This is a genomic window from Haloferax sp. ATCC BAA-644, assembly GCF_000336975.1.
GTDB classification, from domain to species: Archaea; Halobacteriota; Halobacteria; order Halobacteriales; family Haloferacaceae; genus Haloferax; species Haloferax volcanii.
The window spans coordinates 1-55789 of the sequence record NZ_AOLF01000013.1; the positions used below are offsets into that span (position 1 = coordinate 1).

Annotated in this window: 55 protein-coding genes, 1 tRNA gene and 1 pseudogene (1 of these 57 cut by a window edge); 27 read left to right on the plus strand and 30 right to left on the minus strand. The window is 67.5% G+C overall.

Annotated elements, in window-relative coordinates; genetic code table 11:
• Positions 1–369, minus strand: a 369-nt coding sequence (locus C458_RS03715; protein ID WP_008573363.1) for a DUF371 domain-containing protein, incomplete at its 3' end; no start/stop codon positions are given.
• A gap of 299 nt (positions 370–668) precedes the next feature.
• On the opposite strand from C458_RS03715, the gene C458_RS03720 reads away from it, so the two are divergent.
• The 3 genes from C458_RS03720 (at position 669) to C458_RS03730 (ending at position 3864) form a co-directional block, all read left to right on the plus strand.
• Positions 669–1592 carry a coiled-coil protein gene (locus C458_RS03720; RefSeq protein WP_004064289.1) on the plus strand — a complete coding sequence of 308 codons (924 nt, stop codon included), beginning with the start codon at positions 669–671 and terminating at the stop codon, positions 1590–1592.
• Between the two features lie 90 nt (positions 1593–1682).
• The gene (sppA, locus tag C458_RS03725) at positions 1683–2684 is read left to right on the plus strand and encodes a signal peptide peptidase SppA (protein WP_008573367.1); all 1002 of its coding nucleotides are present in this window, start codon (positions 1683–1685) and stop codon (positions 2682–2684) included.
• A 43-nt stretch (positions 2685–2727) separates the two neighbouring features.
• A complete protein-coding gene (locus tag C458_RS03730) occupies positions 2728–3864 on the plus strand; it encodes a DUF373 family protein (RefSeq protein ID WP_008573368.1) in 1137 nt (378 codons plus the stop codon).
• Between the two features lie 36 nt (positions 3865–3900).
• On the opposite strand, the gene C458_RS03735 is transcribed toward C458_RS03730, so the two are convergent.
• Together C458_RS03735 and C458_RS03740 are read right to left on the minus strand one after the other, a co-directional pair.
• The gene (locus C458_RS03735; protein ID WP_004044054.1) at positions 3901–4092 is read right to left on the minus strand and encodes a hypothetical protein; all 192 of its coding nucleotides are present in this window, start codon (positions 4090–4092) and stop codon (positions 3901–3903) included.
• Positions 4093–4180: 88 nt separating this feature from the next.
• Positions 4181–4963 (minus strand): aldo/keto reductase, encoded by a 783-nt coding sequence (locus C458_RS03740; protein ID WP_008578325.1) that lies wholly within the window; start codon positions 4961–4963, stop codon positions 4181–4183.
• A gap of 236 nt (positions 4964–5199) precedes the next feature.
• Here C458_RS03740 and C458_RS03745 point away from each other — a divergent pair, with 236 nt between their 5' ends.
• Positions 5200–5397, plus strand: coding sequence for a hypothetical protein (locus tag C458_RS03745; RefSeq protein WP_013035477.1), 198 nt, complete (start codon positions 5200–5202; stop codon positions 5395–5397).
• Between the two features lie 214 nt (positions 5398–5611).
• Here C458_RS03745 and C458_RS03750 read toward each other — a convergent pair whose 3' ends face one another.
• The gene (locus C458_RS03750) at positions 5612–6475 is read right to left on the minus strand and encodes a 2-oxoacid:ferredoxin oxidoreductase subunit beta (protein WP_008573370.1); all 864 of its coding nucleotides are present in this window, start codon (positions 6473–6475) and stop codon (positions 5612–5614) included.
• Positions 6472–8232, minus strand: coding sequence for a 2-oxoacid:acceptor oxidoreductase subunit alpha (locus tag C458_RS03755; RefSeq protein ID WP_008573371.1), 1761 nt, complete (start codon positions 8230–8232; stop codon positions 6472–6474). The genes C458_RS03750 and C458_RS03755 overlap by 4 nt, the downstream gene beginning before the upstream one ends.
• A 306-nt stretch (positions 8233–8538) precedes the next feature.
• Here C458_RS03755 and C458_RS03760 point away from each other — a divergent pair, with 306 nt between their 5' ends.
• Positions 8539–9183: an FAD-dependent oxidoreductase gene (locus C458_RS03760; protein ID WP_004064285.1), complete on the plus strand. Its 645-nt coding sequence runs from the start codon at positions 8539–8541 to the stop codon at positions 9181–9183.
• Positions 9184–9235: 52 nt separating this feature from the next.
• Here the strand turns inward: C458_RS03760 and C458_RS03765 are convergent, their stop codons facing one another.
• Genes C458_RS03765 through C458_RS03775 form a run of 3 tightly spaced genes read right to left on the minus strand, consistent with a single transcriptional unit; the run spans position 9236 to position 12823 of the window.
• Positions 9236–10057: an ABC transporter permease gene (locus C458_RS03765; RefSeq protein ID WP_008573372.1), complete on the minus strand. Its 822-nt coding sequence runs from the start codon at positions 10055–10057 to the stop codon at positions 9236–9238.
• Positions 10054–10905 (minus strand): ABC transporter ATP-binding protein, encoded by an 852-nt coding sequence (locus C458_RS03770; RefSeq protein ID WP_008578323.1) that lies wholly within the window; start codon positions 10903–10905, stop codon positions 10054–10056. Before C458_RS03770 ends, C458_RS03765 begins: the two co-directional genes overlap by 4 nt.
• The gene (locus C458_RS03775) at positions 10898–12823 is read right to left on the minus strand and encodes a NosD domain-containing protein (RefSeq protein WP_008573374.1); all 1926 of its coding nucleotides are present in this window, start codon (positions 12821–12823) and stop codon (positions 10898–10900) included. The genes C458_RS03770 and C458_RS03775 overlap by 8 nt, the downstream gene beginning before the upstream one ends.
• 222 nt (positions 12824–13045) lie before the next feature.
• Between C458_RS03775 and C458_RS03780 the strand changes: the two genes are divergently transcribed.
• Together C458_RS03780 and acs are read left to right on the plus strand one after the other, a co-directional pair.
• Positions 13046–14746 (plus strand): methylmalonyl-CoA mutase, encoded by a 1701-nt coding sequence (locus C458_RS03780; RefSeq protein WP_008573375.1) that lies wholly within the window; start codon positions 13046–13048, stop codon positions 14744–14746.
• A 186-nt stretch (positions 14747–14932) separates the two neighbouring features.
• Positions 14933–16928, plus strand: a pseudogene (gene acs / locus C458_RS03785) (acetate--CoA ligase).
• A 29-nt stretch (positions 16929–16957) separates the two neighbouring features.
• Here the strand turns inward: acs and C458_RS03790 are convergent.
• Positions 16958–17203, minus strand: coding sequence for a hypothetical protein (locus tag C458_RS03790; RefSeq protein WP_008573377.1), 246 nt, complete (start codon positions 17201–17203; stop codon positions 16958–16960).
• Positions 17204–17379: 176 nt separating this feature from the next.
• On the opposite strand from C458_RS03790, the gene C458_RS03795 reads away from it, so the two are divergent.
• Positions 17380–19002 (plus strand): long-chain-fatty-acid--CoA ligase, encoded by a 1623-nt coding sequence (locus C458_RS03795; protein ID WP_008573379.1) that lies wholly within the window; start codon positions 17380–17382, stop codon positions 19000–19002.
• Positions 19003–19085: 83 nt separating this feature from the next.
• Here the strand turns inward: C458_RS03795 and C458_RS03800 are convergent, their stop codons facing one another.
• Positions 19086–19694, minus strand: a complete 609-nt coding sequence (locus tag C458_RS03800; RefSeq protein WP_008573381.1) for a hypothetical protein — start codon at positions 19692–19694, stop codon at positions 19086–19088.
• 561 nt (positions 19695–20255) lie between these two features.
• On the opposite strand from C458_RS03800, the gene C458_RS03805 reads away from it, so the two are divergent.
• The 6 genes from C458_RS03805 to C458_RS03830 all read left to right on the plus strand — a co-directional run bounded on the left by C458_RS03805 (position 20256) and on the right by C458_RS03830 (position 26014).
• Positions 20256–21569: a substrate-binding protein gene (locus tag C458_RS03805; RefSeq protein ID WP_188148654.1), complete on the plus strand. Its 1314-nt coding sequence runs from the start codon at positions 20256–20258 to the stop codon at positions 21567–21569.
• Positions 21570–21689: 120 nt separating this feature from the next.
• Complete coding sequence (locus C458_RS03810) at positions 21690–22658, plus strand: branched-chain amino acid ABC transporter permease (protein WP_008573385.1); 969 nt, start codon at positions 21690–21692, stop codon at positions 22656–22658.
• A complete protein-coding gene (locus C458_RS03815; RefSeq protein WP_008573387.1) occupies positions 22655–23836 on the plus strand; it encodes a branched-chain amino acid ABC transporter permease in 1182 nt (393 codons plus the stop codon). The genes C458_RS03810 and C458_RS03815 overlap by 4 nt, the downstream gene beginning before the upstream one ends.
• Positions 23833–24591, plus strand: coding sequence for an ABC transporter ATP-binding protein (locus tag C458_RS03820; RefSeq protein ID WP_008573389.1), 759 nt, complete (start codon positions 23833–23835; stop codon positions 24589–24591). Before C458_RS03815 ends, C458_RS03820 begins: the two co-directional genes overlap by 4 nt.
• Positions 24588–25331 carry an ABC transporter ATP-binding protein gene (locus tag C458_RS03825; RefSeq protein ID WP_008573391.1) on the plus strand — a complete coding sequence of 248 codons (744 nt, stop codon included), beginning with the start codon at positions 24588–24590 and terminating at the stop codon, positions 25329–25331. Before C458_RS03820 ends, C458_RS03825 begins: the two co-directional genes overlap by 4 nt.
• Positions 25332–25333: 2 nt before the next feature.
• Entirely contained in the window at positions 25334–26014 is a 681-nt protein-coding gene (locus tag C458_RS03830) for a co-chaperone YbbN (RefSeq protein WP_008573393.1), read from the plus strand.
• On the opposite strand, the gene C458_RS03835 is transcribed toward C458_RS03830, so the two are convergent.
• The 6 genes from C458_RS03835 to C458_RS03860 all read right to left on the minus strand — a co-directional run bounded on the left by C458_RS03835 (position 26011) and on the right by C458_RS03860 (position 30064).
• Positions 26011–26415, minus strand: coding sequence for a universal stress protein (locus C458_RS03835; protein WP_008573395.1), 405 nt, complete (start codon positions 26413–26415; stop codon positions 26011–26013). The two genes, C458_RS03830 and C458_RS03835, sit on opposite strands and share 4 nt — an antisense overlap.
• A gap of 54 nt (positions 26416–26469) precedes the next feature.
• Positions 26470–26724 carry a hypothetical protein gene (locus C458_RS03840; protein ID WP_008573398.1) on the minus strand — a complete coding sequence of 85 codons (255 nt, stop codon included), beginning with the start codon at positions 26722–26724 and terminating at the stop codon, positions 26470–26472.
• A 412-nt stretch (positions 26725–27136) separates the two neighbouring features.
• On the minus strand, positions 27137–28900 hold the full coding sequence (locus C458_RS03845; protein WP_008573400.1) for a cbb3-type cytochrome c oxidase subunit I: 1764 nt from the start codon (positions 28898–28900) through the stop codon (positions 27137–27139).
• Positions 28901–28998: 98 nt separating this feature from the next.
• Positions 28999–29358: a DUF6684 family protein gene (locus C458_RS03850; protein WP_008573403.1), complete on the minus strand. Its 360-nt coding sequence runs from the start codon at positions 29356–29358 to the stop codon at positions 28999–29001.
• 91 nt (positions 29359–29449) lie between these two features.
• Complete coding sequence (locus C458_RS03855) at positions 29450–29815, minus strand: hypothetical protein (protein ID WP_008573405.1); 366 nt, start codon at positions 29813–29815, stop codon at positions 29450–29452.
• A 45-nt stretch (positions 29816–29860) separates the two neighbouring features.
• Complete coding sequence (locus C458_RS03860) at positions 29861–30064, minus strand: hypothetical protein (protein ID WP_004044029.1); 204 nt, start codon at positions 30062–30064, stop codon at positions 29861–29863.
• Between the two features lie 188 nt (positions 30065–30252).
• Between C458_RS03860 and C458_RS03865 the strand changes: the two genes are divergently transcribed.
• Positions 30253–31362, plus strand: a complete 1110-nt coding sequence (locus C458_RS03865; RefSeq protein WP_008573409.1) for a GTP-binding protein — start codon at positions 30253–30255, stop codon at positions 31360–31362.
• Positions 31359–31850 (plus strand): TIGR04206 family protein, encoded by a 492-nt coding sequence (locus tag C458_RS03870; protein ID WP_008573411.1) that lies wholly within the window; start codon positions 31359–31361, stop codon positions 31848–31850. The genes C458_RS03865 and C458_RS03870 overlap by 4 nt, the downstream gene beginning before the upstream one ends.
• 43 nt (positions 31851–31893) lie before the next feature.
• Here the strand turns inward: C458_RS03870 and C458_RS03875 are convergent, their stop codons facing one another.
• Entirely contained in the window at positions 31894–33336 is a 1443-nt protein-coding gene (locus C458_RS03875) for an MATE family efflux transporter (RefSeq protein ID WP_008573412.1), read from the minus strand.
• A gap of 135 nt (positions 33337–33471) precedes the next feature.
• Here C458_RS03875 and C458_RS03880 point away from each other — a divergent pair, with 135 nt between their 5' ends.
• Together C458_RS03880 and artA are read left to right on the plus strand one after the other, a co-directional pair.
• A complete protein-coding gene (locus C458_RS03880; protein WP_008573414.1) occupies positions 33472–34251 on the plus strand; it encodes a VOC family protein in 780 nt (259 codons plus the stop codon).
• A gap of 151 nt (positions 34252–34402) precedes the next feature.
• Complete coding sequence (artA, locus tag C458_RS03885) at positions 34403–35314, plus strand: archaeosortase A (RefSeq protein WP_008573416.1); 912 nt, start codon at positions 34403–34405, stop codon at positions 35312–35314.
• Positions 35315–35334: 20 nt separating this feature from the next.
• Here artA and dph5 read toward each other — a convergent pair whose 3' ends face one another.
• On the minus strand, positions 35335–36144 hold the full coding sequence (dph5, locus tag C458_RS03890; protein ID WP_008573417.1) for a diphthine synthase: 810 nt from the start codon (positions 36142–36144) through the stop codon (positions 35335–35337).
• A 117-nt stretch (positions 36145–36261) separates the two neighbouring features.
• Here dph5 and C458_RS03895 point away from each other — a divergent pair, with 117 nt between their 5' ends.
• The 3 genes from C458_RS03895 to C458_RS03905 all read left to right on the plus strand — a co-directional run bounded on the left by C458_RS03895 (position 36262) and on the right by C458_RS03905 (position 37881).
• A complete protein-coding gene (locus C458_RS03895) occupies positions 36262–36837 on the plus strand; it encodes a DoxX family protein (protein WP_049896120.1) in 576 nt (191 codons plus the stop codon).
• Between the two features lie 87 nt (positions 36838–36924).
• Positions 36925–37134, plus strand: a complete 210-nt coding sequence (locus tag C458_RS03900) for a hypothetical protein (RefSeq protein ID WP_008573421.1) — start codon at positions 36925–36927, stop codon at positions 37132–37134.
• Positions 37135–37446: 312 nt separating this feature from the next.
• Entirely contained in the window at positions 37447–37881 is a 435-nt protein-coding gene (locus C458_RS03905) for a Rieske 2Fe-2S domain-containing protein (protein ID WP_008573422.1), read from the plus strand.
• Positions 37882–37935: 54 nt separating this feature from the next.
• Here the strand turns inward: C458_RS03905 and C458_RS03910 are convergent, their stop codons facing one another.
• On the minus strand, positions 37936–38415 hold the full coding sequence (locus tag C458_RS03910) for an Lrp/AsnC family transcriptional regulator (protein WP_008573424.1): 480 nt from the start codon (positions 38413–38415) through the stop codon (positions 37936–37938).
• Between the two features lie 236 nt (positions 38416–38651).
• Between C458_RS03910 and C458_RS03915 the strand changes: the two genes are divergently transcribed.
• Both C458_RS03915 and C458_RS03920 read left to right on the plus strand, forming a co-directional pair.
• The gene (locus tag C458_RS03915; RefSeq protein WP_008573426.1) at positions 38652–39074 is read left to right on the plus strand and encodes an NAD(P)-binding protein; all 423 of its coding nucleotides are present in this window, start codon (positions 38652–38654) and stop codon (positions 39072–39074) included.
• A complete protein-coding gene (locus C458_RS03920; RefSeq protein WP_008573428.1) occupies positions 39071–41248 on the plus strand; it encodes an amino acid permease in 2178 nt (725 codons plus the stop codon). The genes C458_RS03915 and C458_RS03920 overlap by 4 nt, the downstream gene beginning before the upstream one ends.
• 225 nt (positions 41249–41473) lie before the next feature.
• On the opposite strand, the gene C458_RS03925 is transcribed toward C458_RS03920, so the two are convergent.
• The 3 genes from C458_RS03925 to C458_RS03935 form a co-directional block, all read right to left on the minus strand.
• Positions 41474–41546, minus strand: a tRNA-Thr gene (locus C458_RS03925).
• 92 nt (positions 41547–41638) lie between these two features.
• Positions 41639–42625 carry a class I SAM-dependent methyltransferase family protein gene (locus tag C458_RS03930; RefSeq protein ID WP_008573430.1) on the minus strand — a complete coding sequence of 329 codons (987 nt, stop codon included), beginning with the start codon at positions 42623–42625 and terminating at the stop codon, positions 41639–41641.
• A 114-nt stretch (positions 42626–42739) separates the two neighbouring features.
• The gene (locus C458_RS03935) at positions 42740–43204 is read right to left on the minus strand and encodes an HTH domain-containing protein (protein WP_049897043.1); all 465 of its coding nucleotides are present in this window, start codon (positions 43202–43204) and stop codon (positions 42740–42742) included.
• A 241-nt stretch (positions 43205–43445) separates the two neighbouring features.
• Here C458_RS03935 and C458_RS03940 point away from each other — a divergent pair, with 241 nt between their 5' ends.
• Entirely contained in the window at positions 43446–43874 is a 429-nt protein-coding gene (locus C458_RS03940) for a universal stress protein (RefSeq protein ID WP_049897042.1), read from the plus strand.
• A 73-nt stretch (positions 43875–43947) separates the two neighbouring features.
• On the opposite strand, the gene C458_RS03945 is transcribed toward C458_RS03940, so the two are convergent.
• A complete protein-coding gene (locus tag C458_RS03945; protein WP_008573435.1) occupies positions 43948–44388 on the minus strand; it encodes a universal stress protein in 441 nt (146 codons plus the stop codon).
• A gap of 78 nt (positions 44389–44466) precedes the next feature.
• Here C458_RS03945 and C458_RS03950 point away from each other — a divergent pair, with 78 nt between their 5' ends.
• On the plus strand, positions 44467–45183 hold the full coding sequence (locus C458_RS03950) for a TVP38/TMEM64 family protein (protein ID WP_008573437.1): 717 nt from the start codon (positions 44467–44469) through the stop codon (positions 45181–45183).
• On the opposite strand, the gene C458_RS03955 is transcribed toward C458_RS03950, so the two are convergent.
• The gene (locus C458_RS03955) at positions 45158–47935 is read right to left on the minus strand and encodes a cation-transporting P-type ATPase (RefSeq protein ID WP_008573438.1); all 2778 of its coding nucleotides are present in this window, start codon (positions 47933–47935) and stop codon (positions 45158–45160) included. The genes C458_RS03950 and C458_RS03955 overlap by 26 nt on opposite strands.
• 95 nt (positions 47936–48030) lie before the next feature.
• On the opposite strand from C458_RS03955, the gene fdhF reads away from it, so the two are divergent.
• Both fdhF and yqeC read left to right on the plus strand, forming a co-directional pair.
• Positions 48031–50073 carry a formate dehydrogenase subunit alpha gene (gene fdhF / locus C458_RS03960; protein ID WP_008573440.1) on the plus strand — a complete coding sequence of 681 codons (2043 nt, stop codon included), beginning with the start codon at positions 48031–48033 and terminating at the stop codon, positions 50071–50073.
• Entirely contained in the window at positions 50066–50830 is a 765-nt protein-coding gene (yqeC, locus tag C458_RS03965) for a selenium cofactor biosynthesis protein YqeC (protein WP_008573442.1), read from the plus strand. The genes fdhF and yqeC overlap by 8 nt, the downstream gene beginning before the upstream one ends.
• A 47-nt stretch (positions 50831–50877) precedes the next feature.
• Here the strand turns inward: yqeC and C458_RS03970 are convergent, their stop codons facing one another.
• From C458_RS03970 to C458_RS03995, 6 genes are all read right to left on the minus strand, one after another.
• On the minus strand, positions 50878–51318 hold the full coding sequence (locus C458_RS03970; RefSeq protein WP_004044008.1) for a pyridoxamine 5'-phosphate oxidase family protein: 441 nt from the start codon (positions 51316–51318) through the stop codon (positions 50878–50880).
• Between the two features lie 128 nt (positions 51319–51446).
• The gene (locus C458_RS03975) at positions 51447–51923 is read right to left on the minus strand and encodes a universal stress protein (RefSeq protein ID WP_008573445.1); all 477 of its coding nucleotides are present in this window, start codon (positions 51921–51923) and stop codon (positions 51447–51449) included.
• Positions 51924–51953: 30 nt separating this feature from the next.
• Positions 51954–52274 (minus strand): hypothetical protein, encoded by a 321-nt coding sequence (locus C458_RS03980; protein WP_004044006.1) that lies wholly within the window; start codon positions 52272–52274, stop codon positions 51954–51956.
• Positions 52275–52340: 66 nt separating this feature from the next.
• On the minus strand, positions 52341–54797 hold the full coding sequence (locus tag C458_RS03985; protein ID WP_049897041.1) for a heavy metal translocating P-type ATPase: 2457 nt from the start codon (positions 54795–54797) through the stop codon (positions 52341–52343).
• A 2-nt stretch (positions 54798–54799) separates the two neighbouring features.
• Positions 54800–55594, minus strand: coding sequence for a sulfite exporter TauE/SafE family protein (locus tag C458_RS03990; RefSeq protein ID WP_008573450.1), 795 nt, complete (start codon positions 55592–55594; stop codon positions 54800–54802).
• A 1-nt stretch (position 55595) separates the two neighbouring features.
• A protein-coding gene (locus C458_RS03995) for a hypothetical protein (RefSeq protein ID WP_004064201.1) crosses the window boundary here: on the minus strand, positions 55596–55789 show its 3' portion. 25 nt of this gene lie beyond the right edge of the window; the window shows 194 of its 219 coding nt (coding positions 26–219); the start codon falls outside the window, past its right edge; the stop codon is at positions 55596–55598.

The window sequence follows — 55789 nt, forward strand, 5'->3', positions numbered from 1 at the left end:
GTCGCGGTCGAAGCCCGCCGCGGCGTGGGCCGCGTCGACCGCGCCGGTTCGGTCGTCCACGTAGTCGCTCGTGCGGAAGACGATGCTGCGATCGCCCTCGAACGTGAGGTCCGGGTGTCCGCGGGCGCGGACGGCCTGCTCGTGGGTTTCGTCGCCCGCGTCCACGCGGACGTGCACGTCGATAGCCGCGTCGCGGGACTGGCAGGCCTCGACGAACGCCGGGTCGAAGTCGGCGGGCGTGCGGTCGGCCTCGACGCCGATGATGCAGTCGCCCGCGGGGGTGAGCCAGTCGTCCGTCGTCACCTCGAAGGTGCTCGCGTGCTCGGCGCGTACGTGTTCGTGGCCGCGTGCGCGAATGACCTCTCTCATGACGTGGCATCCGACCCGACTCGGTTTAGCCCCCACGATTCACATCCCATTTATATACGACTGTGGCAATGACTAACATGGAGAATACGGTCGATACGAGCGGTGTGGTAACTGTTTTCACCCGAATTCCCACCGAAGTATTTATTAACTGGTCGCTTGTATGTGTATGTACCTGAGCGCCTCCGGCGTTCCGGCGGCATCGCACGCAGAATGATCGGGAATTCTTATCCACGGTCGGTCGCACTCCCACGAGCAGCCGCCACGCACGGAGTGGTGATGGTATCGAGGATTGATTACGCATGGTAACGAAGCAGGAAGTACTTAGCGAGTTCGACGTGCAGGAACTCGACGAGGCACGAAACATCGATCTCCCAGACGAAAAGCTCGAGAGCGGCTCGAAAGGCGAACTCATCAAACTCGCCGGTCAACTCCGTGACCGCCGCAATGAACTAAACCAGATGGCTTCCGAGCGCGCGTCCAAGCGCGACGACCTCAACGCGAAGACTCGCGAGAAGGTCGACGAAGCCCAGAAGCACCGCGAGAAGCGCGACGAGATGAACTCGCAGGTGCAGGAACACAAGCAGAGCCGCAACGAGCTCAACGCGAAGGCCAACGAGCTGTTCGACGAGGTCGACGAGATGAAAAGCGACCTCGAGCTCGACGACGGCAAGGACATCGACGAGCTCAAAGAGGAGATCGAGCAACTCGAGTTCCGCCAGCAGACCGAAGTCCTCTCGACCGAAGACGAGCGCGAGCTCATCGAGAAAATCGAGAACAAGCGCGAAGAGCTTCGCCAGAAAAAGGACAAGGTCGAAGAGAGCGGTGACCTCGAAGAACTCATCGAAGAGGCAGAAGAGGTCCGCTCCGAGGCGTCCCAGCACCACCAGAAGGTGACCGAGCTGGCCGACGACGCCCAGGAACACCACAACCAGATGATCGAGGCCTACCGCGAGGCCGACGACATCCGCGACAAGGCCGACGAGATGCACGAGCTCTTCGTCGAAGCCCAGGAAGCGGCCGACCGTCACCACGAGGACTTCGTCCGCGTCCAGAAGCGCCTCCGCGAGCTGGACAAGAAAGAAGAGCGCCAGCGCAAGGACTCCCGCGCCGAGGAGCGCGAGGCCGCCAAGGCCGAGGCCGAGGAGATCTACCAGAAGTTCAAAGAGGGCGAGACCCTCGAAACCGAGGACCTGATGAAGCTCCAGAAGTCCGGGCTGCTCTAAACTTCGGTCACTTTCTCTCTCTTCGTCGCGCTTGCGACGTATCATTTTTATGCCGTTCGAAGCCCGAGCGACAGCCATGAGTGATTCACCGTGACCGACAGCTTCACGCGCGTCTACCGGCTGGCTATCGTGGTCGTTCTCGCCGTCGTCGGGGCGGCGGTCGGCTGGATTCTGTTCTACCGCGTCCCCGACACGCTCGCGGACCTCGCGGGGCTTCTCTTGGTCGTCGGAGTCGTCATCGCCGCGCTCCGCGTCGGCGGCAGGCTCGCCGCGTCGGCCTTCCCCGACTACGACGTGGCCGAAGTCGCCGTCGAAGGACCGATTTCCCGCGACGGCGGCGGCGGGCCGGTTCCGGGTCGCGGCGGCGGGACGCCCGCCGACGACATCGTCGAGCAGGTCGACGCCGCGGCCGACGACGACAGCGTCGACGCGCTGCTGGTCAAACTGAACACGCCCGGCGGCGAGGTGCTGCCGAGCGACGATATCCGCCGGGCCGTTGCCGACTTCGACGGGCCGACGGTCGCCTACGCCACGGACACTTGTGCCTCGGGCGGCTACTGGATCGCCAGCGGCTGCGACGAACTGTGGTCCCACGACGTGAGCGTCGTCGGCTCCATCGGCGTCATCGGCTCGTCGGTCAACGCTTCGGAGTTGGCCGACAAAATCGGCCTCTCCTACGAGCGGTTCGCCGCGGGGAAGTACAAGGACGCCGGAATGGCGCTCAAGGAGCCGACCGAGGACGAACGCGAGTACCTCCAAGGGCTCATCGACGACTACTACGACGACTTCGTCGAGCGCGTGGCCGAGGGCCGCGACATGGACCCGCAGGTCGTCCGCGACACCGAAGCCCGCGTCTACCTCGGTGAGGAGGCCCACGAACTCGGCTTGGTCGACTCGCTGGGGACCCGCGACGACGTGGAAGACCGACTCGCTGAACGCCTCGGCCGCGACGAGGTGTCGGTGCGGGAGTTCACCCCCGAGGTCGGCCTCACCGACCGGCTCCGCGGTGGCGTCGAAGGGGCGGCGTACGCCTTCGGCGCGGGACTCGCCTCGTCGGTCGACCCCGACGACGGCTTCTCGTTTCGGTTCTGACGACTGGGAGGCTTTTTAGCCCGCGCCCCCGTTCGTCTTCCACGTGACAACGCTCGTCCTCTGTGTCGACCGGGCGAACGACATCGGCCGTAAGACCGGGCTCTCGACGCCCGTCGTCGGCTGGGAAGCGGTCCGGTCGCTCGTCACCGACGTGGGCCTCTCGGACCCCGAGGATTCGAGCGTCAACTGCCTTCTCGCGGCGTTGCGGACGACCCGCGAACTCAGAGACGAGCGCGAGGACGCCGAAATCGCGGTCATCTCGGGGACGAGCGACAGCGCCGTCGGAGCCGACCGCGCCGTCGCGCGACAGCTCGACGACCTCGCCGAGCAGTTCGACGTCGAGTCCGCCGTCGTCGTCATCGACAGCGCGGAAGACGAGCGGCTCGTCCCGGTCGTCGAGAGCCGGTTCCGGGTCGACGCGGTCGACCGCGTGGTCGTCCGGCAGGCCCACGACATCGAGTCGACGTACTACCTGCTCAAGCAGTTCCTCGGCGACGAGGAGCTTCGCTCGACGGTACTCGTCCCGCTCGGCGTCGGCCTGCTTCTCGTCCCGTTGCTGCTCGTCCAGTTCAGCCCCGAGGTCGCCATGGCCGGGCTCGCCGCCCTGATGGGCGCGGTGCTGCTCTACAAGGGACTGGCCATCGACGAGTTCCTCTCGGACGCCCCGGACCAAATCCGCGACGCCCTCTACTCCGGGCAGGTGTCGGTCGTCACCTACGCGGTCGCGGCCGGGCTGGCCATCGTCGGGCTGTTCCTCGGCGCGCTCGCCATTCGGTCCCCCGGCGTCGGCGGGGGCGAGGAGGTGCTCGTCCCGTCGCTCCTGTTCGTCTACCACAGCGCGCCGTGGCTGGCGCTCGCCGCGCTGACCGCGAGTGCGGGCCGCCTCTTGGACGAACTCATCGGGAGCGAGCGCGTCTCCACGTCGTACATGAACCTCCCGTTCGGCGTCGTCGCCATCGGGCTCGTCGTCCGCGGGTTCGCCGGCTTCCTCCTCGAACGACAGGGCGAGCTAGCGAACCTCGAACTGCTCGGGCGACTCGCGCTCACGCCGGTCCAGCGGCTGGCGATGTTCATCGTCGCCGGCGTCGTCGTGAGCGTCGTGGGCGTCCGCGTCTCCGCGAGCGTCTCGGACGAGACGCTGGAGGACGTCGTCGACACGCCCAGAGAAAACGAGAGCTGAGGATTTCTGTCCCGTGTTTTCGTTTCGTCCCCGTCGTTAGTTCGACGCCCGGTATTCGCCGTGTTTGACGCCGATGGCGAGACAGAGAGCCCCGAAGACGAGCATCGATGGCGTCACCATCATCAGGACCGTACTCGTCGCCATCGCGCCCATCCCGACGAGGGCCGCGGTTCCGACGACGACGAGCGCGACGAGCAACGCGACTGTCTTGGGGAGGTCGAACTCCATGGGATTCTGTCGGGACTCGTTCGACAAATCCGTTGCGGCTCCGGGCGACGAATCGAGAGTCGAACCGGGAAAAGGCGGGTTCAGTCGCTTACCAGGGCGCGAAGTCGGGGTCGACGCGGCGGTCTTCGATGTCGATGGCGTCGATGGCGGCCACGTCCTCGTCGTCGAGTTCGAGCGCGAGCGACTCCCAGTTGTCGCGGATGTGGACCTCGCCCGTCGCTTTCGGAATCGCGGTGACGCCCTTCTCGCGGAGCCACGCCAGAGACACCTGCGCCTCGCTCGCGTCGTGTTTCTCCGCGATGTCGGACAGCACGTCGACGTCGAAGACCTCCCCGCGGGCGAGCGGCGAGTACGCGACGAGTTCGATGTCCTCCTCGGCGCAGACCTCGCGGAGTTCCTCCTGCTGGAAGAGCGGATGCATCTCGATTTGGTTGGCGAAGACGCCGGACTCGGACAGTTCGACGGCCTCGCGGACCTGTTCGGGCTCGAAGTTGGAGATGCCGACGCGCTCGGTCAGCCCTCGCTCGACGAGTTCGTCGAAGGCCGCGAGCGTCTCCTCGGCGTCGTACTCGCGGGACGGCCAGTGGACGTACAGGAGGTCGACGTAGTCGACGCCGAGCTTTTCGAGGCTCGCTTCGGTGCTCTCGATGACGTCGTCGTGGGACAGTTCGTCGGCCCACACCTTCGTCGCGAGGAACACGTCGTCGCGGTCGACGTCGGCGGCGGCGATGCCCGCACCGACCTCCGCCTCGTTCCCGTACGCTTGGGCGGTGTCGATGTGCCGGTAGCCCATCTCCAGCGCCGTCTGCACCGCGTTGCGACACTCGTCGGCGTTCGTGTTCTGCCACGTTCCGAGCCCGAGCATCGGCATCCCGTTCGCTCGCGGTGCGTCGTCTGCTGAGGCGAGGTTCTCCGTCATGACCGATTCAAGGGCCGCGAGTTGAAAAGACGTTCCGGAAGGGCGGGCGAATTTCCGGCTTTCACGGCCTGAGGGTGTGTCACACGGGGTCTCAGACGCTCGCCACCCGATGCCGGTCGACGCCGCCCGACGCTTGGCGGCGGATAGTTTATGTGTTATGTGGTAGCATATCTGACCGGTGGTCAGGAATGTCGTCCGCATCAGAGCCGTTGACAGAAGAGAACACGAACGCGTTCGCACACCGTATCGCGGGTGACTCGCTCGTCTACGAGTGTCCGAACTGCGAGTTCGGTGAGGTGTTGGTGACGGAGCTCATCGAGTCCGACGACGCGCGGTGTCTCGACTGCGGGACGCGCTACCGGCTCAACATCGAGACGGTGGCGTAAGAGCGGGTCGTCGGGAGACTCGGTGGCGGGTCGGTCGGCTCGGTCGCCCGGACCTCCTTGGTCCCGCCCGGACCGACTCGGTCAGTCGATTCTTTTCGGCGGTGAAGCGTTCGCGGCGCTCGCGGGCCTATCGAGCAGTCGGGGACGGTCGAAAGAACGGTCGAAGTTCGGTGAGCGGTCGGCGCGGCGTCAACCGCGAGTTCGGCGGTCGTCGTTAGTAGAACTCGCGGACGAGGTCCATCGCGTCGTCGGGCGCGCCCGACGGAATGTCCGACATGTTCTGGTCGACGCCGAACTTCTCCTCGTAGGAGACGGAGCTTTCGTCCTTGTAGATGATGCCCTCGTACTCCTTCGACGAGTCGAGAATCTTCTCTTTGGCCGCGTCGTAGTCGGTCGGGTCGTGGTCGGTGTCCGCGAGGTCGACGAGGTTGTCGCGGAAGTAGTCGTAGGTGTCCACGTCGTTGAACGTGACACAGGGACTGAACACGTTCACGAAGCCGAAGCCGTCGTGTTCGATGGCCTCCTGGACGATTTCCGCGTGGCGCTTGTGGTCCGTCGCGAACGACTGCGCGATGAACGTGCCGCCGGCGGCCAGCGACAGCGCGAGCGGGTTGACCGGGGGCTGCTGGGGCCCTTCGGGGGTCGTCGAAGTCTCGAAGTCCTCGCGCGAGGTCGGCGAGGCCTGTCCCTTGGTGAGGCCGTAGATGCGGTTGTCCATGACGGTGTAGGCCATGTCCACGTTGCGGCGGACGGCGTGGATGAAGTGGCCCGCGCCGATGGAGTAGCCGTCACCGTCGCCGCCGGCTGCGACGACGGTCAGGTCGGGGTTCGCCAGCTTGACGCCGGCGGCGACCGGGAGCGAGCGCCCGTGGACGCCGTGGATGGCGTACGAGTGCATGTACGTCCCGATTTTTCCGGAACAGCCGATACCGGCGACCATGAACGTGTTGTCGGGGTCGGTGCCGGAGTTGGCCAGCGCTTTCATGATGCCGTTCATCGTCCCGAAGTCCCCACAGCCGGGACACCAGGTCGGTTGTTTGTCTGACTTGAAGTCGGTGAAGCGGACGTTTGAGCTCATGCTGAGACCTCCTCTGCGTCGAGGGTGGCTTTGATTTCGTCTGCGAGTTCGTCCGCCTTGAAGCGGACGCCGTCGTATTTGTTAATGCGCTTGACACGGGTCAATGTGTCGTGCTCGACGACGTTGGCGAACTGCCCCGTCGCGTTACACTCGACGACGATGACCTCGTCGGCCGCCTCGATTTCCTCGGTGAGGTCCGGCCGCGGGAACATGTACGGGACCGACAGGAAGCGCACGTCGATGCCGTCTTCTTCGAGGAAGTCGAGCGCCTCGACGAGCGCGCCCTCGTTGGAGCCCCACGAGAGGATGAGCGTGTCGGAGTCGGCGTCACCGAACTCGCGCGGCGAGAAGTCCTCGGTCTCCTTTGCGGTCTCGACCTTCCGGTCGCGCTTGTCGACCTGCTCGACGCGCATCGACCGGTCTTCGGTCCGCCGACCGAGTTCGTCGTGTTCGAGGCCCGTCGACATGTGCGCGCCCTGTTCCGTACCGGGGAACGCGCGCGGGCTGACGCCGTCGTCGGTGAGCGCGTGCGGCTGGAAGCGACCTTCCTCGTCGAGCCACTCGTCGATGGAGTCGTCGTCGACGACCTTGCCGCGGTCGATTTCGACTTCGTCCATGTCGAACGTCTCGGGGGAGAACGTCTGTTCCGTGACGGCCATCGCGAGGTCGGCCGCGACGTACACCGGCACCTGGTACTTCTCGGCGAAGTTGAACGCTTCGACGGTCTTCCAGAAGCACTCGTCGATGCTCGTCGGCGCGACGACGAAGCGCGGAATCTCGCCGTGGCCGCCGTACAGCATCATGTTGAGGTCGCCCTGTTCCTGCTTGGTCGGCATCCCCGTCGAGGGGCCCGAGCGCATCACGTCGACGATGACGAGCGGCGTCTCGGAGGTGGCGACGAGCCCGAACGTCTCGGTCATCAGGTCGATGCCCGGACCGGACGTGGCGGTCATCGACCGCGCGCCGGCGCGCGCCGCACCGAGCGCGAGGTTGATGGCCGCGAGTTCGTCTTCCGCCTGCACGACGTGGCCGCCGTAGCGTTCGATGCGGCCGGTGAGGTACTCCATCACGTCGGTCGCGGGCGTGATGGGGTAGCCGGCGTAGAAGCGACAGCCGGCGGCGATGGCGCCCATGCCGATGGCCTGGTCGCCGTTGATGAGCACGTAGTCCTCGTCGGTCGTCTCGAGGTCGTAGTCGAACTCGTGGTCGTACTCGTCGTGGACGTATTCGAGGCCCGCGCGAGCCGCCTTCTTGTTGTTCTCGACGATGGCCTCGCCCTTCCCGCCGAAGCGCTTCTGCAGCGCGCTGTCGAGGTTCTCGATGGGGAAGTCCGCGACGGCGCACGCCGCGCCGAGCGCGACGACGTTGCGCATGATAGCGCCGCCCGCCTCCTCGGCGAGCGCCTTGAGGGGGATGTCCAGCCCGACCATTCCCTCGGGGATTTCGACGTCCGCCATGGTGGAGCGGTCGCCGTCGTAGATGATGACGGAGCCCTCGTGCAGTTCGTCGAGGTTCTCGTCGATTGTTCGTTGTGTGAGCGCGATGAGCACGTCGAGTCGGTCGACGACGCTCTGCACGGGGTCGATGGCAGTCCGAACCTTGTACGCGGTGTATCCGCCCCGGATTCGCGAAGCGAAATCCTTAGACGTGAACACGTGGCGTCCGGCCCGGGAGAGTGCCTGAGCGAAAATCTTCCCCGTGGAGTCGATGCCATCGCCAGCCTCGCCGCCGATGGCCCAGTTGAAGTCCGCAGGCATGCTGGGTGAAATCTACCCATAGCCGGGTCAAAAGCCTTCTGAAAATTGGTGTTAAACGATGGTACTGATAATAAATGAAAATTTGACGTGTAAGTTCTATGGGTGCCTAAAATAGGCTGACCTACGGACTAATATACGAATTGCGGAGACAGAATCGACCAAACGTCTAATTGAGGTGTGTTTCACCATCTCGTGGCAATTATCTCCGGTTCACACTATGTGCACGGTCAGCACGGTTCGGGCCTGACTCCGGCGCGCACGTCCGGGAAGACAAGGCCCTTGTGAGCCTGCGACCAACTCGGTCGCATGGACGCAATCGTCACCGTCGCCGCGGCCCGCGACGTCGGTCCCGGAACGGTCGCCATCGAGTTCGAGACGCCCGACGGCTTCGAGGCCGAGCCGGGCCAGTTCGTCAAGCTCTCCGCCGAGGTCGACGGCGAGTCGTACGCGCGGTTCTACACGCTCTCGTCGCCCGGCGTCGGCGACACCTTCGAGGTGACCGTCGGCATCGACCCCGAGGAGGCAGGGCCGTTCAGCCAGCACCTCGACTCGCTCGCCGCGGGCGACGACGTCGAGATTTCCGGGCCGTTCGGGCAGAGCTACTACGACGGCGAGTCGCGCGTGGTCGTCCTCGCGGGCGGCCCCGGCGTCGGCCCCGCGGTCGGCATCGCCGAGGCCGCGGTCGCCGACGGCAACGAGGCCGCCGTGGTCTATCTCGACGACGCGCCCGCCCACGAGGAACGGCTCTCCGCGCTCCGCGACGACGGTGCGAGCGTCGTCGTCACCGGCGACGAGTCCGACCTCGCAGACGCCGTCGCCGACGCGCTCACCGGCGACGAGGGCGAACAGCTGTTCGTCTACGGCTTCGCTGACTTCGTCTCGCGCGCGACCGACGCCGTCGAGGCCGCCGGCGGCGACGCAGACGCCGCGAAGGTCGAGAACTTCGGGTAACCGCTTCGCGCGCGCTGCCTGCGCTGTCCGCGGGCTCGCGCCGCCCGGAACACTATTCTACCGGCCGCCACGCCGTCAGCACCGCGACCGCGAGCGCGACGACGACCCAGCCGACGAGCCCCGCGAGCGCCGCGGCCGGCGACCCGCCCCCGCCGGTCTCGACGGCGACGCCGAGGACGAGCGACCGAAACGCGCCGTTCGGGCTCACCGCGAGCGCGAGTGGCACCGCGTCGATGCCGAGGGTCCCCGAGGCAAGCCCGGCGACGGCGGCGGCGTCGATGCCGACGACGAAGGCGACGAGCAGGCCGACGGCGAGCGCGATCGCCTGCCGGGCGGTCCGCGCGGCGGCCGAGACGGCGAGCGCGACCGCCGCGACCGCGAGCGCGAACAGCACCGCGAGGACGGCAAACCGGAGGAACGCGACCGGCGAGTCGGCGGCCTCGTTCAGCGCGAGAAACGTCGGGTCCGGCGGCGAGAGCACCGGGACGGTCGCGCCCGCGGCGAGCAACGACCCGAAGACGACGAACGCGAGCGCGAGCCCGCGGCCGAGGTAGACGCCGCCGACGTAGGCCGGGCGAGACACGTCGAACGTGCGGAGCACGTCGAGTTCGCCCGACTCGCGGTCCGAGAGCACCGCCCGGTAACAGAGCGCGACGGCGAGCAGCGGGACGAGCGCCTCCACGAACGGGACCAAATCCAGCACCAGCGGGACGTAGCCGCCGCGCGCGCCGGAGCCGGCGGCCGCGACCGCGACGACCGTCAGCCCGAAGACGACCGACAGCGCGACGACAGCCGGAGTCCTGACGACCGTCCGAAGCTCCCGGGCCGCGATGGCGAACAGGTCGCTGAGGGCGTCGGAGCCGGCGCCGCTCATCTCCCCGTCACCTCCTCGGTCGCCACGAGGTCACCGAAGGCGGTTTGGAGGTCGGCCGCGCCGACGGATTCGACCACCGCCCGCGGGTCGCCGTCGGCGACGAACCGGCCGCCGTCGAGGACGACCACCCGGTCGGCGGTCCGCTCGACGGGGCCGAGGTTGTGCGACGAGAGGACGACCGCGACGCCCGCGTCGGCGAGGTCGGAGACGATGTCGAACAGTCGCTCGACCATGCCGGGGTCGAGGCCGCTGGCCGGCTCGTCGAGGACGACCACGGCCGGGTCCCCGACGAGCGCCCGCCCGAGACCGAGGAGGCGCGTCATCCCGCCGGAGAGCGCGCCCACCCGGCGGTCCGCGGCGTCCACGAGGCCGACGCGCTCCAGCACGCCGGCCACGTCCACGTCCCCGTCCACGAACTGCGCGTAGAAGTCGAGCGTGTCGGCCGCGGAGAAGCCGGCGCGGAAGCCGGGCTGTTGCGGGAGGTAGCCCACGCGGGCGCGGCCGCCGCCGCTCTCTGTCGAGCCCACCGTGACGGTCCCCTCGTCGGGCGCGCGGACTCGCGCGAGAAACCGCAGGAGCGTGGACTTCCCCGAGCCGTTGGGGCCGACGAGCGCGACGATTTCGCCGGGCGCGACCGACAGCGAGACGCCGTCGAGGACGCCCACGTCTCCGAAGGCGTGACTGAGGTCGGTCGCGGCGATAGCCGGCCCGTTCGAGGCCGAGACGGCGGCTTCGCCCGTCGATTCGTCGGAGTCTGTCTCGGCAGTCTCGGCGGTCGTCGCGGGGTCGGGACTCGGCATCGTGGTGGGGTCGTCAGTCGTCGGGGGTGTCTGGTCGCGGTCAGTCATCGGTCTCCTCCGTCGCGTTCAGGGCGGCGAGCGTCTCCGGTCGAACTGGCTCGGTCCGGGGCGCGGCGTCGACCACGCCGGACCCGCGGAGGCCGGACACCGCGTCGCGGGCGCGGCGGAGCGCGCGCATCGCGGGGGACTCCGAGAGCGCGAGCGCGCCGGGTTCGCGGCCGAGTTCGGCGTCGACCGGCCCGGAGGGCTGGTACGGCCGGTCGTAGACCCCGTCGGCGTCGGCGTCTTCGAGCGGGAGGTCGCCCCAGTAGTTGCCCTCGCCGCCGGCGGTCCACGTCCGCATCGGGCCGAGCGACGACTCGACGCGCACGTCGTTGCCGACGATGTCGTTTCGGACGACGACGTTCGTCGGGAACGTCGAACTCCCGCGGACGCCGACGCCGTTTCCGGCGACGACGTTTCCGACGTACACCTGCCGGTCGCCGCTCACGTCCATGCCGTAGTCGTTGCCGGCGAAGACGTTGTCCGCGACGTAGGTGTCGCTCCCGGCGGGCATGAACCCGAAGTCAGACTCGCGCACGTCGTTTCCGACCACGAGGTTGCCGACGGGCCGGGTCATGAGGACGACGCCGATGCGGTCCCCGCGGACGACGTTGTCGGCGACGAGCGCGTCGGAGGTGTACATCTGGTGGACGCCGTAGCGGCCGTCTTCCATGCGGTTGTCGCGGATGACGCTCCCGTCGGCGCGGTGGGTGTAGACGCCGTCGCGGCCGTCGAGGAACGTCGAGTCCTGCACGACCGCCCGCTCGCCGATGAGGACGACGCCCATGAAGCCGTCGGACGGCTCGTCGGCCCCGCGGACGGTCACGCCGTCGACGACGCTGTCGGCGCTCTCGCGGGCGATGATGCCGCTCGCGGGCGTGTCGATTCCGACCCCGCGGACGGCCGACTCGTTCGCGCCGTCGAGGACGACGCCGGCGTCGCCGCGGCCGTAGGCGAGTTCGACGCGCGTGTCCCAGTCGACGGATTCGTTGCTCGCGCGGACCCGGCGGGTTCCGGTCTCGCCGACGCCGGCGATTGAGAGGTTTCCGACCGCGCTCCGGTCGGCGCGGAGGTGGACGACGCTGCCGTTGCCGTCGCCGACGAGTCGCGTGTCGCGTCCGGCACCGCGGAGCGTCACCGAGCGATTCAGTTCGACCGCGTCGACCGAGTAGGTGCCCGCGGGGACGTAGACGGTCGTGTTCGCGGGGGCCGATTCGACCGCCGCCTCGACGGTCGGCGCGTCCTTGCCGACGACGGTCGAGACGGGCCTGTCGAACAGCGCATCACTCGCAGCGGTGGTCTGGTTCGCCCACTCGTGGTGGGCCGCGACCGACGACTCGAAGGCGGCGAGGCGGGACGAAAGCGGGTCGCCGGCGCGGTCGCGGAGCGTCGCCCACCCGACCACCTCGCCGCCGTGGGCGTCCGCGAACGAGCGCGCCGCGTCGGCGTCGGAAAACGGGACCGCAATCGGGCCGGAGGGGACCCGCGCGCCCGAGTCGACGACGAACGACGCCTCGGACGCCCTCGTCCAGCCGGGGTTGCGGTTGTGTTCGGTCCGGAGGGAGCCGTCGTCGTCGAGGTCGGGCGAGACGGTCGCGTAGTCGGTGACGAACACCGCGAGCGGGTCACCGAACTGGCGGGCGCTCTCGGGCGTGGACACGTCGGCGGCGGCGGTTCGCACGTCGTAGTAGCCGATGACGTAGCGGTACCGCGAGAAGTGGACCTGCGCGAGCGGGACTTCGAACCCCTCGACCTCGGCCGTGCGAACGTCGACCGACGTGCCGCCGGTCTTGACCGTGTCGTCGAAGGCGACCGGCGAGACGGACCCGGAGGCGGGGACGACGAAGGAGACGCTCGCGAGGACGAAGACGAGCGCCGTCGCGGCGGCGACCCAGCGGGTCGTCTCGGGCGTGAGAAGCGCCATCGGTCAGCGCCCGACTCCGACGGGCTCGGGGACTGCGGCGGGCTGAGCCGCCGCGTCGGGGAATCCCGCATCTGTCGCGCAGCCGTGCATAGCCGGTGCTAAGCGGTCCGGGGGTGATATGTGCGATGGTCTGTGCGTCGAAGCCCCGGTGCCGAGAGCGAACCGCCTTCGGGGCCGACTTCGACCCGAATCCTTAATCATCATCCATACGGATTGGTGGACATGTACGACGAGGACGATTTAGCGTCTATCCGCGAGGCGCGCGACGAGTGGGAATCGGAGACCCGCGACCCCTTCGTTGAGAAGGGTGGCGAGCGCAAAGACCGGTTCGCCACCGTCTCGAACCACGAGGTCGAGGACCTCTACACGCCCGCCGACGTGGCCGACCTCGACTACGAGTCGGACCTCGGCTTCCCCGGCGAGTCCCCGTACACGCGCGGGGTGTACCCCACGATGTACCGCGGGCGGACGTGGACGATGCGGCAGTTCGCCGGCTTCGGCACGGCCACGGAGACCAACGAGCGCTTCCACTACCTCATCGAGAACGGCCAGACCGGGCTCTCGACGGCGTTCGACATGCCCTCGCTCATGGGCAAGGACTCCGACGACCCGCTTTCGGACGGCGAGGTCGGCAAGGAGGGCGTCGCGGTCGACACCCTCCGCGACATGGAGGTGCTGTTCGACGGCATCGACATCGGCGAGGTGACGACCTCCTTCACCATCAACCCCTCCGCGCCGGTCGTCTTCGCCATGTACGTCGCGCTCGCGGACAACCGCGGCGTCCCCCGCGAGCAGATCGGCGGCACCTTCCAGAACGACATGCTCAAGGAGTTCATCGCGCAGAAGGAGTGGGTGATTCCGCCGGAACCGTCGCTCAAGCTCGTCACCGACACCGTCGAGTTCGCCGCCGAGGAGACCCCGCGCATCCGGCCCATCTCGGTGTCGGGCTACCACATCCGCGAGGCCGGGTCGACGGCGGTACAGGAACTCGCCTTCACCCTCGCCGACGGCTTCGCCTACGTCGAAGACGCGGTGGACCGCGGCCTCGACGTGGACGAGTTCGCCCCCCAGCTGTCGTTTTTCTTCAACTCCCACAACTCCATCTTCGAGGAGGTGGCGAAGTTCCGCGCCGCCCGCCGCATCTACCACGACGTGATGTCGGAGTGGTACGACGCCGAGGACGAGCGCTCGACGCAGTTGAAGTTCCACACCCAGACCGCGGGGCAGTCGTTGACGGCCCAACAGCCGCTCAACAACGTCGTGCGCGTGACGATACAGGCGCTCGCGGGCGTCCTCGGCGGCACGCAGTCACTCCACACGAACAGCTTCGACGAGGCGCTGGCGCTCCCCTCGGAGGAGGCCGTCACCGTCGCGCTCCGCACCCAGCAGATAATCGCCGAGGAGTCCGGCGCGGCCGACGTCATCGACCCCCTCGGCGGGAGCTTCTTCGTGGAGTCGCTGACCGACGAAATCGAGGCCGAGGCGATGGCCTACATCGAGGAGATTCGGGAGATGGGCGACGGCTCCGTCCGCGACGGCGTCCTCGCCGGCATCGACGAGGGCTACTACCACCGCGAGATTAGCGAGGCGTCCTACGAGTACCAGTCGCGGGTCGAAGACGGCGAGGAAATCGTCGTCGGCGTCAACAAGTACGACACCGAGGAGGACACCCGTCCCGACCTGCTCCACGTCGAAGACGAGGTACAGGACCGACAGCTCGCGCGCCTCGAATCCGTCAAGGACGACCGCGACGACGAGGCGGTCGATGCCGCGCTCTCAGAGCTCCGCGAGACGGTCCGCGACGGCGGCAACGTCATGCCGGTGCTCGTCGACGCCGTCAAGGAGTACGTCACGATGGGTGAAATCATGGACGTGTTCGCCGAGGAGTACGGAACGTACCGCGAGTCCATCGGCGTGATGTGAGGGTCGTCGACGCGGCCACCGACCCCCGAAACGTCGGGGATGACATGAACGTTCGCTGACTGGAACGCGCGCCGGCGACGCGCGTAACCGACCGACAGCCCGGTGACAGCCCGTGCCGAAGTTCCCCACGCGGACGACTGGACTACATAGATTTATCATGGAGGATTGGTGTAGTTAGCACGTACTATGGCAGACGGTGACACCGAACTGGAGGCACGGCTGGTCGAGCAGGAGGAGTTCGAACCCTCCGAGGAGTTCGTCGCGCAGGCGAACGTCTCCGACCCGGCCGTCTACGACGAGTTCGAGGAGAACTGGCCCGACTGTTGGGAGCGGGCCGCCGAGATGCTCGACTGGGACGAGGAGTACGACGAGGTGCTGGACGATTCGAACCCGCCGTTCTACGAGTGGTTCACGGGCGGCAAACTCAACGTCTCGTACAACTGCGTGGACCGCCACGTCGAAAACGGGGACAAGAACCGCGTCGCCATCAAGTGGGAGGGCGAACACGGCGAGACGCGAACCTACACNCTACACCTATCAGGACCTGTATCGCGAGGTGAACGAGTTCGCGGCGGCGCTGCGCGACCTCGGCGTCGAGGAAGACGACGTGGTCACGCTCTACATGCCGATGATTCCGGAACTGCCAATCGCCATGCTGGCCTGCGCCCGCATCGGCGCGCCGCACTCGGTCGTCTTCGGCGGCTTCTCCGCCGACGCGCTGGCGACCCGGATGAACTCCGCGGACTCCCGGTTCCTCGTCACCTGCGACGGCTACTACCGCCGCGGCGACCCCCTCGACCACCTCGACAAGGCTAACGAGGGTCTCGACGGCGTCGACCACGGCGTCGACGCGACGGTCGTCGTCGACCGACTGGGCGACGACGGCTTCGGCCACGACCTGAAGGGCAACCAGCACGACTGGGACGACCTCCTCGACGAGCACGCCGGCGAGCGTATCGACCCCGTCGAGCGCGACGCCGAGGACATGCTGTTCCTCATGTACACCTCGGGCACGACGGGACAGCCGAAGGGGGTCAAACACACCACCGGCGGCTACCTCGCGTACGCCGCGTGGACTTCGCACGCCGTGCTCGACATCGAGAAGGAAGACACCTACTGGTGTTCGGCGGACATCGGCTGGATTACGGGTCACTCCTACATCGTCTACGGGCCGCTCGCGCTCGGGACGACCACGGTGATGTACGAGGGGACGCCCGACTTCCCCAACCGCGACCGCCTGTGGGACATCATCGAGAAGTACGCGGTCGACATCTTCTACACGGCCCCGACGGCGATTCGCGCGTTCATGAAGTGGGGCAGCCGGTTCCCCGAACAGCACGACCTGTCGAGCCTCCGTCTGCTCGGCACCGTGGGCGAGCCCATCAATCCGCGCGCGTGGAAATGGTACTACAAGCACATCGGCAACGAGAACTGCCCGGTGGTAGATACGTGGTGGCAGACCGAGACCGGCGGCATGATGATAACGACCCTGCCGGGAATCAAGAAGATGAAACCCGGGTCCGCCGGGCCGCCACTGCCGGGCATCGACGCCCAAATCGTCGACACGAGCGGGAAGCGGGTCGACGCCGGTCGGGCGGGCTACCTCACGGTGAACAAGCCGTGGCCGGGGATGCTCCGGACGCTCTACAACAACGACGAGCGCTTCGTTCAGGAGTACTGGCAGGAGTACTCCGACACCGACAGCGACGACCCCGACGACTGGGTCTACTTCCCCGAGGACGGCGCGAAAATCGACGGCGACGACTACATCACCATCCTCGGACGGGTGGACGACGTCATCAACGTCTCGGGCCACCGCCTCGGGACGATGGAAATCGAGTCGGCCATCGTCGGCGTCGAGGGCGTCGCGGAGGCCGCGGTCGTCGGCGGGAATCACGAGGTGAAGGGCGAGGCCGTCTACGCCTACGTCATCACCGAGGAGGGTCAGGACGAGGACGACGAGATGCGGGGGCGCATCATCGAGGGCGTCGAGGACGCCATCGGCCCCATCGCTCGCCCCGAGATGGTCGTGTTCACGCCGGAACTGCCGAAGACGCGGTCTGGCAAGATTATGCGTCGGCTCCTCGAAGAAATCGCGAACGGCGAGGAACTCGGTGACACGACGACGCTTCGGAACCCCGAAGTCGTCGAGTCGATTCAGCGGCAGGTCGAAAGCGAGTAACCGCCGGTTCCGCCGCCGTCGGCCCTACTCTATCGCGGATTTTCTTCCATCCACGCCGACAGCGACGACTCGTCGCGGAAGTAGCGTCGCTCGCGGACGCCGTCGCGTTCGACCACGGCGAGGAGATGCTTCTCGGAGAGCCGAATCTGCTCGCCGCTGTACGTACACGGTTCGATTCGCTCGTCCCCCGGCCGCCACAGCCGATGGGGGACGACGCGCACGATGGTCTCGTCCCGGCCCGTCGGCGAGCGTCCGGTGTAGTCTGAAAGCGCCATACGCGCGCTACGAACTCCGCGAATATGATATTTTCCTGCATAGTTTGTGTAGTAATATAGTCTCCCGCGGCCCGAGTCGTGGGCTATTGTCACTCTATGTGCGAACTGTTCTCAATGATGCGCACCGCGGTAGCAGCCCGCACATTTATTTTGAACGTTAGTGAAGAATACCGCGTATGAAGAAACCACTCCTGGTGACGGAGTTCCTCGACCGCGCGCGGCGGTACTACGGGGACAGGGAGGCGGTCGTGGCGACGACCGGCGAGCGCTTTACCTACGACGAAGTCGGGGAGCGCGCCGACGGCTTCTCGGCGGCGCTCCAGTCCCGCGGCGTCGAGAAGGGCGACCGTGTCGCGGTGCTCGACCCCAACACGCACTACCACCTCGAAGCCGCCTACGGGTCGATGCAGTTGGGTGCGGTCCACATGCCGCTGAACTACCGGCTCGTCCCCGCGGACTTCGAGTACATGCTGAACGACGCGGACGTGACGGCCGTCTACGCCGACTACGCCTTCGCCGAGAAGATAGACGAGGTCCGCGACGAGATTCCCGCTGAGATCTTCGTCACGAACGACCCCGAGAAGGCCGCCGAATCGACCGACGGGGAGTGGCTCGACTTCGACGAACTGGTCGCGGAGTCGACCGACTACGAGCGCCCGGAGATGGACGAAGACGACATCATCACCATCAACTACACGTCGGGGACGACCGGCGACCCGAAAGGCGTCTGCCGCACTCATCGCGCCGAGACGATTCACGCCTACCTCATCTCGATGCATCAGGACATCGCGGACGACGACGTGTATCTCTGGACGCTCCCGATGTTCCACGTCAACGGCTGGGGTCACATCTACGCGATTACCGGCCACGGCGCGAAGCACGTCTGCACCCGCGGGGTGGAGGCTGAGGCCGTGTTGGACGCCATCCGCGACGAGGACGTGTCGTATCTCTGCGCCGCGCCGACGGTGCTGAACATCCTGATGAAACACTACCGCGAGGAGGGGGGCGTCGAAACGACCGGCGCGAGCCCCGTCCGGGCGGCGACCGCGGGCGCGGCCCCGCCGGAGGCGACGATTCGGACCGTCGAAGACGAGTTCGGCTGGCGGCTCATGCACGTCTACGGAGCCACCGAGACCGGCCCGCTCATCACGACCTCGGAGGCCGGTCGCTACCTGACGGACGGCGACGACCGCTTCGGCGTGAAAAAGAAACAGGGCATCGGCTACCTCGGGACCGACGTTCGCGTCGTCGACGAGGACGGAAACGACGTGCCGAGAGACGACCAGTCCGTCGGCGAAATCGTCGTCGCGGGCAACCAGGTGATGGAGAAGTACTGGAACAAACCCGAGGAGACCGAGGAGGCCTTCTCGGCGCGGCTGGAGGGCTACTACCACATGGGCGACCTCGCGGTCGTCGACGAGAACGGCTTCATCAGCATTCAGGACCGCAAGAAGGACATCATTATCTCCGGCGGCGAGAACATCTCCAGCATCGAACTGGAGGACACGCTGTTCGACCACGACGCGGTCGCAGACGTGGCGGTCATCCCCGTCCCGTCCGACGAGTGGGGCGAGTCACCGAAGGCGTTCGTCGTGCCGACGAGCGGCGACCCCGATGCGCCGGGCGTCACCGCCGAGGCGCTCATCGCGTTCTGTCGGGAGCGCATCGCGACGTACAAAGTGCCGAAGGAAATCGAGTTCGTCGCCGAGCTGCCGAAGACCGCGACCGGGAAGATTCAGAAGTACGAACTGCGCGAACGCGAGTGGGAAGACGAAGGGCGGATGGTGGGAGAAGGATAGGAACGACCGCGTTAAGCTCGCGTTTCGGCCGGTAGCAGGCTCCTAACCGCGGCCGCGGCGTCTCGTTTCGAGGAGGGGTCGGTTCAGCGGTCGTCGCAGGGGCAGTCGAGGCCGAGCGACCCGGGGTTGTTGTTGAACGCATCGAGAGTGTCTTTGAGCGGTTCGCCGTCGACCATATCGCCGCCGACGGAGACGTACCAGCTCTTTTGCTTGCCGCCGTTCGACCACGCGGAGTTACCGAGCCAGTTCCCGGCCATGTTTTTGACCTCTTCGATGGTGTAGCCCGCGTAGTCGCCGTACTGGATGGTCGTGCCGTCGCTCGTGCAGCCCGGGTCGTCGCCCGGTCTGTTCCGGAGGTTGAGGACGATTGCGAGGTAGTGTTTCGCCATGATGTTCGCCTTGTCGCCCTTGGTGGGCGCGACGAGGAACTCGCGCCACTCGTCGTGGGTCATCGTGACGCCGCGGAGGGCGTAGTTCGTGTCACCGTTCGGGCCGAGGACCGCCCAGTTGTCGGTGGGACTGCTGTAATCCGGGTTGTTCGCCCAGTAGCCGGGTGTCTTGGGACACATGGTCGCCGCCACCGAACCGGAAGCCGCGGGGATGCCGATACCGATGCCGAGCGCCGACATCGCGCCGAGTCGGAGCACGGAGCGCCGAGTCGGTCTGAATCCGTCGTTCGTGTCGTCTGTCATAGTGGTGCCACGGGCGTGGCTGCATCGGTGTTCGCGCGTTCCGGGGTTAGTTATAAATCGAACATTCACGACGGGACGAGATTAACTGGTCAACGAACGCGCGGAAATGGCATTGAAACGGTGCTATCCGGGGATATATATCTAGTATTCTGATAGTTGTCGGCCGGCCGTTCGCGCCGCTCACGCCGGTGCCGCCGCGGTGAGATTGGTGCGGCGTGCCTCGAGACGAGACGGACTGCACGGCGGACTCGTCGCTCTCGATGCCTGACGGGGCGAACGACTGTGCGGGGCGAGTCCGACACCGGCCCGTATTTTGCGCCAGTGACACGTCCCGCGACGCGGAGTGGGCACTGCGGGAGCCGACCGCCGGTCGGGACGACGGACACCTTATATCATGTTGTAGAGCCCACCAATCTATAATGATTGATTACACAGATATTAGGGAATCAATACATAACTATTATTAACGATGTATCCGCCGATGTGTCTATGGCACGGGATAGCAAGCCGCTCAATAGGCGAGATGTGTTGAAGGCGACTGGTGCTGTCGGAACCGCTGGCTTGGCAGGGCTGGCGGGGTGTACCGGCGGTGGCGACGGCGGCGGCGGTGATGGTGGCGGCGGTAGCGACGGTGGCGGCGGTGGCGACGACTACCCGGCGTTGGGCAACTTCCCCATCGAGGGCGACACGGCCACGTTCGGATTCAACGTCCCGCAGTCGGGACCGTACGCCTCGGAGGGTGAAGACGAGCTTCGAGCCTATCAGCTCGCGGTGAAGCACCTCAACGAGGGCGGCGGTTGGGTCGACTCGCAGTTCGACGACCTCTCCGGCGACGGCGTGCTCGGCTACACCATCGACCACGTGGACGGGGACACGGCCACGGACGCGGACCAGGCGCGACAGTCCGCCTCGGGGATGATTCAGCGCGACGACGCGATTATGATTTCGGGCGGCTCGTCCTCGGCGGTCGCCATCGCGGTCCAAGGGCTGTGTCAAAACGAGAAAGTCATGTTCATGTGCTGTCTGACGCACTCGAACGACACCACCGGAAAGGATTGCGTCCGCTACTCCTTCCGGGAGATGTTCAACGCCTACATGACCGGACAGGCGCTCGCGCCGGTCGTCCGCGACGCCTACGGCGAGGGTTTGCAGTTTTATCAGCTCTACGCCGATTACAGCTGGGGCCAGACCCAGCAGGCGTCGATGGAGCAGTTCATGACCGACGTGGCCGGCTGGGAGCAGGTGGAGTCGGTCGCGACCCCGCTCGGCACCTCCGACTACTCGACGTACCTCTCGGAGGCCCAGAGCTCGGGCGCGGACGTGCTCATCTTGAACCACTACGGGCTCGACGGCGCGAACTCCATGCAGCAGGCCATCGACGCCGGCATCGACGAGGACATGGAAATCATCGTTCCGCTGTACAACCGCCCGATGGCGGAGGCGGCCGGCGGCGCGATAGAGGGCATCTACGGCACCGTCGCGTGGGACTCGCAGATAGATAACACGCCGTCGCAGGAGTTCACGCAGGCGTTCCGAGACGAGTACGACCGGACGCCCTCGGGCCCCGCGCAGTTGGCGTACGCACAGACGCTCCAGTACGCCGCCGCCGTCGAGCGCGCGGGCACCTTCTACCCGCCGGAGGTCATCAGGCAGCTCGAAGACTACGAGTACGACAACATCGGCATGGGCGCGGAGACGATGCGCGGCTGCGACCACCAGGCACAGCGCGACGTGCCGGTCGTCCAAGGGCTTCCCGGCTCCGAACAGAGCGAGGGGACGTACTTCAACATCGTCAACATCACCAGCCGCGACGACCTCGGCTACGCGTGCGACGCCGGGCCTGCAGCCGAGTGTGAACTCGGGTCCTACGAGTAGCCACTCTCCCCACCGTTATCTTAATGAAAGTTAATCGCAGACAACCACGCACACGTAAATGAGTAAGATTAGCATACCCATGGTAGTTCACGCCTCGAATAGCCGGAGGGGTGGTGGTCGATGAGTCTTCTGTCGGACGTGCTCGTCATCCTGCTCAACGGACTGCAGCAGGGGGCCATCTACGTCCTCTTGGCGGTCGGTCTCTCCATCATCCTCGGGACGCTCAAGTTCGTCAACTTCGCGCACGGCGCGCTGTACCTCGTCGGCACCTACGCGGGGCTGTTCGTCGCGCTGAACGTGCCGCTTTCGAACGGGAAGCTAGCGGAGTGGGGCTTTTCGAGCTTCGGGCTCGATATCGGCTTCTTCGCCGCCCTGATCTTCGTCCCGCTTTTCGTCTTCGGTGTCGGCCTGTTGATGGAGCGGTACCTCGCACGGGCGTTCTACGACCGCCCCGACACCGACCAGATTCTCGTCACGTTCGGGCTCGCAATCGTCGTTCAGGAGCTGTTCCGCGTTCTGTTCGGTAGCAACAGCCTGCCGTTCGAACAGCCCGAGCGAATCCTCTCGTTCGGCTCGTTCGCCGGGCTTCCCGTCTCCGGTCCGGTTGCCCTGCCCATCGTCGGCAACTTCCCGCAGTGGCGGCTCTGGGTCATCGGCATCACGGCCGTCCTCGTGGCGCTCGTGTACCTGCTCGTCGAGTACACCGACTTCGGTCTCGTCGTCCGCGCCGGGACCCGCGACGCCGAGATGGTCCGACTCCTCGGCATCAAAATCACCCGCCCGTACATCGTCGTCTTCGGCATCGGCGCGGCGCTCGCCGGGGTGGCGGGCGTCGTCGGCGGCCCGCTGAACGTCGTCAACCCGACTATCGGGACGAACATCCTCGTCCCGGCGTTCCTGACGGTCGTCATCGGCGGGGTCGGCAGCATCGCCGGCGCGGTCGTCGGCGGCATCGTCTTCGGTCTCACGACCGCCGCGCTCGTCTCCTTCGCGCCCGCGTGGTCGCAGGTCGGCCTGTACGCCATCGCGGCCCTCGTCCTCCTGACGCGACCGCAGGGTCTACTCGGCGACGAGGAGGTGGCCCCATGAGCGAGAAGGACGCCAACCCGAGCGCCAAAGACGCGCTCGTCGGCGGCAGTCTGTTCGGTCGTTGGGAGAAGCTCCGCGGCCGCGAGGGGACGGTCGTCGGCATCACGGCCGTCCTCGTCGCGGTGTTCCCGTACCTCTTCGCCCGCGCCCCCGTCGTCTCGGGGTTCCTGCAGGGCTACCAGAGCCTCGCGACGCTCATCCTCATCTGGGGCATCTTCGCCATCGGCTTCGACCTGCTTCTCGGCTACACCGGGCTGCTCTCGTTCGGCCACGCGGCCTTCTGGGGCGGCGCGGCGTACGCCGCCGGCATCGTCGCTAAGAACGTCAGCGGCGACCCCATCGTGATGGTCGTCTCGGGGACGCTGTTCGCCGTGTTGCTCGCGTGGGTGCTCGGCTTCCTGTCGCTTCGCCGCGGCGGCATCTACTTCTCCATCCTGACGCTGGCGTTCGCCCAGATGTTCTACTACATGGCCGCGTCGCCGCTGGCGTTTCTGACCAACGGCGAAAACGGCCTGACCGGCGTCGAGGTCGGCAGCTTCCTCGGCGTCATCCACCTCGAAGCCGACATCCCGTCCGTCGGCGGGATGCTCCTCGGGACGTGGCTCTACGCCTTCGTCGGCGCGTTCTTCGTCGGCGCGGTCGCGGTCGCCTACCGCATCCTCAACTCCCCGTACGGGATGGTGTTCCGCGCCATCCGAGAGAACGAACAGCGCGCCGAGTTCGTCGGCCTCAACGTCTGGCGCTACAAACTCATGGCGTTCATCATCTCGGGCGCGTTCGCCGGCATCGCCGGGAGCCTCTTTACCATCCACGGGGCGTACGTCCCCCTCCAGTCGCTGTTCTGGACGGAGTCGGGCGACATCGTCGTCATGACCGTCCTCGGCGGCGCGGGCTCGATGTTCGGGCCGGTTCTCGGCGTGGGGCTGTACCTCTACATCGAGAACATCGTCAGCACCATTCAGGCGCTGACGATTCCCTTCACGGATATCGTGCTCATCAGGGACTTCGGGTTCTACTGGCACCTCCTCTTGGGCCTCGTCTTCGTCGTGGTCGTCTGGGTCGTCCCCGACGGCCTGTGGGGCATCCTGACCCGCCTCCGCGAACTCGCGGTCGACCTCGGTTCGAAGGCGGCGAACCGCGTCCGCTCGCGCTCCGGAAACGGGGGTGACGGCCGATGACGCTCCTCGAAACCCAGAACCTCGTCAAGGAGTTCGGCGGCCTCGTCGCGACCGACGACGTGAACCTCACCGTCGAGGAGGACGAGCGCGTCTCCATCATCGGACCCAACGGCGCGGGGAAGTCGACGCTCATCAACCTCATCACGCGACGGCTCGACCCCACCAGCGGCGACATCCGCTTCAAAGGCGAGTCAATCGTCGGCCTCGAACCGCACCAGGTGGTCCAACGCGGCGTCTCGAAGTCGTTCCAGACCGCTTCCATCTTCCCCGACCTCACCGTCAGGGAGAACGCGGAAATCGCGGCGCTGGCGGCCGAGCGCGGCGCGTTCGGCTTCGAGTTCCTGAAACATCGCGACAGCCTCACGGACGTACACGGCGTCGCCCGCGACACGCTCGACTCGGTCGGGCTGTTGGACCGCGCGGACACTGTCGCGACCGACCTTCCCTACGGCGACAAGCGTCGCCTCGAAATCGGTATCGCACTCGCGAGCGAGCCCGACCTGCTCCTCATGGACGAACCGACCGCCGGCATGTCTCCCGAGGAGACGAAGTCGACGGTCGACCTCATCGAGCGGGTCAAACGCGACCACGGCCTCACGTTCGTCCTCGTCGAACACGATATGGAAATCGTCTTCAGCATCTCAGACCGCATCGTCGTCCTCAGCCGCGGCGGCATCATCGCCGAGGGGACCCCCGACGAGATTCGGGGCAACGAAGCCGTCCAAGAGGCCTACCTCGGGGGTGTCGAGCTATGAGCCTCCTCGAAATCGACGCCATCGACGCCTACTACGGCGAGAGCCACATCATCCGCGACCTCTCGATGAGCGTCGAGGAGGGCGAGATATGCGCGCTCCTCGGCCGCAACGGCGCGGGCAAGACCACCACGCTCCGGTGTATCGCCGGCGCGACGCCGCCCGAAGTACGGAAGGGCAGTATCCGGTTCAAAGACGACGACATCACGGGCGTCCCCGCCGAAGACGTGTCGGTCCGGGGCATCTCGCTGGTGCCCGAGGAGCGGCGCATCTTCCCGAACCTCTCCGTCGCCGAGAACCTCCACCTCGCGGAGGTCGTCAACAACAAGTCGAACACCTTCGGCCGGTCGCTGTCGTTCGGCCACAAGGGGATGTCGACCGAGGAGGTCTACGAGCAGTTCCCCCGACTCGACGAGCGGCGAGACCAGCGCGCCGGGACGCTTTCGGGCGGCGAACAGCAGATGCTCGCCATCGCGCGCGCCCTGAAGCAGAACACGGACCTGCTGCTCCTCGACGAGCCCTACGAGGGGCTCGCGCCGAAGATTATCGAGGACGTTGAGGACGCGGTCGAGCGCATCAGCGACGCGGGCACGACCATCCTGCTCGTCGAGCAGAACGCCGCGGCGGCCATCAAGCTCGCGGACCGCGCGTACGTCATCGACCAAGGGGGCATCGTCTTCGACGGGACCGCCGAGGAACTCCGCGAGGACGACGAGACTCGCGAGCGGTATCTGGGGGTCTGACGATGGCTGCGACCGATATCGACGCCGACCCCGAGACCGCGCTCGAAACGCTCATCGCCGCCGGCGCGGTCGACGAAGCGCCCGACGGAACGCTCTCGACCACGGCGGAGTTCGAGAAGACGCTCGCCGTCTATCACGACATCTACGGGGCGGTCTCGACCGAGGAGTTCCACCAGACCGTCTCTGAGCTCTTCGGCGTCGCCCCCGAGAACGTCGAGGCGCGACTCGACGAGTTCGGCGTCACCAGAGCCGACGTGGTGGCCTATCTCGCGGCCAAGTCGTTCCTCGACGCGCCGGTCGGCCAGGACCTCCTTCTGGTCATGGCGGGCCTGCTCGTCGAGATAACCCCGTCGTCGCCGGTGCCGGACGCCCTCGACGAACTCGACGACGACTCCTTCGAATCGTACCTCGCGGCGCACCCGGACGCCGTCGTCCTCGTGTGGCGACGCTTCTGTGAGCCCTGCGACGCGATGAAAGCGGACCTCGACGCCGTCCTCGACCGCGTCCCGGACGGGGTCGCGGCCGCGGGGGTCGACGGCGAGGCGGCCGACGAGTTCTGTCGGCGGTTCGACGTCGACTCTGCGCCGACGCTCCTGTGCGTTCGTGACGGCGAACTGCGAGAACGAGCGTCCGGCCGCCAGACCCCCGCTGAGGTCGCGGCCGTCCTCGACCGGGTGTACTAGCTTTTCCGCTTCGTCGACCCCGTCACCATGACGGGTCGGTCGGAGTTCAGAATCACCGTCTGCGTGACGCTCCCGAACAGCGCCTTGCCCGCGGGCGAGCGCTTCCGCCCGGCGGTGACGATGAGGTCCGCGTCCTCCTCGTCGGCGAACTCGATGATGACCTCCGCGGGGTCGCCCGACGACTCGTTGACGTCGTACTCGATACCGCGGTCTTCGAGGAACTCGCCGGCCTCCCGGACCGAGTGAATCTGCGTCGCCGACGCCCCGCTCGGGTTGTCGGTGAAACTGTGGACGAGCGTCACCTCCTTCTCGTCGGGTTCGCCGGGGAGTTTCGCGACCTCTTCGACGCACGCGAGCGCGTGTTCCGCGTCGTCATCGACACCGATTACCACATGGTACATACTATCACGTCCCGGTCGTCGGGCTTAGTATTTGTGCTGAACGATAATGCTGAATTAGGCCGCGTCGTCGAGGCCGGCCGAGACGTAGACGACGAGCGCGAGCGGGACGCCGAGGACGAGCGCGATGGTCAGCGCGCCGTAGGCCGCGAAGCCGGTTGGCGTCGGTGGAAACGGCACCAAGAAGAGAAACCGGGGCGCGCTGAGACCCGAGACGAACGTTCCGGTGAGGTAGCCCGCGACTCCGGCGACGGCGACGAGGGCGGCGTACAACCCGAGGACGAAGCGATGACCGCCGACGTTCGAACTCACGGCCGACGTTCGGGAGCGGACGCTGTTAGGGTTTCCGTTCGGCTCGTCGGGTCGGCGGCCCCGGCGTACCGATGCACCTTTTGCCGCACGCGCTAAGGTCGGAGTATGTCGGATACCGATATCCTCGGACTCGTGCTCGGGGCCATCGCGATACTGATGTTCGCGACGGGCATCCTCCTCGTCGTCTGAGCCCCCGCCGCTTTTCCGCGTCGCCGCCGCCGAGAGCGGCCGCTTCTCTCCAGTCGTGACTCCCGTCGCCCGCGAGCGGCGGCGCTGGCGAGCGCTCGAATACGGACTGCATCGAGCGACAATCCGTCTGCGAGCACGGACAGTCGGCGTCGTCACGCGCGTTCGCTCTCGCTCTCGAAAACAGCGTCCGAAAAATAACCCGAACCGCGGCGAGCGGCGTCGATTACGCGTCGTCAGCGGAGTTCGCGTCCGCGTCCGCGTCGTCGACCGTCTGCCCGCCGTCGGTGGCGAGTTCGGTCTCGTCTTCGCCGCCGTCGGTGACGGCCGTCTCCAGTTTGCGCTCGAACCAGGTCCACTCGGCGGTGGTGAGGTCGTCGTCGGCAAGGTCCCACGGGTCGCCGTCTTCGACCTTGCGGCCTTCGAGCCACGACTGGACGAAGTTCCAGACGAATATCATCTGGCCGACGAGCAGGATGAGCGCGCCGACCGTCGCGACCTGATGGAGCGTCGCGAACTGCGGCAGGTAGGTCGCGTAACGACGCGGCATACCGCCGTAGCCGAGCAGAATCATCGCGAAGAACGTCAGGTTCGTCCCGACCATCGAGAGCCAGAAGTGCCACTTACCGAGCGTGACCTGGTACATCCGGCCGGTGTAGATGGGGAACCAGTAGTAGAGCCCGGCGAAGCCGGCGAAGGCGATGGCCCCCATGACGATGTAGTGGAAGTGCCCGACGACGTAGTAGGTGTCGTGGAGCACGAGGTCAACCGGAATCGACGCGAGGAAGACGCCCGTCACGCCGCCGATGATGAAGTTCGAGACGAAGCCGATACAGAACAGCATCGGCGTCGTGAGGCGAATCTTCCCGTTCCACATCGTCGTAATCCAGTTGAACGTCTTCACGGCGCTCGGTATCGCGATGGCCAGCGAGACGGCCATGAACGAGGCGCGAAGCCGGGGGTCGATACCCGTCGCGAACATGTGGTGCGCCCAGACGCCGAACGAGAGGACGCCGATGGCGAGCGTGGAGTAGACGACGAACTTGAACCCGAAGAGGCGACGCCCCGCGAAGCGCGGGAGGACGAGGCTCACGATGCCCATCGGGGGCAACACGAGGATGTACACTTCGGGGTGGCCGAAGAACCAAAACAGGTGCTGCCACAGAATCGCGCCGCCGTCGACCGAGAAGAACATCGTGTCGAAGTTCCGGTCGAGAAGCAGCATCGCGATGGCGCTGCCGAGAAGCGGGAACGCGAACAGGATGAGCCCGGACTGGGTGAGAATCGTCCACGAGAAGATGTCGAGGTTCGCCCACGACACCTTCTCGTCGCGCTCCGTGAAGATGGTCGCGATGAAGTTAATCGCGCCCATCGTGGCCGAGACACCCGAGAGGTGCAGGCCGAGAAGCATCAGATCGACGCCGGCGTTCATCTGGTTGCCGGAGCCGACACCGGCCGAAAGCGGCGTGTACATCGTCCAGGCGGTCTGCGCCGGGATGACGTCCGGGATGGGGAAGAACCCGGCCCAGATGAGCAGCGCCGCCGGCGGCAGGAGCCAGAAGGCGATGGCGTTGATACGCGGGAACGCCATGTCGTCCGCGCCGATGAGAAGCGGGATAAAGTAGTTCGAGAACGCGGCGATGATGGGCGTCCCGAACAGGAACAGCATCGTAATCCCGTGGCTTGTGAGCAACGAGTTGTAGAACGTGTTCGAGATGAGCGTCATCGACGGGTCCGCCAGTTCAATCCGCATCAGGACGACCATGAGACCCCCCACGGCGAACGCGACGAGCGCGTATGCGCCGTAGAGCATCCCGATGTCCTTGTGGTCGACCGTCGTCAACCAACGGATGACCCCGGATGGTTTCTCCTCCGAGACGTACTGCTCTGCGGTACCACCGACCGTCCCCCCGCCCGCGAGCGGAGTGTACGACCGCCAGTCTTCGACCCGCGCGAGCCACGCGGCGACGGCGATGAGGAAGACCCCCATGAGCACCGTCAGTGCTAACTGTCCGTTAACCTCCATGGAAGTGCCTGAGTAGTGCAGGGTAATGAAAGATTCGGGACCGCCCTGCGATTCGAGGTGCTTTAAGCCGTCTCGTCCGCGGCTTCGACGGCGTCGTCAGCCGGCGATTCTTCGAGTTCGGCCGCTCCCTCGCTCTCGTCTTCGTGAAGCGGCTTCGCACCGGGAACCGTCGCCCGACCCGGCGCGTAGACGGTGCCTTCCTTCTCGGAGCCGGCGATGGCCTTCCCCGAGAGGTAGGTGAGCGCCGCGAGGAGCACGAACGGCGCGATGAGGAGCGTGTACTGGAGCCCCGAGGTGAGCGATTCGAACCCAAACGGATTGACGAAGGTGAACGCCACCACGAAAAACAGGATGATGGCCAGCGGAACCATGTTGACCGTGAGGTCGAGGATGGTGTCCTTGTCGAACGTCTTGGTTGCCATATCGGGACAGTCGGGGACGCCGTTCAAATAGATTGTTGGTTTCTCGTCCGGTCGGGACGCGTGGGGACGGCCGCGGGGTCGTCGGTGCCGGTCAGAAGGTCTGTCGCTGCTCGCGGACGAACAGTTCGAAGACGACGCCGCCGACCGCGAGCAGAATCGCGGCGGCGATGGCCGCGTAGCCGCGGGTCACGAGGGCGATGTCGGTGAACGCGAGTCCCGCGCCGAACGCGAAGAAGATGACCGCGAGCGCGGTGACCGCGCGAATCGTCGAGGTGACGTAGCCGGACTCCTTGAGGATGCCGACGACGCTCCCGCCGAACAGGAGCAGCCCGCCGACGGCGAGTGAAAACAGGCCGAACAACAGGCCCAACTCGGAGATGGGTATCCCGAGCGCGATGAACACGGGCCACGGACTGGCCGTGCGGTACTGGTCGGAGAGTCCCGGCGCTTCGTCCATACGCGTCCGTTGGACTGTGTGGTAACAAGCCCTTCGGAACCGAGACTAGCGGAGAGAGATACCCTGCCGGGCGAGGAAGTCGCTGACTGCGCGAATCTCGACCGGACTTCCGATAATCCGGCACGTCTCTCCGTCCGCTCGGTGGACGGAGACGACGAACTCCGCTTCGAGGTCGTCGCGCACGCTCTCCAAGAGGTCGCAGGGGAGCACGATTTGCGTGCTGTCGCGAAGCGTCCGGGGGTCGGGCATCGGTGTTCATCGGGCGGTCGAAGGGGTCGTGTATAACCGTGCCGATGGTCGAAGGGGTCGTGTATAACCGTGCCGATACTTGTTTTCCCGCGTACGCGCGACCGCCACGATATCCGACGCGTCGGCCCGGCGGAATCCGCCGCGCGGAAGGAAAGGGTTTTTCGACGGACGCGGCGGAACTGTTGACGATGGGACTGGAGGAGGAGATCGAAGATATCCGCGAGGAGATATCTAACACGCCGTACAACAAGTCGACCGAGGCGCACATCGGTCGGCTGAAGGCGAAACTCGCGGAACTGAAAGAGAAACTCGAAAACCAGAGTTCGGCCGGCGGCGGCCAAGGGTACGCCGTCGAGAAGACCGGCGACGCGACGGTCGCGCTCGTCGGCTTCCCCAGCGTCGGCAAATCGACGCTCATCAACGCGCTCACTAACGCCGACAGCGAGACCGGCGAGTACGAGTTCACGACGCTCAACGTGAATCCGGGGATGCTGAAGTACAAGGGCGCGAACATCCAGATACTCGACGTGCCGGGCCTCATCGAAGGGGCCGCGGGCGGTCGCGGCGGCGGCAAGGAGGTCCTCTCTGTCGTCCGCACCGCCGACCTCGTCGTGTTCATGCTCTCGGTGTTCGAAATCGAGCGCTACGAGCGACTACAAGAAGAGCTCTACAACAACAAGATTCGGCTCGACACGTCGCCGCCGAACCTCTCTATCAACAAGAAGGGGAAAGGCGGCATCAACGTCACCAAAAGCGACAGCGTCGACCTCGAAGCGGAGACCATCAAGGGCATCCTCCGCGAGCACGGCTTCGTCAACGCCGAGGTGACGCTCCGCGGCGAGACGACCATCGACGAACTCGTCGACGGCATCATGAAAAACCGGGTGTACCTACCGTCTATCGTCGCCGTCAACAAGGCCGACCTCATCGACAAGGACTACCTCCCGACGGTCGAGGAGAACCTCCGCGAAGTCGGGCTCGACCCCGACGAGGTGACGTTCATCAGCGCCGAGGCCGAAAAGGGCCTCGACGCGCTCAAAGAGGAAATCTGGGACGCCCTCGGGCTCATCCGCATCTACATGGACAAACCCGGCCGCGGCGTCGACTACGACGAGCCGCTCGTCCTCCGCGAGGGCGACACCATTGACGACGCCATCCACGAACTCGGAGCCAAACTCGACGAGCGGTTCCGGTTCGCCCGCGTCTCCGGCCCGAGCGCGAAACACGACGACCAGCAGGTCGGCCGCGACCACGTCCTCGAAGACGAGGACGTGCTCCGCATCATCGCCCAGCGGTGACGACCGACTCGGCGTCGCGGTCGGCGTCGCGGTCGCCCGCGCGCCGCCGCCTCCACCTACTCCTCGTCTTCGTCCTCGGTCTCGTCCCGTGGTCCGTCCAGACGTTCACCGCCGGGAGCGACACGCTCCTGTTCCCGTGGGGCCTCGTCGGCCCCGCGACGGGGAGCGTGACGACCATCACCGACTTCTTTCTGCGCTTTACGATGGGACTTCCGGACTACATCCTCGTCTGGCCGGTCGGCGTCGCCTGTTACCTCGTCGCGCTCGGGAGCGCGCTCTCGGGCGCCCTGTTCGGCCGCGAGGACGTTCGGCTCACCGCGGCCGGGCTCGCCCTCGCCGGCGTGACCCAGTTGGAGGTCGCCCGCGGCTTTTCGGTCCAACCCGGTCGAACCGCGTGGCCGGTCGGGACCGTTCTCCTGTGGGCCGCGGCGGGGTTCTTGTACTGGTCGCGTGCGTGCGAGCGCGACGCCGACGGCTCCTCGCGCTGAGCTCGACTCACAAAACCGAACGACGCGTCCGCTGCCCTCTCGCTTAGTCGTCTGCGGCCGTCTTCGGCCGGTAGCCCCGACTCACTACCTTCCACGTCCCGGTTTTGAACCGGTAGTAGTTCAGCACCGCCGGAATCGTCGTCTCGGCGAGGAACGCCAAGTAGAGCCCGGTGAGCCCGAGCGAGGTGATAGAGCCGATGTAGGTGAGCGGAATCGACCCGAGGAACATCCCGACGAACTGGCTGCCGAACGTCCAGCGGGTGTCGCCGCTGGCGTCGAGCGGGCCCGCGGAGCCGCCGGAGACGCCCTGTAAGATGACGGCGATACAGGCGACGTAGACGAGGTCGATGGCGATGGGGACCGCCGGGTCCGCCGGGTTGTCGACGAACCCGAGGACGATGGGGCGGGCGAATATCGCCACGAGCGCCGCCGAGACGAGGTACGTGGCGACGGCGAACCGGATGACCTCGTTGCCGTAGGCCTCGGCGGTCCCTTCGTCGTCCTTGCCGAGCGCCTGCCCGACGAGGCTCGACGACGCCAGCCCGAAGCCCCAGCCGGGGGTGTTCATGAGCCCCCAGATGCGGCGGGCGATGACGAACGCCGCGACCACGTCGGGTCCGAAGCTGTCGAGGATGGCGAGCATCGGGAACTCCGCGACCGTCCAGACGAGGCTCCGACCCATGACGGGGACGCCGATTTTGACGAGGTCGCGTACCGTCTCGGTGTCGAGGAAGGGGCCGAACGGGTCGACGACGACGGGGAACGCGCCGACGCCGGGGAGCGACCCCCGCGACAGACCGACCGCGAATGCGCCGGTGACGACGACGTTCGAGAGGACGGTTCCGAGCGCCGCCCCCTCGACGCCGAGGTCGAGGCCGAAGATGAGCACCGCGTTGAGTGCGATGTTGATGACCGCGCCGCTCGCGCGGAGAATCATCGCGGTGTAGGCGTCGTCGGTGCCGACGAGGACGCGACTGCCGATGAGGTTCAGACCGGCGAAGGGGACGCCGAGGCCGACGATTCGGAGGTACGCCGCGCCGAGTTCGATGGCCCCTTGGTCGCTGCTCAGCACGGAGATGAGTTCGGTGGGGAACAGCCAGAAGACGGCCGTGACCGGGAGCGTGGCGACGACGGTCAAGAGCGCGCTCGACCGCACCGCGAGCCCCAGCTCGTCCATCGCGTCCGCACCGAACCGCTGGGAGACGAGCGCGATGGTTCCGCCGGCGATACCGCCGCCGAGTGCGAAGGCGAGCCCCCAGTACGGCCCGGCGAACCCGACGCCGGTGATGGCGACGGTCCCCGAGGCGATACCCACCATCGCCACGTCGACGGCGTTCTTCGACATCCGGGCGAGACCGGTGACGACGCGGGGCCACGAGAGGTCGGCGATGCGGACGGCGCGCTCGCGGTCGAGGAGACCGAGACGGGCGAGCGCGAGCCCGATGCCGAGGATGAGGAGGCGAACGGGGTTGGGGACCGGGAACACTGCCGAATCGTAACTTCGGGTGGTACTTATGTATCTCGTAACGGGCCGAAAACTCCCGTAGACGGCGTGTGGCAACCATCGACGGTGGCTTCCGCGTTCGGTACGTTTTTCGCCGGCGCGACACATCACTCGGGTATGTCCGGAACCCTCGACCACGTGATGATTCGCGTCGAAGACCTCGAGGAGTCGCTCGACTGGTACACGACCCATCTCGGCTACGAGGAGAAGGGTCGCTGGGAGGCCGACACGTTCACCAACGTCTACCTCGGCCCCGAGGACCTCCACGAGGAGGGCGCGGTTCTCGAACTCACCTACAACCACGGCGACAACACCTACGAGCTGGGCGACGCCTGGGGTCACATCGCGGTCCGCGTCCCCGAGGACGAACTCGAATCCTCCTACCAGCAGCTGATGGACGAGGGCGTCGAGGACTACCGCGACCCCGAGTCCTGCGGCGGTCGCTACGCGTTCGTCAAGGACCCCGACGGACACGAGGTCGAAATCGTCAAGCGCGACCACGGCGCGAAGTGGAGCCTCGACCACACGATGATTCGCGTCGAGGACGCCGACGAGGCGCTCGGCTTCTGGACCCGCAAGTTCGGCTACGAACACACCGGTCGCTGGGAGTCCGACACCTTCGCGAACTACTTCATGAAGCCCGAGGGCGCGGCCGAGGAGGCGATGGCCGTCGAACTCACCTACAACTACGACGGCCGGAGCTACGAGATGGGCGACGCGTGGGGCCACCTCGCCGTCAGCGCCGACGACCTCCACGACTACTGGGAGACGCTCATGGAACGCGAGGCCGCAGACTACCGCGACCCCGAGTCCTGCGACGACATGTTCGCGTTCACGAAGGACCCCGACGGCCACGAAATCGAGGTCATCCCGGCCGACTTCGAGTCGCCGGAGTAACCCGATTCGGTGCTGAGGCCGGCGTCTCGTTTTCGCATCGCTCTCGACTGTCGAGACAGCGGCGGCACTGCGGATTCTGACCGCCGGCTCGCACCGGCAGTCGGCGTCCGGAACGACAAGGGATTTAATCGGTCCACCGCATCCAATACGTATGCCCGGTCTCCTCTCCGACGTCCTCGCGTGGGTGGCCATCGGAACCTTCGTCGCCGGCGCGGTCGCAAACGGGCGAGACCGCGAACTCGGGCGGCGGGTGATGTCCGCAGCGTGGGTGTTGTTCGCGCTCTTCTGGCTTCAGCTCATTCCGCATTTCACGCTCGTCCACAAGAGCTACATCGAGGGGCTGTTGACCATCGCGGCCGTCCCGGCGTCGCTCTACGCCGGCTGGCTCCTCTACAACGGCCGCGACACGCTGTTCGTCCTCTCGCGCGCCGTCGCCGCCATGGGCGTCGTCTACCTCCCGTTCGAGACGATTCCCGCGTTTACGCTCTTCGGGGCGACCGTCCCCGCGCCCCGCGGCGTCCTCATGGAGACCGTCGCGGCGCAGACGCGTTTCCTCATCGAATCGCTCGGCTACACGCCGCAGATGATTGTCGGTGATCAGGGGTACCTGAACACGTTCCTGTGGATGCAGGGCTCGCACCGACTCGAAATCTCGGTCGTCCTCGCCTGCACCGGCCTCGGGAGCATCGCCATCTTCGCCGGCCTCATCGCCGCCGTCGACGCGCCGATGGGCCGGAAACTCCGCGGGCTCGCCATCGCCGTCCCCATCATCTACGCGCTGAACCTGCTTCGGACGACGTTCATCGCCATCTCGGTCGGCAAGCAGTACTTCCACTTGTTCGTCGACGAGATTCTGTTCCTCTTCGGCTCGTCGGACCCGTACATGGTGTCGTTTTTCATCTCCGACCGCATCATCAGCCAGGGGCTCGCGGTCGTCGCGCTCGTGGGAGTCACCTACCTCGTCGTCCACGAGGTTCCGGAACTCCTCACGGTCATCGAGGACGTGCTCTACATGGTGACCGGCGACGAGTACGACCTCAGAAACGAGTTAGGACTCGACTGATTACGCCGTCGGAGTGACGTTCAGTTTTCGTCGTCGAACAGTTCTTCGGGCGCACCGCCGAGCGCCGACAGCGCGTCGGCTTCGACGTGGTGGACCTCGCCGGGGATGACGAGCATGTGGAGCGGGGCGCCGAAGTCGCGTTCCGCGAGCGCCGAGAGGCGGTCCGCGGCGACGACGGGGTCCGGACTTCCGGCCCGGCAGACGGCCACACCGAGGGCGTCGGCGTCCCAGTGTTCAGCGAACAGTTCCGCCGCGTAGTCGGCGGTCATGTACTGGTCGCCGTCGACTTCGACGCCGCGGCGGCCCTCCCAGCCGACTTTGATGTCGAGGTAGACGAGCGTGTGCAAGCCGAGGTCGCGGTTCGCTTCGAGCGAGTCGACGACGCTCTTCGGCACCGGGTCGCCGCCGTGGACGTACGGGAACGGGAGCGTGACGGCCTTCCCGAAGCGGTAGTTCTGGAGTCCCGTCAGGCCGCTGGCCGCGGACTGGGCGGTCACGCCGTGGATGAGGCGCGTCTCGATACCGCGGTCTTCGGCGCGGAGCCGCAGGTCGACGTGCGTGGTCGAAATCATCGTATCGCCGGCGGTGAGGAACGCGACGTGTTCGTCTTCCGCGGCGTCGAGTATCGGTCCGGGGTCCTGTTCGACGCCGGCGCGGTCGCGGACCTCGATGTCGATATCGTGGGAGGCTTCGAGTTCCTCGACGGTCGCGCCGACGAGGTGGCTCGTGTAGAACTCCGCGAACGCGCGGTCGGCGTCAGCGAGCGCCTCCCGCCCTTCGACGGTGACCGAGCGCTCGTCGTACAGACCGAGACCGATGAAGGTGAGCATGTCCGTGTTCTGTCGCCGTCGGTGATAAGCGGCGTGACCCTCGGCGGAACGACGGATACCCATTGAGTGAGATTACCCAACACACTATTGTAGTTTGCCGGAAAATATTTCCTCCGTATGTCAACCGATAGTCGTACACTAGAGACGGAACTGTTCGGACGAGCGGTGCGGTTCGACTACTCGGAGCGCTGGGTCGGCTACTCGCTGTTTCTGCTCAGAGTGGTGATGGGGTGGACGCTGTTCCAAGGCGGCATCACGAAGCTCGTAACCTACTTGGATTCGGACCCCTCGAACAACTGGACCGCGGCGGGCTACCTCGCCAACGCGATTCCCGAGGGGAACCCCCTCATGGGACTGTGGAGTTCGATGGCGGGGAGCCCGCTCATCGACATGCTGAACATGTGGGGGTTGACGCTGGCCGGACTGGCGCTCATCCTCGGCGCGTTCGTTCGCTTCAGCGCCTTCTGGGGCGCGGTCATGATGCTGTTCTACTGGGCGGCGGCGCTCGAAGGCGGCATCCTCGCCGGCCTGCCGCTGGCTCACGGCTGGGTCGTCGACGACCACATCGTCTACGCGGTGCTGTTGTTCGGTCTCGGCGCGTTCGGCGCGGGCCGCATCCTCGGTGTCGACGCCTACCTCGAAAACATGGAGTTCGTGCGTCGTAACCGGTGGATGAGCCTCGTCATGGGCTGACCGCCGTGCGCAAGCGACCGCTTTTTTCGCCGTCCTCCGCGGACTGATCCGACGGGACTATCTCGACTGCCGTGTTCCCTTCGAGTGATGTCGACCCCTCGTGCGACGGTCGCTTGTCCGACGTGCGGGCTCGAAGAGCGCTTTTCGAAGCTCGCTGACGCGCGCCGCCGAATCGAAGAACACCGCGCCGAGACCGGCCACGACCCCGCGTGGGAGTTGGGCCGGTTCGCCCCCGGCGTGGAGACGATGGGCGACGAGGCGGGCGTCTGCGGCGTGAACCTCGACGAGAACGACTGAGCCGGTCGCTCGCCGGTTCGGGCTCTCGCTCCGAATCGCGCGAGCGTCGAGTCAGCGACTATGAGCTTCATAACAATACGACAGTCTCCCGAACGAGTGAGTATGTGGTGTGAACGGTGCGGACGAGACACGACGGTCCGGAAACACGCGGTAGACGAGTTCACGGGCTTCCTCTGTCACGACTGCCGGGCGGTGTGGGACCGCTTTGTCTCGGCGTAACCGGCGGCATCGATGCGGCGTTCGTCCCCCGATGTGGGGTCAGTCGCGGCGTCGTCGATAGCTACTTTTCCGCTCGGTCGATAGCTGTGGCCGATGGTCGATGGAACCCGAGTCGCGGCCGTAGACGAGGTCCCCGAAAACGGGTCGTACCTGTTCACCGCGGAGGACGCGTATTCGCGGCCGACGGAACTCATTCTCGTTCGGTGCGACGACGAGCCGGGTATCGAAGCGTGGCCGAACACCTGCACCCACGAGAATCAGCGGTTCGACCGGGGGACCGGTGCGGCGGTGCGCGACGGCGAGATTATCTGCCCGAAACACGGGTCGATGTTCGACACCTGTTCCGGCGCGTGCGAAAACGGCGAGGCGGCGGGCACCAGCCTGCCGGACGTGGACATCGCGGTCACCGACGGCGGCGTCTTCCTGACCGACGACGAGTACACCTATCTCTCCGCGGGCGCGGCGCGCGAGGACGAAGACGACGAGGACGACGACATCCCGAGTTCGACGTCGCACATCGGGTTCTGAGTCCTCCGGGGCCGGTCGCCGCCGCGTCGTCGCCAACGGCGAGATACTGGTCGCCTACTGGTCAGCGCCGTCCTCGTCGAGGAACCCGTGATACGGGCAGACGAACTCGTCGCGGATGAGCTGTTCGTCGACGATGTCGAGGCCGAGCCCGTCCAGTTCCTCGCTGATGCGGTTGAGGTCGTCGTGGTCCGTCCCGATGGCGTTGACGTACACGTTCCGCTCGCCGGTCATTATCTCTCGAACCGCGGTCACGCCGTGGACGTCGCGCGCCCGGTTCGCCAACGCGGAGCGCTCCGGGACGGGCGCGGTACAGATTATCTTCGTGTAGAGCGGGTAGCCCGCGAGGTCGTAGTCGATGTCGACGTGGTAGCCGCGAACGATGCCGGTGTCTTCGAGTCTGTTGAGTCGCGTTCTGACGGTGCTCGACGAGAGACCGAGCTGCTCCGCGATGTCGCTGGACGACGTTCCTCGGGCGTCCTGCTGGAGATAGTAGAGGATGCGCCTGTCTATCGAGTCTAACTCGCCGTCTTTCATGCGTGGGCTACTCTGGACGCGGTGCGACTATGAGTCTGTTCCATACGTCGTGTCCGTGTTCGACAGCCGACCCCCGACGAGTTGACCGACGACTCCAGAATATAATGACGGATTATGTATTTTAGGGATTTTCTTTTGACGACTCGTCAAAATAATGCGCTAGTTTAAGCACTCCCGTCACCAACGAGGATGTACGCACGGTCGGAGCCAACTCCGGCCCACCACATTCAGCACACATGACGCCGAATCACTCCGTCGCAGACGAGCGACTCACGGACTGTGAACAGCGTACGTACTACGTCTTGGGTGGCGCGCACCTCGGCTCCGCCGTCGCCCGGCACTTGCGAGCGGACGGCCGCGCCGTCCGCGTGGTCGACGAGTTTCACGACCGTTCGGACACCGACGGGGTTCGCGGCGACCCGGCGGACGTCCGAACGCTGTCGGAAGCCGATGTCGCGTCCGCGTCGACGGTCGTCGTGGCCACGGCGTCGGACAGCCGGAACCTGCTCATCGCACAGCTCGTTCGCGCCCGCTTCGATGTCGAGCACGTCGTCGTGTTGGTCAACACGCCGGACCGCTTCGAGCTGTTCGCCGAGGCCGGCCACCAGCCGGTCTGTGCGACCGCCGTCCTGTCGGGCACGCTCGCGGGAGCCGTATGAAGGAGTTAGAGCGCGACCTCGGACTGCCGTCCGTCTTCGCCATCAGCATCGGTGCGATGATCGGCAGCGGTATCTTCATCCTGCCCGCGCTGGCGCTCGAAGTCGCGGGACCGGCGGTAATCGTCGCGTACGCCCTCGCGGGCCTGCTCGTCGTGCCCGCCGCCCTGTCGAAGTCCGAGATGGCGACCGCCATGCCCAAAGCCGGCGGGACGTACATCTACATCGAGCGGGGGATGGGCCCGTTGCTCGGAACCATCGCCGGCGTCGGTACGTGGTTCTCCCTGTCGTTCAAGGGCGCGCTCGCGCTCGTCGGCGGCGTCCCGTATCTGCTTCTCCTGTTCGACCTCCCGCTCCAGCCCGTCGCATTGGGACTCGCAGCCGTGTTGATACTCGTCAACGTCGTCGGCGCGAAGCAGACGGGCCGTTTGCAGGTCGCCATCGTCGTCGTCATGCTGGCCGCGCTCGGCTGGTTCGCCGCCGGGAGCGCTCCCAGCGTCGAGCAGGCCAACTACGCCGGCTTCTTCGACGCCGGTATCGGCGGGCTCCTCGCCGCGACCGGCCTCGTGTTCGTCTCCTACGCCGGTGTGACGAAGGTCGCGAGCATCGCCGAGGAAGTCGAGAACCCCGGCCGGAACATCCCGCTCGGTATCCTCGGGTCGCTCGCGTTCACCACGGTGCTGTACGTCGCTATCGTGGCGGTGCTCGTCGGCGTGACGGACCCCGGAAGCGTCGCCGGGTCGCTCACGCCGATGGCGGTCGCCGCCGAGTCGACGCTCGGCCAGTTCGGCGTGGTCGTGGTCATCCTCGCGGCCATCCTCGCGCTCGTCTCGACGGCCAACGCGGGCGTGCTCTCCTCGTCGCGGTACCCCTTCGCCATGAGCCGGGACAAGCTCGCGCCGCCGTCGTTCTCGGCCGTGAGCGAGCGGTTCGGAACGCCCGTCGCCTCGATTACCCTCACCGGCGCGGTGCTGTTGGTGCTCATCGCGTTCGTCCCGATTCTCGATATCGCAAAGCTCGCGAGCGCCTTCCAGATTCTGGTGTTCGGCCTCATCAACGTGGCCGTCGTCGCCTTCCGCGAGGGGAACGCGGAGTACGAGCCCGAGTTCACCTCGCCGCTGTACCCGTGGGTGCAGGTGTTCGGTGTCGTCACCGCGGCGCTCCTGTTGACGCAGATGGGCTCGACCGCCCTGCTCGGGGCCGTCGCCATCACGCTCGGCAGCGTCGTCTGGTACGTGCTGTACGCCCGGTCGCGGGTGAGCCGCGAAGGCGTCGTCACGGACGCCGTTCGCCGGCAAGTCGGACAGAGCGCGCTCACCCGAACGGCGTCAGCGATGCACGAGACCCCCCGTGAGGTCCTCGTCGCGCTCACGAAGGACCTCGACGACGAACGCGAACGGTCGCTCGTCGCCGTCGCCGCCGACCTCGTGCGCCCCGACGACGGCCGCGTCGTCGTCGTCCGCTTCGAGGAGGTCCCCGACCAAGTCCCGCTCACCGAAGACGCCGCGGCGCAGTCGTCGACTGACATCTCGTACGAGGCGCGAATCGAGGCGCTCTCGGCGGAGCTGGGCGTCGACATCGAAGCCGACGAAATCGTGAGCCACGACACGAAACACGCGGTCGTCAACTTCGCGGGCGGCCGCGGGGTCGACGCCGTCGTGGCCGAACACGAGCCGCTCCGACTCCGCTCGCGGCTGTTCGGCGACCCCATCGACTGGGTCGTTCGCCACGCGCCCTGCGACGTGCTCTTGGTCGATAACCTCGGTTACGACAGTCCGGAACGGGTCGTCCTCGCCGGCGACGGCGGACCGTACCCGCCGCGAGCGGTCGGGGTCGCAGAAGCCGTCGCCGCCGCCAGCGGGGGCGACGTGCTGCTCCGACAGCCCGCCACTCCGAAGATGACCGACCAGCACAAACGGACGGTCGGGGAGTACCAGGCCGAGCTCTCGGAACTGCTCTCCGTGTCGGTTCGCTCGGAGCCGCTGCGGGCCGACGGCGGCTGGTCGCAGGACCCGGACGTAGTGGTTCGCCGCGGTCCCGAACGGGGCGTTCGGAGCGCCCTGTTCACCGACCGACCGGCTGGCACGCCCCCGCGGTGTACGACAATCACCGTCTACCCGCACGACTCCCGACAGCCGACGTTCGCACAGCGGCTGCTCGAACGGCTGACGTTCTAGCAGGCGTCGCTCCGGTTTGCGTAACCTCGTCTTCGGCTCGTCCAACTCCCTCAGTTGCTCACATTCGTTCGCTCGCGAGCGGTCGCGCACACGGGATGCTCGACGAGTTAGTTCGCTGAAAGAGCCGGCGGAGGGATTGTGAACCTCGGTCGCAAATCGAAGATTTGCTCCCTGCTTCAAATCCCTTCACGCGAGGCTCGTAGTCTCACTTCGTTCGACAGAAAGAGCCGGTGGAGGGATTTGAACCCTCGGCCTATTCCTTACGAAGGAATCGCTCTGCCAGCTGAGCTACACCGGCGCGGTGGGCTTTCGAACGCATTCTTCCGTACCCCGGTTACGTAATTAAGACTTGCGAATCACCCCGGCGTCTGTCGGTCGGCACCAGCCCGCTCACGCCCGCTTCGTCAGGCGAACGTCGAGACAGACGTTGTACTCGTGGGGGGCGTACGACCGGACGACGTGCTCGTTCACGACTTCGACTTCGTAGGCCGGTTCGGCGGCGGCGCGCACGGCGGCGAGTCCCGGCCCGAACGGGTCGTCCTCGTGTTGGATGTCGTAGAGGTGAATCACGCAGTCGTCGCCCGCGAGGCGGACGGCGGTGTCGAGGAACTCGTCGGCGCTGTGCGGGAGGTTCATGATGAGCCGGTCGGCCCAGCCCTCGTAGTCGGCGGCGACCTCGCGAACGTCGCCGTGAATCGCGGTGAGTCGGTCGGCCACGTCGTTCCGCGCGGCGTTCTCCCGGAGGAACGCGACGGCCGCCTCGTTGAGGTCGCAGCCGACGACCTCCGCGCCCGCGGCGGCGGCCGGGACGGCGAACGGGCCGACGCCGGCGAACATATCGAAGACGTGCTCGCCCTCGCGGACCGCCTCGACGACGCGGTGGCGCTCGGTGGCCAGTCGGGGCGAGAAGTAGACGGTGTCGATATCGAGGCGGAACTCGTGGCCGTACTCGCGGTGGACCGTCTCGGTCGAGTGGCCGACGAGCACGTCCCAGTCGCGGATGCGGAGTTCGCCTTTGACCTTCGAGGCGCGGTTGACGACCGTCTCGGCTTTGAGGTCCGAGGCGACGATGGCGTCGGCGATTTCGCGGGCGCGGTCGGGGTCGTCCTCGTCGAGGATGACGACATCGCCGAGACGCTCGTAGGAGGGTTCGAAGCCGAGCAGGTCGGCGGGCGTGGTCTGCGTTTCGCGGGTCGGGGGTTCGAAGTCGACGACCGCCAAGTCGTCGGGGACGGCGTCGGCGTCGACGACGGGGATGTAGAGCGTCCCCTCGTCGACGGTAATCTCGTGGTCGTGGTCGAGCAACCCGGCGTCGGCGAGGCGTCGGCGCGCCGCCTCGCCCGACTCGCGGGGCACGCGGACGCAGGGGACGTTCATACCTCGACCACTACACGGTCCCGAGTAAGCGTGACGCTTCGCTGCTCTCGCTCGGGGGCTATCGTCCGGCGAGTCCGACGGGGAACCGACGGGGAACTGACGGCCGGTCCCCGGTTACACCTCGTCGCGGTCGACCCCGAGAGACGACCCCGCGGTCTCGACCCAGTCGGAGAGCGTTCGGAGCCCCTCGTCTCGCTCGTGCGGGTAGACGACCTCGATTTCGTCGCTCCGGAAGACGATTCCCAGCGTCGGCGGGAGGACGACCGCGTCGTGTTCGGGCCCCATCCGTCCCGACCCGACCGTCGCCCGCTCGTCGAGCGTCGGGAGCGCGACCCCTTCCCTTCGCGCCCAGTGGCGACACTCGGCGAGTCGCTCGCGGACGACCGCGTCGCGCTTCGTCGGCGCGGTGTCGGACTCCACATCGACCTCTCGTCCCCACGTTCGGACGCACACGTCGTCGACGACCCCCTCGTCCGCGAGCCGTTCGAGTCGGACGACGAGCGCTTGGTGTTCCTCCCCGAGGCCGTCCCGAATCGGACGAATCCACAGTTCCACCCTCCGTTCACCGTCAGTCTGCATGCTCCTCACCACCCGGTGAAGGGTACGCGCGATTCGGGGATAAGGCGGACTCACACCACCCGGTGAAGGGTACGCGCGATTCGGGGATAAGGCGGACTCATCCTTCCCGGTGGCCGGGAATCGGGAACGCGAGCGAGCGCGACCGACGGGTGTGGTCGGTTCGGGGTGCGACGCGGAAGGCTCGGCCACCCCGGGTCCGGACGGGTTCGGTTTTATTCGCTCGGCGCGCGTCTGTGCGGGTATGTTCGACCACATTCTCGTCCCCACCGACGGCAGCGACCACGCGGTCCGCGCGGCCGAGTACGCGGTCGACCTCGCGGCGACCTACGGGGCCGCCCTGCACGTTCTCTACGTCGTCGACGTTCGGACCGGCCACGCGGACGCGCCCGTCGACGACGACGATTCGCAGACGCGCGGGGAGACGGCGGTCGGTGTCGTTGCCGACCGCGCGGCCGACCGCGACGTGCCCGTCGAGACGGAGATTCGGGTCGGCCTGCCCCACGAGACCATCATCGACTACGGCGACGAGCGCGACATCGACCTCGTGGTGATGGGAACCCACGGGACGAGCGGACTGGAGCGCTACCTGCTCGGGAGCGTCGCGGAGCGAGTCGTCAGGCTCTCGGACGTGCCCGTCCTGTGCGTGCCGCCGGCTGACGACGACGAGTGACGGGACGTGAGGCGCGTCGCTCGGGCCGACAGACGGCTGCGAGACGACCGCGAAGCCAACTCGAGTGCGCCCGTCAGCGGACGACCATCACGCTCACCGGCGCGCGGCCGGCGACCAACTCGGCGACGCTGCCGAAAAGCAGGTCCGTCTCGCCGGCGCGGCCGTGGCCGCCGAGGTAGACGGCGTCGACGCTCTCCCGACGAGCGAAGTCGACGATGGTCCGCGCGGGGTCGCCGCGGAGCGTCTCGGTCCTGAGTTCCACCTCGCTCCCGTCGGCAACCGCCGCGAGTTCCTCGAAGATTCCGTCCGCGAGTTCCTGCGCCCGCTCGTACCACTCCTCGGAGCCGTGGAGCGGTTCCGTGCTGATGTCCGCGTTCGACGGCGCGCTGTAACCCGGGTCCGTCGGGTCGATGACGTGCAGCGCGACGACCGTCGAGTCGGCGTGCGAGAGGGCCTGTTCGAACGCGCGCTTCGACAGCGGGGAGCCGTCGACGGCGACGAGAATCGAATTCATCACGATTAATAGTACAACGGCTCGGCACAAAAACGCTCCCGCGCCGGGCTTTTCACCGCGGCGTGCGAGTGGGCATCCGTGGTATCCGTCCCCGACCTCTTCGAATCGCGGCGCGACCGATGGCGGACGCTCGCGCTCGCCGTCGTCGTCGTCGCCCTCCTCGCCCTCGTCGGCACGACGCTCGTCGACCGCTTTCCGTTTCTCGCCAATCCGACGGCGCTGCGGGCGTGGCTCCTCGGATTCGGGACGCTCGCCCCGCTCGCGTTCGTCGGCGTACAAATCGCGCAGGTGCTCGTCGCGCCCATCCCCGGACAGGCGCTCGGCTTCGCCAGCGGCTACCTGTTCGGCGCGCTCTGGGGGACGGTTTACAGCATGGTCGGCATCGTCCTCGGCACGGCGGTCGCCGTCTCGCTCGCGCGATTTCTCGGCCGGCCGTACGTCGAGCGCGTCGTCACCGCCGGCGCGCTTTCGACGTTCGACGACGCGATGGAGACCCACGGGTTGGCCGTCCTCTTTCTCGTGTTCCTCGTCCCCGGCCTCCCCGACGACGCCATCTGCTTCGCCGCCGGCCTTACTGACATCCCGGTTCGCAGGGTCGTCGTCGTCGCGGCGGTGGGCCGGCTCCCCGGCTTCCTGCTCGTGAATCTCGCGGGCGCGGCCGCCGCCGACGGCAACGCCGAACTCACCGCGATTTTCGTCGGCGCGTTGCTCGCCGCGTCGGTCCTCGGCTACCTCTACCGCGACCGGCTCATGGGCGCGCTCGGGTCGTTCACGGAGCGAACAGCCGGTCGTTGAGCCACACCAGACAGACGTTCGCGACGAGGAACGGGACGAACGCGCCCGCGACCCACCCCCACTCCGTGAGGCCGAGCGGGACGACGCCGAACAGGTCCGCGACCGGCGTGTAGAGGAGGACGAGATGGAGCGCGAGCGACAGCCCGACCGCGCCGAGGAGCCACGGGTTCGACAGCGGCGACAGCCGGTAGCGGAGCCGAACCGACTGCGTGCGGACCAACTCGGCGGTGACGAGAAACGTAAACAGCACCGTCTGAGCGACGACGAGGTCGCCGGAGCGAGAGAGCGCGTAGAAGAACACGCCCAGCCCGGTCGCGGTGAGCGCGACGCCGATGCCGAGAATCGAGGCGACGGTCCGGCGGTCGAGGACGCCCTCGTCGCGGGGGCGCGGCGGCCTGTGCATCACGTCGTCCGACTTGGGGTCCGCGCCGAGCGCGAGCGCGGGGAAGCCGTCGGTGACGAGATTGAGCCACAGGAGCGCGACGGGCGTGATGACGAGCGCCGACTCGGACGCGAACACCGCGGGGAACAGCGCCGCGCCGAGGAGCGTCCCGAGGAAGACGACGAACACCTCGCCGGCGTTGGCCGACAGCAGGTAGTTGACGAACTTGCGGATGTTGTCGAAGATGCCGCGCCCCTCCGCGATGGCGTCGCGGATGGTGACGAAGTTGTCGTCGCGGAGCACCACGTCCGACGCGCCCTGTGCGACCTGCGTCCCGCGGTCGCCCATGGCGATGCCCACGTCGGCGTTGCCGAGCGCCGGCGCGTCGTTGACGCCGTCGCCGGTCATCGCCACCGTGTAGCCCGCGTCCTGGAGCGCCCGGAGGATGCGGACCTTGTGCTCGGGCGCGACGCGGGCGAACACGTTCGTCTCCTCGACGACCCGACCGAGTTCCGCGTCGTCCATGGCGGCCACCTCGGTGCCCGTGACGACCGAGTCGGCGTCGATGCCGACCTCGCGGGCGATGGCGCGGGCGGTCCGCGGGGTGTCGCCGGTCGCCATCGTCACCCGCACGCCGGCGGCGCGGCAGTCGGTGACCGCCTCGGCGACGCCCTCGCGCGCCGGGTCGGTCATGCCCTGGAGTCCGAGAAAGACGAGCCCCGATTCGAGCGTCTCGTCGTCGGCATCGGGGTCGACCGCGGGCGCGTAGGCGAACCCGAGCACGCGGAGCGCGTCGTCAGCGAAGGTGGCCACGGTCGTCTCGACGCGCCCGCGGCGCTCGTCGGTGAACGGCTCGATTTCCCCGTCGACGAGGACGCGGTCGCACCGCGCGACGATTTCCTCGGGCGCGCCCTTCACGAGCGCGACGGGGCCGTCGCCGGGGGCGTCGAAGTCGTCTACGACGACCGACATGCGCTTTCGCTCGGAAGTGAAGGGAACCTCGCGAAGTCGGTCGTCGGGGTCGCGCGAGCCGTCGAGGCCCGCGTCGGCGGCGGCGGTCACGAGCGCGACTTCGGTGGGGTCGCCGCGGTGGTCGCCGCCGTCGAGTTCCTTGGTGTCGTTGCAGCGGGCACCGCAGGACAGCAGCGCCGCGAGCGCCGGGTCCGGGTCGGGGCTGGAGTCCGAGACCGACCCCGAACCGCCGTCCAGTTCGACCGTCCGGTCGTCGGGGAGCCACGCCCGGGTGACGGTCATGCGGTTTTCGGTCAGCGTCCCCGTCTTGTCGGTGACGATGTAGTCCACCGCGCCGAGGCTCTCGACGACCGCGAGGTTGCGGACGAGCGCGTTGCGCTCCATGAGCGTCCGCGACCCGAGCGCGAGGGTGAGGGTGACGACCGCCGGCAGCCCCTCGGGGACGGCCGCGACGGCGAGCGTGACGGCGACGAGGAGGACGACCACCGGGTCGGTCGCGGTGAGGAACAGCTGGACCGCCGCGATGAGCAGGATGAGCGCGACGATGCCGACGCCGATGCGGCGGCCGAGGCGGTCGACCTCGATTTCGAACGGCGTCTCGCGCTGGCGGGCCTGCCCGAGTTGGTCTGCGATGCCCCCGAGTTCGGTGTCCATCGCGGTGGCGACGACGACGGCCTCGGCGCGACCCCTGACCACGGTGGTTCCGGCGTGGAGGACGCTGTTCCGGTCGGCCAGCGCCGCGTCGGATTCGACCGGGTCGGCCGCCTTGTCCACCGGGACGCTCTCGCCGGTCAGCGTCGACTCGTCGGCGCGGCAGTCGGCGGCGGTGAGGATGCGGGCGTCCGCGGGGACGGCGTCGCCCGCTTCGAGGACGACCACGTCGCCCGGCACGACCTCGGTCGCGGGGACCGCCCGAATCGACCCCCCACGACGGACCGTCGCGTCCGGCGTCGCCATCTCCCGGAGCGCCGCGAGCGCCTGTTCGGCGCGGTAGTCCTGCACGAAGCCGAACAGGCCGTTTCCGAGCAGGATGAGCAGGATGAGCGCCGCGTCGGTGTAGCCCGGGTCGCGGCCGGGCAGGAGGCCGACGGCCAGCGAGAGCCCGGCCGCGACGAAAAGCAGGAGGATGAGCGGCCCGGTGAACTGCGAGACGAGGAGCGAAAGCGGCGAGACGCCCTCCTCGTCCGCAAGTTCGTTCGGCCCCTCCTCGTCGAGTCGGCGGGCCGCGTCGTCGTCGTCGAGGCCGTCTCGGCTCGCCTCGAGTCGCTCCAGCGCCGCCTCGCCTTCGAGTGCGTGCCACGGCACGTCCTCGCGTCCGCTCGCTTCCTCGGCTTCCCGATGCGCGGTTGCCTGCTCGTGCACGGTTCGACCGAACGACACGAGCGGACGTATGTCCACCGGCGATTTTCACCCCGTCGCAGTCGGCGGTACGATGAATACCGTTCGGGTCGCACGTCCGACCATGTGTGTGGTGTGTCAGCGTGTCTGAGCGGGTGGCGGCATCGAGCGAGAGCGTCTGTCCGTACTGCGGCGTCGGCTGCGGCATCCGTTACGACGCCGACCGCGGGAGCGCCGTCGGGTGGAACGGCCCGGTCAACACGCGGGGCGAACTCTGTCCCAAGGGGGCCGCGGCGTGGGACGTGGTCGACCACGACGAGCGCCTGACCACCCCGCTGGTGCGAGTGAACGGCCGGCTCGTCGAGGCGACGTGGGACGAGGCGTTCGACCGCGTCGAACGCGAGTTCTCCCGCGTCGTCGCGAACCACGGCCCGGACTCGCTTTTCTTCTTCTCGTCGTCGAACTGCACGAACGAGGAGAACTACCTGCTCCAGAAGACGGCGCGGGCGCTCGGGACGAACAACGTCGACAACTGCGCGCGGCTCTGTCACGCCTCGACGGTGGCGGCGATGGGCGACCGCTTCGGTGCGGGGGCGATGACGAACTCGCTTTCGGACCTCGGTGAGGCCGACGTGTTCCTCGTGACCGGCGCGAACCCCGCCGAACAGCACCCGGTCATCTTCCGGTCGTACCTGCTCCCGGCGCTCAAGTCGGGGACGACGATGATTCACGTCGACCCCCGGGCGAACCAGACGACGAAGGCGGCGGACGTCCACCTCCCGGTGAAGCCGGGGTTCGACATCCCGCTTCTCAACGCGATGGCCGCCGTCGTCGTCGAGGAGGGACTGGTCGACGAGGCGTTCGTCGCCGAGCGCACCACGGGGTTCGAGGCGCTCCGCGAGTCCCTCTCGGGCCTCGACATCGACGCGGAGGCCGAGCGCGCCGGCGTCGCCCCCGACGACCTCAGAGCCGCCGCGAGCGCCTACGGCGAGGCCGACCGCGCGGCCGTCTTCACCGGGATGGGGATGAGCCAACACCACTGCGGAACCGACAACGTGCAGGCGCTCATCAACCTCCCGCTTTTGACCGGCAACGTCGGGAAGGCGGGCACCGGCGTCAACCCCCTCCGCGGACAGAACAACGTGCAGGGCGCGGGCGACGTGGGTGCGCTCCCGAACGTCCTGCCGGGGTATCGACCCGTCACCGACGACGACGCCCGCGCCGCCGTTTCCGACGTGTGGGGGTTCGAACCCCCCGCCCTGCCGGGGCTCACCGAGGTCGAAGCGACCCACCGCTTCGGCGACGAGGTGCGGGCGGCCTACGTCTTCGGTGAGAACCCCGCCGTGACCGAGCCGAACGCGAACCGCGTCCGTGAGGCGTTCGAATCCCTCGACTTCTGCGTCGTCCACGACGTGTTCCCGACCGAGACGGTCGAATTCGCGGACGTGGTGCTCCCCGGGAGCGTCTGGGCCGAGAAGTCGGGGACGGTGACGAACACCGACCGGCAGGTCATCCGGATGCACCGGAACGTCGCGCCGCCGGGGGACGCCCGCGCCGACCTCGATATCCTCCGGGAGTTCGCCGCCCGCGTGACCGGCCTCGACGCGCCCGCGACCCCCGAGGGCGTCTTCGACGAACTCCGGCGGGTCGCGCCCATCTACGCCGGGATGTCGTACGACGGCATCGGCACTGGGAGCCAGCGCTGGCCGTTCCCCGAGGGCGCGACCGAGGGGACCGCAATCCTCCACGCCGACGCGTTCGCATCGGGGTCGAAGACCGCCCCGTTCCGGGTGGTCGACCACGTCGACCCGGCGGACCCCGTCGCCGACGGCGAACTCGTCCTCGTGACGGGGCGCGTCCTCCAACAGTTCAACAGCGGCGCGCTCACCCGGCGGTCGGGCGTGCTGATGCGGATGCGCGGCGAGGACAGCTTGCAGATTCACCCCGACGACGCCGCCGCCCGCGGTATCGACGACGGTGCGACCGTCCGCGTCGAAAACGACCGGGGGGCGGTCACGGTCGCGGCCGAGGTGACGCCCGCCGTCCGCCGCGGGACCGTCTTCGCCACGTTCCACTACGCCGACCCGCTCGTGAACCGGCTGACCGGCGACGCGCTCGACCCGACCGCGAAGATACCGGAGTACAAACACAGCGCCGTCCGCGTGACGGTCGAACCGGAGGTGGCGGCCGATGACTGATCCGTCGGCGTCGCCCGCGCCGAGTGCCTCGCCTCCGACGCTCGCCGACGCCCTCGGTATCGGCCCGGACGACCTCGTCTGCGCCGTCGGCGCGGGCGGCAAGAAGTCGCTTCTCTACCGACTCGCCCGCGACCTCGACGGCGTGGTCACGAGCACCGTCCGCATCCCGATCTTCGACGACGAGGTGGCCGAGGTGGTCGTCACCGACGACCCGGAGACCGCCGTCGCGGAGACGCAGCCCCGCCCGCTCGGCGTCGTGCCGGAGCGCGAGCGCTCCGACCGCTACCGCGGCTACGACCCGGCGACGGTGGACGGAATCGCCCGCGCCACCGACGACGTGGTGCTGGTCAAGGCCGACGGCGCGCGCTCGCGCTGGCTGAAAGCCCCCGGCGAGAACGAACCGCAACTCCCGGACACCGCGGACCTCGTCTGCCCGGTCGCCAGCGTCCGGGTCGTCGGGGAGCCGCTCTCCGACGAGCGCGTCCACCGGCCGGAACTCGTCTCCGACGTGTCGGGGACGGCGGTCAGCGACGCGATATCCGAGTGGGACGTGGCCGCCGTGCTGTCGAACGACCGCGGCGGGATGAAAGGCGTACCCGAGACGGCGCGGGTCGTCCCGGTACTCAACATGGTTGACGACGAGCGACTGGCCGAGACGGCCGCGGAAATCGCCGGTTGGCTCGGTGAGCACCCCCGCGTCGACCGCGTGGTTGCGACCTCGCTCGCGGCCGATGAGCCGGTCGTCGGGTTCTACTGACCGACGGCCGACCGCCTCCGAGCCCGGAATCCCGACGCCCGCACGGCTCACCTGGCCGTTTCGCGGCCCGTCAACTCGTCGAGTTCGAGTTCGACGAGGTGGAATTCGAGGTCGTCGACTTCCTCGTCGAACACGCGGACGCCGCCGAACAGGTCGTTTATGGTCGCCGCGTCGGGGCGCTCGTCGTCCGGGAGGACGCGAATCGACCCGCGGGCCATGATGCTCCACGAGTCTTTGCCGGCGTCCTCGTAGCAGACGAACGTCGCCTCCTCCGTCTCCTCGATGAACGCGAACTTCTCGCTTTCGCCGTCGTCGGTCAGTCGGAACAGGAGTCGACCGCCGTCGGCGTCGTAGGAGACGTGCGCGGGAATCGCATACGAGCGGCCGCCGTCGGCCAGCGACAGCACGCCCGACGAGGCGTTCGACAGGCGTTCAGCGACCGTTTCGGGGTCGGTGCCGACGGTGTAGACGAATCTGATATCTCGCATACGTGACGTTCGCGGCCGCGACACATGAAACGGTGGTGCGACGGCGTCGGGGTCCGGGCGTCGGGCCACAGGCGTCGAGGCGCGAGTGTCGGGCCACGGGCGTCGAGCCGCGGGCGTCGGGTCGACGCTCAGGGAAGGTAGAAGTGCGATTTGGGGAACCGCCGGTGAATCTCCGGGGGTGCGTGACGGACGATGTGCACGTCGTGGTCGTCGTCGCTCGCGACGTTCCCGCCGACGCTGACGAGCGGGACGACGACGCGACCCGCGTTCTCGCTCCCGACGAAGATGACGCTCGCGTCCGTCTCGGACGCGACCGTCCTGAGCTCCGCGACGATGTTCCCGGGCGCGGGGTCCCGACCGACCGTGACCGCCTGAAACGAAGCCGACGGTGCGATGTCGACCGCGGTCTCGTGGAGTTCTCCGACGACCGTCTGCCGGTCGAACACCTCCCGCGACGGGACCCACCCCGCCTCGACGGCGTACGCCGAATCGTCGGGGACGACGGCGACCGCGAGCACGTCGTCGCCGGTGGCCGACGCGAACTGCGCGGCCCTGTCGAGCGCGGCGTTCGCCAGCCGAGAGCCGTCGTAGGCGACGAGGTACATGTATGCCGGTCGCGTAGCGACCGTGATAAATCAGTCGTCGGCTACCGATTCGATTCGCTCGCCCGACGACGCGAGCCGGTCGAGGGCGTCCTGTGCGGCGTCGCTCACGGCGTCCACGTCGCGGTAGGAGTCACCGAGGCCGACCTCGCGGCGGTGCCACTCGCCGTCAGCGAAGGCGAAGATGTCGACCCACCAGTAGAGCGTCAGCCCGCGCGCGAACTCGGTGATGGTGACGCGCCGGTCCGAGTCGGGCGACTCGTAGACGGTCTTAGCGCTCGCCTCGTCGGTGTCCACGTCGGTCTCGACGGTCCACCCCTCCGGAACGGCGAGCGAGAAGGGGTCGTCTGTCATTATCGTTCCCGACGAGACGGAGCGACTTGACTGGTCCGCTTTCGGTGATCGTCTCGGGAAGGTGACTCAGTCGAGCGACCGCGCCGAGTTGGCGACGACGAGCAGGCTCGACGTGCCCATGGCGACGGCGGCGAAAAGGGGGTTGAGCACGCCGAAGGCGGCCAACGGGATGGCGACCGCGTTGTAGCCGAACGCCCACGCGAGGTTGCCGCGGATGCGGCGGTTCACCCCGGTCGAAAGCGAGAACACTTCGGGTATCGCGTCGATGTCGCGGCCGACGAGCACCGCGTCGGCGGCGTCGCCCGCGATGTCCGTCCCCGTGCCGAGCGCGATGCCGATGTCGGCGGCGGCGAGCGCGGGCGCGTCGTTGCTCCCGTCACCGACCATCGCCACGGTCCCCCGGGCGCGGAGGCGTTCGACCGTCTCGGCTTTCGCCTCCGGCGGCACGCCCGCGAACACGTCTGTCACGTCCGGATGGTCGCGGAACCGGCGCGCGGCGCGCTCGGAGTCACCCGTGAGAACGACGACCTCGCGGCGTCCCCCCGCGGCGACGGCGGCGACCACGTCGTCCCACGCCTCGCGCGGTTCGTCGCCGACGACGAGCACCGCCCGAGAGCGCCCGCCCCAGCCGACGACGACGGGGACCGCGCCCTCGTCGCGGGCGGCCTCGACGGCGTCTTCGTGGGCCGGCGCGAGCGTCACGCCCTCGTCGCGGAGGAGGTCGGGGTGGCCGACGACGACGCGCTCGCCGTCGACTGCCCCCGAGACGCCGCGGTCGCGGACGGTCACGTCGTCGGCCGCAACGTCGGGAATCGACGCATCCGCCCCCGCCGCCTCGATTCGGTCTTCAGCCGCCTCGACGACGGCGGTCGCGAGCGGGTGCGCGGAGAAGCGTTCGAGCGCGGCGGCCGCGGCGAGCGCGTCGCTCCCGTCGTCACCGACGACCCGGAGGACCGCCATGTCGCCGTCGGTGAGCGTTCCGGTCTTGTCGAAGACGACCACGTCCACGTCGGGGACGGCCTCGAAGACGGCCTCGGAGGCGACGACGATGCCCCGACTCGCCGCCTCCTTGATGCCCGAGGCGACCGCCAGCGGCGTGGCGAGCCCGAGCGCGCAGGGACACGAGACGATGAGGACAGTGAGGCCGACGAGGAGCGCCTCGGTCGGCGTGCCGCCGCCGAGGAGGGTCCAGCCGAAGGTGACGGCGGCGAGGACGAGCACCGTCGGCACGAAGATGGTCGCCAGTTTGTCGGCGAGGCGCTGGACGCCCGAGCGGGCGCTCTGGATGTCCCAGAGCAGTTCGACCAGTCGGTCGAGCGTGCTCGTCGCGTCCTCGCCGACCGCGACGACGAGCGGGCGGTCGGTGACGACGGTCCCGCCGAGCACGTCGTCGCCGGGGCGCTTCGTCCGCGGCATCGACTCGCCGGTGACGAGCGCCTCGTCGACCGCGGCGGTCCCCTCGCGGACCGTCCCGTCGACCGGGACGCGCTCGCCCGGTCGGACCTCCACGAGGTCGCCCGATTCGAGCGCGTCGAGCGCGACCGTCTCGACGGCGGTGTCGCCGGAGCCGTCGGCGTCGCCTTCGACCCTCCGGCGCGCTTCCGAGACGCGGGAGGCCGCGAGGTCCGAGAGCATCCCGGCGGCCTTCCGCTTGATGCGGTCCTCGTAGTAGTTGCCGAGCGTGACGACGAGGATGATGGCGACGGTCACGTCGAAGTAGACGTGGGTCTCGCCGACGAGGACGGCCGCCGTCGAGTAGACGTAGGCGCTCGTCGCGGCCAGCGAGACGAGCAGGTCCATGTTCGGCTGGCCGGCGCGGAGGCTGACGAGCGCCCCCCGGAGGATGGGAAAGCCGGTGTAGAACAGGACGATGGAGGTCATCACCCAGATGTTGCCGAGGATGTAGATGCCGTCGAAGACGCCGAGTTCGACCACCGGCTGAAAGCCGACGTAGGTCGGGTACAGAAACAGGACGTACCACAGCATCACCATCATGCCGAAGACGCCGCCGCCGATGACGAACCGGGCGACCTGATTGTCCGAACGCTCGGCCGCCTCGCGCTCCTCGGGGTCGCGCGTGCCGTAGCCGTAGCGCGCGAGCGTCCCCGACAATCCATCTAAATCGGCCGTTTCGGGGTCGTAGGTGACGCGAACCATGTCGTTGGCGTAGCTCGCCTCGGCGGCGTAGACGCCCTCGCAGGTCCGCGCGGTGCCCGAGACGAACGCCTCGCAGGTGGCGCAGTGCATCCCGTCGACGGCCATGTAGGTCCGCTCGGCGTCGTCGGGTATTTCGTCGGCCTCGCCCGCGAGTTCGCGCTCGACCGTCTCGGGGTCGGCGCTCGCGGCGTCACCGAGTGCGCGGGTGATTTCGAGACAGCCGCGACAGCAGAACTCGCCGTCCGCGTCGTCGCCGGTGACCGGTGGGGTCGGCGTCGGCAGGCCGCAGAGGTCACAGCCCTCGCTGTCGCCGCCGGCGTCGCTCTTGCCGCCGGCCGACCCGCGGGACCGCGTCGAAGTCGACATCGTCACAACGGTTGGTAGAAGGGTACGTGAAGGTGCGGGACCGACACGCCCAGCAGCATCAGGCCGTGGGACAGCGGGATGTAGCCGAGGACGAGGAACGCCGCCCCGAGCGCCCGGTGGAGCGTCGCCCGCCGGCGCGCCGAGACGCGACCGAGGAGCGTCCCGTAGAGGAACAGCGTCGGAATCGTCCCGAGGCCGAGCAGGCCGAGTAAGGCGGCGGCCCGGAGCGGGTCGCCCGTCGAGAAGGCGTACAGGTACGCCGGGTAGATGATGGGACACGGGAGCAGGCCGTGAATCGCCCCGAGGCCGAGGATTCGCGGGCCGCCGACGAGCCTATCGACGCGGGCGGTCGCCCACCCGCTGACGCGGCCGAACAGGCGCGTCACCGCGGTCGGGGTGAACCGGTCGATGGCGGCCGACTGGCCGACGAGGTAGCCGACGCCGGTGAGGATGATGGCGGCCCCGACGAGTAGCCCGGTCGCCCCGCGGACGCCGCTGCCGACGGCGACCACCGAGTCGAACGCGTCGAAAAACAGGCCGCCGACGAGGGCGAAGACGGCTCCGATGGCGGCGTAGCTCAGCGCCCGGCCGACGTTGAACAGGGCGTGTTGGCGGACCTGCCGGAGCGTGAGCGACCGGCTATCGACGCCCTCGCGGTCAGCGAGACGGTCGGCGTAGACGCTGACGAGCGGGCCGCACATCCCGAGGCAGTGCGCCCCGCCGAAGAGGCCGACGAGGAGAAACGCCGCCGCCTCGGGCGTCGCGGCCGGCAGCCCGAGCGAGATGCCGCCGTCCATCTCAGGCGGCGTGTTCGGCGTCGGTCTCGGGGTCGGCGTCGCCGTCGTGGCCGTGTCCGCCCTCGGTCGGACTCATGAGGAGGTAGATGGTTGTCGAGATGAGAAGCACGTTGACGGCCGTGACGACCCCTGCGAGGGGGTTTTGCGTCACGCCGAAGATGACCGCTGGCAGGAGCGCGAGCAGTGCGACGGTTC

Bases quoted from the DNA above. Each gene is read 5' to 3' on its own strand.
- C458_RS03830 (WP_008573393.1), top strand. From the start codon at position 25,334: ATGGCTGCGACCGATATCGACGCCGACCCCGAGACCGCGCTCGAAACG.
- C458_RS03915 (WP_008573426.1), top strand. From the start codon at position 38,652: ATGACGCCGAATCACTCCGTCGCAGACGAGCGACTCACGGACTGTGAA.
- C458_RS03755 (WP_008573371.1), bottom strand. From the start codon at position 8,232: ATGCCTGCGGACTTCAACTGGGCCATCGGCGGCGAGGCTGGCGATGGC.
- C458_RS03905 (WP_008573422.1), top strand. From the start codon at position 37,447: ATGGTCGATGGAACCCGAGTCGCGGCCGTAGACGAGGTCCCCGAAAAC.
- C458_RS03850 (WP_008573403.1), bottom strand. From the start codon at position 29,358: ATGGCAACCAAGACGTTCGACAAGGACACCATCCTCGACCTCACGGTC.
- C458_RS03920 (WP_008573428.1), top strand. From the start codon at position 39,071: ATGAAGGAGTTAGAGCGCGACCTCGGACTGCCGTCCGTCTTCGCCATC.
- C458_RS03945 (WP_008573435.1), bottom strand. From the start codon at position 44,388: ATGAATTCGATTCTCGTCGCCGTCGACGGCTCCCCGCTGTCGAAGCGC.
- C458_RS03940 (WP_049897042.1), top strand. From the start codon at position 43,446: ATGTTCGACCACATTCTCGTCCCCACCGACGGCAGCGACCACGCGGTC.
- C458_RS03735 (WP_004044054.1), bottom strand. From the start codon at position 4,092: ATGGAGTTCGACCTCCCCAAGACAGTCGCGTTGCTCGTCGCGCTCGTC.
- C458_RS03910 (WP_008573424.1), bottom strand. From the start codon at position 38,415: ATGAAAGACGGCGAGTTAGACTCGATAGACAGGCGCATCCTCTACTAT.
- C458_RS03930 (WP_008573430.1), bottom strand. From the start codon at position 42,625: ATGAACGTCCCCTGCGTCCGCGTGCCCCGCGAGTCGGGCGAGGCGGCG.
- C458_RS03750 (WP_008573370.1), bottom strand. From the start codon at position 6,475: ATGAGCTCAAACGTCCGCTTCACCGACTTCAAGTCAGACAAACAACCG.
- dph5 (WP_008573417.1), bottom strand. From the start codon at position 36,144: ATGCTCACCTTCATCGGTCTCGGTCTGTACGACGAGCGCTCGGTCACC.
- C458_RS03895 (WP_049896120.1), top strand. From the start codon at position 36,262: ATGTCAACCGATAGTCGTACACTAGAGACGGAACTGTTCGGACGAGCG.
- C458_RS03795 (WP_008573379.1), top strand. From the start codon at position 17,380: ATGAAGAAACCACTCCTGGTGACGGAGTTCCTCGACCGCGCGCGGCGG.
- C458_RS03745 (WP_013035477.1), top strand. From the start codon at position 5,200: ATGTCGTCCGCATCAGAGCCGTTGACAGAAGAGAACACGAACGCGTTC.
- C458_RS03780 (WP_008573375.1), top strand. From the start codon at position 13,046: ATGTACGACGAGGACGATTTAGCGTCTATCCGCGAGGCGCGCGACGAG.
- C458_RS03935 (WP_049897043.1), bottom strand. From the start codon at position 43,204: ATGCAGACTGACGGTGAACGGAGGGTGGAACTGTGGATTCGTCCGATT.
- C458_RS03775 (WP_008573374.1), bottom strand. From the start codon at position 12,823: ATGGCGCTTCTCACGCCCGAGACGACCCGCTGGGTCGCCGCCGCGACG.
- C458_RS03990 (WP_008573450.1), bottom strand. From the start codon at position 55,594: ATGGACGGCGGCATCTCGCTCGGGCTGCCGGCCGCGACGCCCGAGGCG.
- C458_RS03860 (WP_004044029.1), bottom strand. From the start codon at position 30,064: ATGCCCGACCCCCGGACGCTTCGCGACAGCACGCAAATCGTGCTCCCC.
- C458_RS03855 (WP_008573405.1), bottom strand. From the start codon at position 29,815: ATGGACGAAGCGCCGGGACTCTCCGACCAGTACCGCACGGCCAGTCCG.
- C458_RS03820 (WP_008573389.1), top strand. From the start codon at position 23,833: ATGACGCTCCTCGAAACCCAGAACCTCGTCAAGGAGTTCGGCGGCCTC.
- C458_RS03975 (WP_008573445.1), bottom strand. From the start codon at position 51,923: ATGTACCTCGTCGCCTACGACGGCTCTCGGCTGGCGAACGCCGCGCTC.
- C458_RS03760 (WP_004064285.1), top strand. From the start codon at position 8,539: ATGGACGCAATCGTCACCGTCGCCGCGGCCCGCGACGTCGGTCCCGGA.
- C458_RS03740 (WP_008578325.1), bottom strand. From the start codon at position 4,963: ATGCCGATGCTCGGGCTCGGAACGTGGCAGAACACGAACGCCGACGAG.
- artA (WP_008573416.1), top strand. From the start codon at position 34,403: ATGCCCGGTCTCCTCTCCGACGTCCTCGCGTGGGTGGCCATCGGAACC.
- C458_RS03790 (WP_008573377.1), bottom strand. From the start codon at position 17,203: ATGGCGCTTTCAGACTACACCGGACGCTCGCCGACGGGCCGGGACGAG.
- C458_RS03900 (WP_008573421.1), top strand. From the start codon at position 36,925: ATGTCGACCCCTCGTGCGACGGTCGCTTGTCCGACGTGCGGGCTCGAA.
- C458_RS03865 (WP_008573409.1), top strand. From the start codon at position 30,253: ATGGGACTGGAGGAGGAGATCGAAGATATCCGCGAGGAGATATCTAAC.
- C458_RS03770 (WP_008578323.1), bottom strand. From the start codon at position 10,905: ATGACTGACCGCGACCAGACACCCCCGACGACTGACGACCCCACCACG.
- C458_RS03815 (WP_008573387.1), top strand. From the start codon at position 22,655: ATGAGCGAGAAGGACGCCAACCCGAGCGCCAAAGACGCGCTCGTCGGC.
- C458_RS03765 (WP_008573372.1), bottom strand. From the start codon at position 10,057: ATGAGCGGCGCCGGCTCCGACGCCCTCAGCGACCTGTTCGCCATCGCG.
- C458_RS03980 (WP_004044006.1), bottom strand. From the start codon at position 52,274: ATGACAGACGACCCCTTCTCGCTCGCCGTTCCGGAGGGGTGGACCGTC.
- C458_RS03970 (WP_004044008.1), bottom strand. From the start codon at position 51,318: ATGCGAGATATCAGATTCGTCTACACCGTCGGCACCGACCCCGAAACG.
- C458_RS03810 (WP_008573385.1), top strand. From the start codon at position 21,690: ATGAGTCTTCTGTCGGACGTGCTCGTCATCCTGCTCAACGGACTGCAG.
- C458_RS03835 (WP_008573395.1), bottom strand. From the start codon at position 26,415: ATGTACCATGTGGTAATCGGTGTCGATGACGACGCGGAACACGCGCTC.
- C458_RS03800 (WP_008573381.1), bottom strand. From the start codon at position 19,694: ATGACAGACGACACGAACGACGGATTCAGACCGACTCGGCGCTCCGTG.
- C458_RS03880 (WP_008573414.1), top strand. From the start codon at position 33,472: ATGTCCGGAACCCTCGACCACGTGATGATTCGCGTCGAAGACCTCGAG.
- C458_RS03825 (WP_008573391.1), top strand. From the start codon at position 24,588: ATGAGCCTCCTCGAAATCGACGCCATCGACGCCTACTACGGCGAGAGC.
- C458_RS03720 (WP_004064289.1), top strand. From the start codon at position 669: ATGGTAACGAAGCAGGAAGTACTTAGCGAGTTCGACGTGCAGGAACTC.
- C458_RS03845 (WP_008573400.1), bottom strand. From the start codon at position 28,900: ATGGGGGTCTTCCTCATCGCCGTCGCCGCGTGGCTCGCGCGGGTCGAA.
- C458_RS03985 (WP_049897041.1), bottom strand. From the start codon at position 54,797: ATGTCGACTTCGACGCGGTCCCGCGGGTCGGCCGGCGGCAAGAGCGAC.
- yqeC (WP_008573442.1), top strand. From the start codon at position 50,066: ATGACTGATCCGTCGGCGTCGCCCGCGCCGAGTGCCTCGCCTCCGACG.